At 44.8% G+C, this 48698-nt stretch carries 42 protein-coding genes and 2 pseudogenes; 24 read left to right on the plus strand and 20 right to left on the minus strand.

Features of this window, described 5'->3' with window-relative positions; genetic code table 11:
- Positions 1-543: 543 nt before the first annotated feature.
- On the plus strand, positions 544-1170 hold the full coding sequence (locus BIZ37_RS09170; RefSeq protein WP_187461240.1) for a PEP-CTERM sorting domain-containing protein: 627 nt from the start codon (positions 544-546) through the stop codon (positions 1168-1170).
- Positions 1171-1911: 741 nt separating this feature from the next.
- On the opposite strand, the gene BIZ37_RS09175 is transcribed toward BIZ37_RS09170, so the two are convergent.
- Complete coding sequence (locus BIZ37_RS09175; protein WP_187461241.1) at positions 1912-3303, minus strand: RNA-guided endonuclease TnpB family protein; 1392 nt, start codon at positions 3301-3303, stop codon at positions 1912-1914.
- 196 nt (positions 3304-3499) lie between these two features.
- On the opposite strand from BIZ37_RS09175, the gene BIZ37_RS09180 reads away from it, so the two are divergent.
- On the plus strand, positions 3500-3754 hold the full coding sequence (locus BIZ37_RS09180) for a helix-turn-helix domain-containing protein (RefSeq protein ID WP_187461242.1): 255 nt from the start codon (positions 3500-3502) through the stop codon (positions 3752-3754).
- A gap of 74 nt (positions 3755-3828) precedes the next feature.
- On the opposite strand, the gene BIZ37_RS09185 is transcribed toward BIZ37_RS09180, so the two are convergent.
- Positions 3829-5031, minus strand: coding sequence for an RNA-guided endonuclease TnpB family protein (locus BIZ37_RS09185; protein WP_187461243.1), 1203 nt, complete (start codon positions 5029-5031; stop codon positions 3829-3831).
- Between the two features lie 60 nt (positions 5032-5091).
- Here BIZ37_RS09185 and tnpA point away from each other — a divergent pair, with 60 nt between their 5' ends.
- The 6 genes from tnpA (at position 5092) to BIZ37_RS09215 (ending at position 10730) form a co-directional block, all read left to right on the plus strand.
- Positions 5092-5505 (plus strand): IS200/IS605 family transposase, encoded by a 414-nt coding sequence (gene tnpA / locus BIZ37_RS09190; RefSeq protein ID WP_187461278.1) that lies wholly within the window; start codon positions 5092-5094, stop codon positions 5503-5505.
- Positions 5506-5579: 74 nt separating this feature from the next.
- Complete coding sequence (locus tag BIZ37_RS09195) at positions 5580-6878, plus strand: type II toxin-antitoxin system HipA family toxin (protein WP_255526716.1); 1299 nt, start codon at positions 5580-5582, stop codon at positions 6876-6878.
- A gap of 1091 nt (positions 6879-7969) precedes the next feature.
- Positions 7970-8926, plus strand: a complete 957-nt coding sequence (locus tag BIZ37_RS09200) for an integrase domain-containing protein (protein ID WP_187461245.1) — start codon at positions 7970-7972, stop codon at positions 8924-8926.
- Between the two features lie 2 nt (positions 8927-8928).
- Entirely contained in the window at positions 8929-9231 is a 303-nt protein-coding gene (locus BIZ37_RS09205; protein ID WP_187461246.1) for a hypothetical protein, read from the plus strand.
- Positions 9232-9788: 557 nt separating this feature from the next.
- Positions 9789-9992 carry a hypothetical protein gene (locus tag BIZ37_RS09210; protein ID WP_187461247.1) on the plus strand — a complete coding sequence of 68 codons (204 nt, stop codon included), beginning with the start codon at positions 9789-9791 and terminating at the stop codon, positions 9990-9992.
- Positions 9993-10160: 168 nt separating this feature from the next.
- On the plus strand, positions 10161-10730 hold the full coding sequence (locus BIZ37_RS09215) for an NnrU family protein (protein WP_187461248.1): 570 nt from the start codon (positions 10161-10163) through the stop codon (positions 10728-10730).
- Positions 10731-11388: 658 nt separating this feature from the next.
- On the opposite strand, the gene BIZ37_RS09220 is transcribed toward BIZ37_RS09215, so the two are convergent.
- The 8 genes from BIZ37_RS09220 to BIZ37_RS09255 form a co-directional block, all read right to left on the minus strand.
- Complete coding sequence (locus BIZ37_RS09220; protein WP_187461249.1) at positions 11389-12180, minus strand: LytTR family DNA-binding domain-containing protein; 792 nt, start codon at positions 12178-12180, stop codon at positions 11389-11391.
- A gap of 15 nt (positions 12181-12195) precedes the next feature.
- Complete coding sequence (locus tag BIZ37_RS09225) at positions 12196-13218, minus strand: sensor histidine kinase (protein ID WP_187461250.1); 1023 nt, start codon at positions 13216-13218, stop codon at positions 12196-12198.
- Complete coding sequence (locus tag BIZ37_RS09230; RefSeq protein ID WP_187461251.1) at positions 13219-14547, minus strand: hypothetical protein; 1329 nt, start codon at positions 14545-14547, stop codon at positions 13219-13221.
- A gap of 45 nt (positions 14548-14592) precedes the next feature.
- Entirely contained in the window at positions 14593-15378 is a 786-nt protein-coding gene (locus BIZ37_RS09235; RefSeq protein WP_187461252.1) for an outer membrane lipoprotein-sorting protein, read from the minus strand.
- Entirely contained in the window at positions 15371-16639 is a 1269-nt protein-coding gene (locus BIZ37_RS09240) for an ABC transporter permease (RefSeq protein WP_187461253.1), read from the minus strand. The genes BIZ37_RS09235 and BIZ37_RS09240 overlap by 8 nt, the downstream gene beginning before the upstream one ends.
- Complete coding sequence (locus BIZ37_RS09245; protein ID WP_187461254.1) at positions 16627-17325, minus strand: ABC transporter ATP-binding protein; 699 nt, start codon at positions 17323-17325, stop codon at positions 16627-16629. Before BIZ37_RS09245 ends, BIZ37_RS09240 begins: the two co-directional genes overlap by 13 nt.
- 9 nt (positions 17326-17334) lie before the next feature.
- On the minus strand, positions 17335-18003 hold the full coding sequence (locus BIZ37_RS09250) for a hypothetical protein (RefSeq protein WP_187461255.1): 669 nt from the start codon (positions 18001-18003) through the stop codon (positions 17335-17337).
- A gap of 172 nt (positions 18004-18175) precedes the next feature.
- Complete coding sequence (locus BIZ37_RS09255; protein ID WP_187461256.1) at positions 18176-18352, minus strand: hypothetical protein; 177 nt, start codon at positions 18350-18352, stop codon at positions 18176-18178.
- A 266-nt stretch (positions 18353-18618) separates the two neighbouring features.
- Between BIZ37_RS09255 and BIZ37_RS09260 the strand changes: the two are divergent.
- Positions 18619-18762 (plus strand): annotated as a pseudogene (locus BIZ37_RS09260) (reverse transcriptase N-terminal domain-containing protein); the annotation flags it as partial.
- Positions 18763-18818: 56 nt separating this feature from the next.
- On the opposite strand, the gene BIZ37_RS09265 reads toward BIZ37_RS09260, so the two are convergent.
- Both BIZ37_RS09265 and BIZ37_RS09270 read right to left on the minus strand, forming a co-directional pair.
- Positions 18819-20675 (minus strand): bifunctional UDP-sugar hydrolase/5'-nucleotidase, encoded by a 1857-nt coding sequence (locus tag BIZ37_RS09265; protein WP_187461257.1) that lies wholly within the window; start codon positions 20673-20675, stop codon positions 18819-18821.
- A gap of 390 nt (positions 20676-21065) precedes the next feature.
- A pseudogene (locus tag BIZ37_RS09270) lies at positions 21066-21338 on the minus strand (carboxymuconolactone decarboxylase family protein); the annotation flags it as partial.
- 734 nt (positions 21339-22072) lie between these two features.
- On the opposite strand from BIZ37_RS09270, the gene manD reads away from it, so the two are divergent.
- Positions 22073-23293: a D-mannonate dehydratase ManD gene (manD, locus tag BIZ37_RS09275; protein ID WP_272898731.1), complete on the plus strand. Its 1221-nt coding sequence runs from the start codon at positions 22073-22075 to the stop codon at positions 23291-23293.
- A 106-nt stretch (positions 23294-23399) separates the two neighbouring features.
- On the plus strand, positions 23400-25166 hold the full coding sequence (locus tag BIZ37_RS09280; RefSeq protein ID WP_187461258.1) for a sodium:solute symporter family protein: 1767 nt from the start codon (positions 23400-23402) through the stop codon (positions 25164-25166).
- A gap of 34 nt (positions 25167-25200) precedes the next feature.
- Here BIZ37_RS09280 and BIZ37_RS09285 read toward each other — a convergent pair whose 3' ends face one another.
- Positions 25201-26253, minus strand: a complete 1053-nt coding sequence (locus tag BIZ37_RS09285) for a LacI family DNA-binding transcriptional regulator (RefSeq protein ID WP_187461259.1) — start codon at positions 26251-26253, stop codon at positions 25201-25203.
- 236 nt (positions 26254-26489) lie between these two features.
- On the opposite strand from BIZ37_RS09285, the gene BIZ37_RS09290 reads away from it, so the two are divergent.
- From BIZ37_RS09290 to BIZ37_RS09315, 6 genes are read left to right on the plus strand one after another with little or no spacing between them, the layout of a single operon-like run.
- Positions 26490-27257, plus strand: coding sequence for a DeoR/GlpR family DNA-binding transcription regulator (locus tag BIZ37_RS09290; RefSeq protein ID WP_187461260.1), 768 nt, complete (start codon positions 26490-26492; stop codon positions 27255-27257).
- Entirely contained in the window at positions 27254-28246 is a 993-nt protein-coding gene (locus BIZ37_RS09295) for an ABC transporter ATP-binding protein (RefSeq protein WP_187461261.1), read from the plus strand. Before BIZ37_RS09290 ends, BIZ37_RS09295 begins: the two co-directional genes overlap by 4 nt.
- A 45-nt stretch (positions 28247-28291) precedes the next feature.
- The gene (locus BIZ37_RS09300; RefSeq protein WP_370577324.1) at positions 28292-29581 is read left to right on the plus strand and encodes an ABC transporter substrate-binding protein; all 1290 of its coding nucleotides are present in this window, start codon (positions 28292-28294) and stop codon (positions 29579-29581) included.
- Between the two features lie 4 nt (positions 29582-29585).
- Positions 29586-30536: a carbohydrate ABC transporter permease gene (locus BIZ37_RS09305; protein WP_255526717.1), complete on the plus strand. Its 951-nt coding sequence runs from the start codon at positions 29586-29588 to the stop codon at positions 30534-30536.
- Entirely contained in the window at positions 30533-31402 is an 870-nt protein-coding gene (locus BIZ37_RS09310; protein WP_187461263.1) for a carbohydrate ABC transporter permease, read from the plus strand. Before BIZ37_RS09305 ends, BIZ37_RS09310 begins: the two co-directional genes overlap by 4 nt.
- A gap of 1 nt (position 31403) precedes the next feature.
- A complete protein-coding gene (locus BIZ37_RS09315; RefSeq protein WP_187461264.1) occupies positions 31404-32177 on the plus strand; it encodes an endonuclease/exonuclease/phosphatase family protein in 774 nt (257 codons plus the stop codon).
- Here the strand turns inward: BIZ37_RS09315 and BIZ37_RS09320 are convergent.
- The 4 genes from BIZ37_RS09320 to BIZ37_RS09335 form a co-directional block, all read right to left on the minus strand.
- Positions 32158-32472 carry a hypothetical protein gene (locus BIZ37_RS09320; RefSeq protein WP_187461265.1) on the minus strand — a complete coding sequence of 105 codons (315 nt, stop codon included), beginning with the start codon at positions 32470-32472 and terminating at the stop codon, positions 32158-32160. The genes BIZ37_RS09315 and BIZ37_RS09320 overlap by 20 nt on opposite strands.
- Positions 32473-32691: 219 nt before the next feature.
- On the minus strand, positions 32692-33045 hold the full coding sequence (locus BIZ37_RS09325) for a hypothetical protein (RefSeq protein ID WP_187461266.1): 354 nt from the start codon (positions 33043-33045) through the stop codon (positions 32692-32694).
- A 410-nt stretch (positions 33046-33455) separates the two neighbouring features.
- Positions 33456-33830: a hypothetical protein gene (locus BIZ37_RS09330; RefSeq protein ID WP_187461267.1), complete on the minus strand. Its 375-nt coding sequence runs from the start codon at positions 33828-33830 to the stop codon at positions 33456-33458.
- Between the two features lie 117 nt (positions 33831-33947).
- Positions 33948-34649: a hypothetical protein gene (locus BIZ37_RS09335; RefSeq protein ID WP_187461268.1), complete on the minus strand. Its 702-nt coding sequence runs from the start codon at positions 34647-34649 to the stop codon at positions 33948-33950.
- 692 nt (positions 34650-35341) lie between these two features.
- On the opposite strand from BIZ37_RS09335, the gene BIZ37_RS09340 reads away from it, so the two are divergent.
- From BIZ37_RS09340 to BIZ37_RS09370, 7 genes are all read left to right on the plus strand, one after another.
- The gene (locus tag BIZ37_RS09340; protein WP_187461269.1) at positions 35342-36286 is read left to right on the plus strand and encodes an IS1595 family transposase; all 945 of its coding nucleotides are present in this window, start codon (positions 35342-35344) and stop codon (positions 36284-36286) included.
- Positions 36287-36515: 229 nt separating this feature from the next.
- On the plus strand, positions 36516-37124 hold the full coding sequence (locus tag BIZ37_RS09345; protein WP_187461270.1) for a hypothetical protein: 609 nt from the start codon (positions 36516-36518) through the stop codon (positions 37122-37124).
- 24 nt (positions 37125-37148) lie between these two features.
- On the plus strand, positions 37149-38921 hold the full coding sequence (locus BIZ37_RS09350; protein ID WP_187461271.1) for a hypothetical protein: 1773 nt from the start codon (positions 37149-37151) through the stop codon (positions 38919-38921).
- 326 nt (positions 38922-39247) lie between these two features.
- Complete coding sequence (locus BIZ37_RS09355) at positions 39248-40126, plus strand: hypothetical protein (protein ID WP_187461272.1); 879 nt, start codon at positions 39248-39250, stop codon at positions 40124-40126.
- Between the two features lie 514 nt (positions 40127-40640).
- The gene (locus tag BIZ37_RS09360) at positions 40641-42293 is read left to right on the plus strand and encodes an alpha-keto acid decarboxylase family protein (RefSeq protein ID WP_187461273.1); all 1653 of its coding nucleotides are present in this window, start codon (positions 40641-40643) and stop codon (positions 42291-42293) included.
- A 54-nt stretch (positions 42294-42347) separates the two neighbouring features.
- Positions 42348-43547, plus strand: a complete 1200-nt coding sequence (locus BIZ37_RS09365; protein ID WP_187461274.1) for an aconitase X catalytic domain-containing protein — start codon at positions 42348-42350, stop codon at positions 43545-43547.
- A 12-nt stretch (positions 43548-43559) separates the two neighbouring features.
- A complete protein-coding gene (locus BIZ37_RS09370) occupies positions 43560-44003 on the plus strand; it encodes an aconitase X swivel domain-containing protein (protein ID WP_187461275.1) in 444 nt (147 codons plus the stop codon).
- A gap of 264 nt (positions 44004-44267) precedes the next feature.
- Here the strand turns inward: BIZ37_RS09370 and BIZ37_RS09375 are convergent, their stop codons facing one another.
- The 3 genes from BIZ37_RS09375 to ahpC form a co-directional block, all read right to left on the minus strand.
- On the minus strand, positions 44268-45068 hold the full coding sequence (locus tag BIZ37_RS09375) for an alpha/beta fold hydrolase (protein WP_187461276.1): 801 nt from the start codon (positions 45066-45068) through the stop codon (positions 44268-44270).
- A 458-nt stretch (positions 45069-45526) separates the two neighbouring features.
- Entirely contained in the window at positions 45527-47125 is a 1599-nt protein-coding gene (ahpF, locus tag BIZ37_RS09380; RefSeq protein ID WP_187461277.1) for an alkyl hydroperoxide reductase subunit F, read from the minus strand.
- 211 nt (positions 47126-47336) lie between these two features.
- Positions 47337-47894 (minus strand): alkyl hydroperoxide reductase subunit C, encoded by a 558-nt coding sequence (ahpC, locus tag BIZ37_RS09385; protein WP_107300536.1) that lies wholly within the window; start codon positions 47892-47894, stop codon positions 47337-47339.
- Between the last annotated feature and the right edge of the window lie 804 nt (positions 47895-48698).

Genomic DNA, 48698 nt, shown 5'->3' on the forward strand with positions numbered 1-48698 from the left:
TGGCGCGAGCATCAGGAGCTCCCTAAGACGTCGGATATATGTCAGCGAGCCGTATCTAATCAGTTCTTGCAATCACAGGGGCGTCCATATATGTCCAGAACCTTCTTAGGCACCACTTCGTAACTCAGAAATGCCCCATTTCGTGTTCTTGGGGCTGTAGAGCAAAATGAGCCACACTCTTTGCAGCCTATATTTTCTAATCAACATCTCTCTATTTGATTAAAAACCAACCATATTACTGTAATCACATCAACAGGCAATAAATGTGATGAGTGTTTAAAAGGATTCTTCATTGTTAACTTTTATTACACTGAGCTATTTGTCTTCGCATCAAACGAAGAAACTCTCCTCGAATTTTAACTTTCTGTTTTGACTTAGGTATTGTCATTTTTGAAAGGGTTATGCCCCATAATGTACATTAGATTATCTGTCGGAATATTTTACAGTGGGCACTTATTTTGCTCCTAACACATTGAATCTAATGCTTGGCATATTTGTTGCTTCAGTACGAAGCAACGCTCCCAATCAGATTTGGTTATGACAATGAAAACTAAAATCGTACTTCTTTTATTGTTTGTGACGTATAGCCACTTCTCACATGCCACCCCCATTCTCCAGATTAATGGGAGTGGCCAGTTGACAGGAGCGCTAAGTGTGGAAGTGGATGGTAACCTATATGATGTAGATTTCTTAGATGGGACGTGTGTCGATTTATTTGATGGATGTGATGAAGAAACTGACTTCTTATTCACAACCAGCAATAGTGCCCTTCAGGCATCTCGAGCGTTATTAGACCAAGTTTTATTAGATTCTCCCTTAGGCTTGTTTGATTCAGACCCATTTTCTGTTGCAGGTATTGAGGCTTCAACAGTCTTAGACTACGGTGTAATTTGGACTCCGTATGACACATTTTTTCCAACCAGTAGTTCGATTCGGGCCACGACTGTAAGTAACTATCCTAGCTCCTCATCTTTCTCTGATAGTGTTGGTAATGGATTATACAATCAAGGATCAGAAACTCGTGTATTCGAAGTGTTTGCAGTATGGTCAGAAGCTGCCGACGTACCTGAACCATCAGCTATCAACTTATTCCTATTTGGCTTGTTGATACTTGGAGTAAAACAGAGAAAATCAATCTCAACTTTCATGCTGCACAGACTAATCACCTAAATAAACGTATCCATAATCGTTCTCTGAGGAACCTTACAAAACCTTTGCCTTTACCCTAGTTCTTCTCACTTCTGAGTCAACAATGTAGTGATTGACTCATCTTTTTCCCTATTTTAGGGGGAGGTTTACATCCAGTATTCGAATGTAAAAAACACTGACACTTTCATCAGACTTCCTGAAAGAAAATATCCTTGTATGGGGTTGATTCTGCTGTTAATTTTTTAGGTTTGATTCATCCCGATAACATGCTCAACAAATCTAAAAACACACTTTAGTGTAAAAAACTGACAGTTTGGAACTGTTAGCCAAGATAAACTGATTATGGGGTTATGAACATCAAACCTAAAATGGTTTGAGATACTTTTTCTTATATTGAACCCCATGATTAGATTTTTTGCTCTAGCTCATTTCTGTCCAGAAACGTGTTTCAGGGCCCCAGGTTTTGACAGCACAAGCTTCTAAAGCAATAACAGCGTTAGTGGGAGTACGCTTAACTATGGCCCTGATCCAAGCATCAAGCTTGTATTTTCCTTCAATGAACTGCTCGGCACTAAAGTACCGAGTTTCCCGATTGATGACGATAATCGTTGTCAATCATTGTTGTAAAATGGGCTTCTTTAGCGATGTTTGCTCCCTGTTGGAAGTCTTATTTCAGCCAAGCAAGCTTAGGGAAGCCCTAAAAAGAACAACATCTACCCATCCTGATTTTTATACTGACGCCAGAACTTACGCCAGTGGCAGCTATGCTGCCAATTTCTGCCTTCGATGAACCACTTTCTTACGAGTTTTTGCTGTCTCGGCAAACATTTCCTCTTTAATGTAAGTAACAGTGCGTTTACGAAGTACGAATGAAGCATTTTCATCCGCATTTTGTTTGTTGCCGCAATCTAAGCAAATAAACTCGGCTTGGGTTGGGCGTGCAGTATTTAAGCTGCCACAGCAACTACACTCTCTTGAGCTATTTACGGCATTGATGTCGTTAATGGCAACCTTGCCAGCATCCAACGCCTTATACTCAATAAATGTCGCTAACTGCCCCAGAGAGACATTGAGTAGTGAACGATTAAGCCCACTTTTAGCCTTAGCATGATTCTTTACAAACTTGCGACCAGAGGCAGTACGCTTAGGCTTCGCCTTTCGTGTCATACCTTTAAGGTTAAGCTTTTCCAGACCAATAATGTCTCGTGAAACCTCTACGAGCTTTTTAGAAATACAGTGGTTGTGATTCTTCCGACAATCAGCACTCTTCGCATCTATGCGAGAAATCTTGCGCTGCAATTTTTCCTGTCGCTTCGACTCACATCGCTTGGATTTGTTGCCGTTCAGCCGCTTCTTACGAGCTAAAATGCGCTGGTAGCGCGCTTTTCGCTTGGCTCGTTGCTTTTTGCGCTCCACTTCCTCTGGTGAGTATTTAACAGCGTAACCATCACTGCTGCACAAGTGCAGAGCGATGCCACGGTCAACGCCAGTGATCTTATCGTAAAGTTTTGACTCAGAGAGGTGGGCGTAGTCAGCAAGGATTTGCTCAATCTTTCGCTCTTTATTACCGTCATTGAAGCTGCCAGAGAGCGAAAACCTACGACCTTGGCGGCTGATGCGAAATTGGTTAGAAAGTTGTTCAGGCTTGTGCGGCAGGCGAATAGAAAAGACCTTGCGAGGTTTTTTCTTCGCATGTTCCACGATGGTAAGCATTGAACCATCACCAAAAGGCTCTAACTTGAAAAGCTCTTTAGTGATCACAACGCTGCGTTTCTTATATTTGTTTTTAATGCGAGGGAATTTTGCCAACTGATTCTTTGCTTTCACCGTGTCTTGATAGGCTTCGGTGGCAGCGTTACGTAAGAGCTGGACAGGCATATCCCTCAAAAAGAAAAGCTCAGGAATAGCCTTAATGTCAGCATAGCCTTGAGTAAAAGTTGGAAATTCTTCACTGTCATTTGCCGCAATCAGTGATTTGAACTCACTGATTTTCTGGTTGCGCATCACGTTCGCAGCGCCAACCCATTGCGCAAAGAATTGCGCTTGGCTTGGCGTAAGACGCTCACTGATGTTGATGCTAAAACCACGAATTGACAGAGGGTTATCTCCAATAGAGTGCTGGATAAATATACAGCTGTGGTATTTTAATGACAACCATTTTTGTCATCATTTTTATCTGTTTTCACCAAGGGCTTGACTCGCCGCTAAAGCATGCGAGATTACGCCCTATTTTTGTTCAAAATTGCTCTCTGTTTTGAATAAATTAACGGCCATACCGTGTAAAGCTAGACTTAACGGCTATACCGTGTAAAATCACTTTTAACGGTTATCGCGTGTTAAAAGGTTCGCAATGAAAGTTACTTCTGCCACCCAACTCAGTCATTTACTGCAAGAAAGTCGCAAAGAACAAGGCTTATCACAGTCGAATACCGCCCAAAAAGTAGGGATCCGGCAGGACACAGTATCCAAGTTCGAAAATGCACCGGAAGGCACCCGGCTTGATACCTTATTTAAATTGCTTGCGGCGCTCGATCTGGAATTGGAAGTCCGCCCGCGCGGTGAACAATCTAACTCCAACAGCGAACAATGGAATGAGGAGTGGTAATTGACATCCTCCCCCGCCTAGCTTCGCTTATTTCGGCGGGGGATTCCCTGTTACTGGGTGCACACTAAATTGCTTTAGTGACTAGTTCCTGCTGCTGGCGGCATTGTTGCACCACTCACTGCACAGGCTAACAAGCGGTGTACCCGCTCTAATATATTTAATGCACCAACAATATCTGCGTTGTTGGTGTAACCACACTCAACACATTCAAAGTGCGCTTGAGTTTGGCGGTTATCTTTCGACACATGACAACAGCAAGGGCATGTTTGGCTTGTGTATTGCGCTGGGACAGCTATAACGATGCCTCCATTCCATTGCTGCTTATACTCAAGTTGTCGCCTAAACTCATACCAACCCTGATCTAGGATTGACTTATTGAGTCCTGATTTGGCCTTGACGTTCTTGCCGTGCTCCTCTGAATTACCTTTCGCTGACTTGGACATATTTGATACCCGTAAATCCTCTATCGCTATCATTGCGTGATTCTTGCTGATCTCGGAAGATGATTTGTGAAGGTAGTCCTTGCGGCAGTTGGCGATACGAGTGTGCAGCTTCTGAATTTTCGCCTTTTGTTTTTGCCAATTGGCAGAGAATTTGACCTTGCGAGTTAACTTGCGCTGCTCCGTAGCAAGACGCTTCTCATGTTTACGAAAAGCGTTAAGCGGCTTTAGGTGTGAACCGTCAGATAGCGCAACAAACTTTGATATGCCAACATCAACACCCACGGCAGATGTGGAAATATGCTTTGGCTCAGCTATTTCTTGCTCAACCTGAAAGGATATATACCAGTACCCCGACTTAAAGCTCACTGTGCAGTTTTTAATTGCTACTTGCACCTCTTGAGACTTACGGAACTTCACCCAACCTAGCTTACTAGGCAACTTCACACGATTGCCTTCAAGCAGGCAATACTTGTTGAAGTTGACGAATCGGATCGAGTCTTGGTTCTTGCCTTTCTTCTTAAACCGAGGTTTTTCAGCCGCCAGAGATTTATCAAAGCAACGCATCCACGCACCATGTAAGTCTTTTAGCTTTTGCTGCAAGTTATCGGTGTAGGCTTCCTTGAGCCACGCTAGATCTTCTTGCTTTTTCCACTGGGTCACTAGCTTATTAAGCTCAAAGGCGCTTGGGATCTTTTCGCCAGCATCCAGCTTGTCTAAGCAGTGACGCAAGCCTTGATTCCACACAAACCGAGCATGACCGCAAAGCACAGCAAGCCTAGCTACCTGATCGGCAGTAGGCTCTAATCTGAATTTATAGGCTTTGCGTATCAACATGACAAATCGGTGTGCTTACGTATAATACCTACATAATATGAACTTAAGTGAGTAAGATCAATATCAGTGTGCAATGTCAACAAAGGGCGGAACAGTTGCTATTCAATGCACTTGCATATCGTGTTTATCACCAAATATAGGCGCAAGGTCTTTGGTGAATTACACCTGCAAAATTTAGAAGCTACATTCAAAGAGTTGTGTCTGGCATTTGATGCAGAGTTGAAGGAGTTCAACGGTGAGTCAGACCACGTTCACCTGTTAATTTCAACATCACCGAAGACACCAAGTGTCGCAAAGTTAGTTAATTCACTCAAAGCAACTAGCTCACGTAGGATACGCAGAGAGTTTAATGATGTGGCTGGCGCATTTAGTAAAAACGTTCTTTGGAGTCGTAGCTATTTCGCAGGAACGTGCGGAGGTGCGCCATTAACGGTGATCAAACAATACATCGAGCAACAGGATAGGCCGCATTAAGATGCTGCGCATCTTTGGCTATTCCCCTCCCTGCTGCTTCGCAGGGAGTACCCTAGCCATTTAGGATGGTGGCGATGAATGGCTACGAAGTAGGCATACTGCACCAGTCCCCCACCGGTGCCCACCGCTTTCACTATTCACCAAGCTGGCTTGATACTCCCGGGGCGCGACCTATTTCGTTGTCGCTGCCACTTGGCCGGCGTCCTTTTCATGGCGAGGCAGTCTATAACTTTTTCGATAACCTGCTGCCGGACAATATGCAGATCCGCCAACGCATTGTTGCCAGACATCAGGCCAAATCCAGTCAGCCATTTGATTTGCTGGCCAAGATCGGCCTCGACAGCGTCGGCGCATTGCAGATCTACCCGTTGGACACCAATCCTGGCGATGTACGGCACATTAGCTGCAAGCCGCTGGATGACAGTGCGTTGGTACGCATCCTCAAGGGTTACCAAAGTGATGCCCCGCTAGGCATGATTGCCGAAGAAGATGACTTTCGTATATCCCTAGCTGGTGCCCAGGAAAAAACCGCCTTGCTACGCAGGGATAACACCTGGTGCCTACCGCAGGGCAGCACCCCGACCACCCATATCATCAAGTTACCGATTGGCGAGATCCAAAGCCATTCCTATACCATCGATCTTGCCGAGAGTGTCGAGAATGAACTGGTGTGCCTTCGCCTTGCCAAAGCGTTCGGGTTGGCGGTTGCCGAGGTCGATATGCTGAATGTGAGCGATGTTAGGGCGTTGTCTGTGTCGCGCTTTGATCGCCGTGAATCCAAAGATGGCCTGTGGATCATGCGCCTGCCGCAAGAAGATTTTTGCCAGGTACTCAATGTCTCTCCGGGTCGTAAATACGAGGTCGATGGCGGCCCAGGTATTGCAGAAATTATGCGTTATCTTCTGGCTTCGGAACAGCCAGATGCCGATCGCCGTGAATTCATGCGCGCTCAGGTCCTATTCTGGCTACTCGCGGCGACCGATGGCCATGCCAAGAATTTCTCAGTATTTCTTTTGCCCGGCGGTGCCTTCAGGCTGACACCTTTGTACGATATTTTATCTGTTTACCCAGTGATGGGTGGCAAGGAGTTGTCGGAGCGAAAAGCCAAGATGGCCATGGGCCTGTATGGTGAATCCGGCCGTCACTATAAATGGTATTCATTGTTCCCCCGTCACTTCTTGGCCACGGCTCGGGCGGTGGGGTTTTCAGAGTCAACGATGCAGCAGATCTTGGATGAATTCCGCGATCGTGCTCCAGAAGCTGTTGAGAGCGTGCGTGCACCTTTGCCTGATGATTTTCCCCACCATATCAGCGACGCTATTTTGGGCGGGGTGCTCAAGCGGGCACGCCGGTTGGGTAGCGAACACCCGTAATATCTTCAGAATAATCCCAAATCTGCTGAGCCAGCGCGGCATTGACGAATTTTGGGGATGTTTTGTGTAGCGCAGGGGCCCCAAATCCCGTATCTTGGGCCATAGAACCCTTGCGGTTTTATCTCTGGCGCCGTTGCGGCTAGCAACTGTTAACGGCAGCCATTATTAATGGAAGAGGCTAAACAGCGTGAAGCCAACCTCCCTAAGGAAGGTTTTACACGTTAGAAATGTAAGGTTGACACCACCTTATCAAAGCTGCATTATAGAGACTAATAATGCATCGATTGCATATAAAGCCCCACCTGCCAGGTGAAATCTGGGGTTCCTGGCCCACTCTAATCCTTAGCTGTATGACGCAGCTCCAATTTGCATCATGTGATGCAGCATCAAGATAATGCGTCCTCGTTGCGCCCAAAATTTACTCTAAGCACACTCAACCAATCTATCTTGCTTTCAATACCTGCAATCTCTTTGCGGTGTCTTCGCACACCACAACAAAATGAACCCGTAAGCAATCCAATAATTTGATTCGTTTCAATCACTCAATCATCATCTTGAATAGACGCTTTGATACTTTCAGCGTCATAAACTCCACCATTATTCCAAACAGCCAACGTGTTAGTGCTCTTGACTGCGCTTTAAGTATATACACCTAGACCGTAGGTCCTGAAATGAAACCCGCCGCAGGCGGGACGCAACTTTCAGCTCTTTTCCAATAACTACTCAGGCGGAAGTGAAATAAAGTTCGCCCTCAAATAGCCCGTTTTAGAGACAGTTCGGCGCTTGTGATAGTGGATGTTGGCCACCGTATGGTGAGACGCAACATACCCCTCAGGCCACCACAAGGCAGTTGTTTCTGGGTAATACCGATTGATAGAAAAAGCGTGGGTGTCGCTTTAACTACCCCTCCCCCACTCATACAGGAAAGCGCAGTCGTTAGTACGACACGAGAAGATGCAGACTTCACTTTCTGGTGGCCCTTAGGGGCATTAAATTTTGCTTAGCACTGGCCGATTCCGCCGAAAGGCTTGCCAACATCAGGGGTTGGATAAGAGAAAAGAGATAGAAGTCGAATATGTTATGGAGGATTGATGATGAGAAATTTAAACACGCCCAATTTTAACTTGGGTAATCGACGCATGGATTTGGCGCTGAAAAATGCACTTATAGAACTAGGGCAAAGCTATAAGAGCGTGGCAACCAACCATGGACACATAAAACAATTCACATCCTATTTGTTTAAAGAGCATGGGATCCGCCAACTGGCCAAAATTGAGCATGGCCATGTCGCCGCCTATGCCAACGTTCTTGTAGAGCGTTATGACCAAGGGGAGATCAGCGCCTCCACAGCCCAAAATGCGCTCAGTGCCATCAACTCAGCGATGAGTCAGGCGAGGCAAGATGAAGTATGCAGAGTCACAGGAAAAGAAGCCGGATTGCCTGGCCGTACTTTTGTCGCAACCAAAGATAAAAGCGTTGACGATGATAAACACATGGCAATAAAAGCTAAGGTCTCAGAACGACTGGCCAGCCAACTCGACCTGCAACGCACCTTGGGATTGAGATTCAAAGAAAGTTGCTTAATCAATGCGAATAACATTCTCAAACAAGCAAAGAGCCATGGGACCGTTCGAATCATAGATGGCACAAAAGGTGGTCGCCCAAGAGAGGTACCGATTACATCCCCAAACCAAATGGAAGCCTTGAAAGTAGCAGCACAAATTCAGGGGGAGGATAAATCGATGATCCCACCATCCATGACCTTCAAAGATTACCGGGAAGCCGCGAATAACGAAATTCGCGGCAAGATGGCCGGGTTCCATGGAGAAAGGCACACCTATGCCAATGACCGATACGAAAAACTGTCAGGCTTACCAAGCCCTGTTCGTGCCGGCATTGAGCATGGTAAAGCCCATCACCAATACATCTCACAACAACTATCAATATCAATATCGGAAGCCAAAGCCCTTGACCACGCGGTACGCTTGCAAATATCAAACGAACTCGGCCATGGCCGTATTGATGTCACCAACAGTTATTTGGGGTAGATATGTCACCAGAATCTAAAAAAATTATCGACTTTCACTTTGGTGTCTATCGTCGTCAAGGAGCAAAAAAATATCGCAAAAAGCAATACAGACGGTTACTCAATCTCCTGAATGATATTTTTAGGCATGAGCCCTCAGCACATGGTGAGTTAGAACGAATAGGACGAAAACAGGTTATCGGTTACTGGCAACGCACAAGAAATGAAACGGACCAAACACGATTAGAAAAATGGCGTGTTTTAGACCGATTATTTCAGGCAATAAAGAAGCCAAGCCCTCCAAGGCCAAGAAGAAAAGACAGTTAAAATGCAGCCTTAAGCAAGTCTTTCATCTGATTAGACTTGCTTATTTTTGCTCTCGAGGTCGAAATCAGAGGCAGCATGCAATAGATAAATCCAAGCTACTTACGCGTTTAAAATCATGATCTAGCTCTCTCGTATCCACCAACATCAGCTTAGTCATATTGAATCACTTTTACTCCCCTCTTATTTATAACGAGCAGATGAAATCAACGCTGAAAGGAAATGCAGTGAACACGACAGTGTAAGTTAGTTAAGCGATGAAGAGCAGGAAGATTGGGGCAACTATACTGAAAATTTATCGAAAGAACTGCAATCGTAACAAACCTCTGCTCTTATCCGTTTAGGGAGTATTCCATAATTCTTATCAGTTAATTATTAATTCAGGCAAGTTAGTACATAAAATATTCATATACTTCAGTTACCCTCGCCATTCTTGCTTCTTCAATGATCTTAGCATGCATGACCAACATCCCATAGACAGGGAATAAACCAAATGAAGCTAGATAGTTATAACGAAGCTGCGAGTAACCACTTTGAGATTCACTAGGAAATAATCGGCAATGAAAAACACACATTTTATCGAAGTAAAACGGTACTTGGAGCGTCAATATTCTGTACCAGCAGCTTACATCGATAGCCTGAAATCAGCACCACTTAAAGGATATCCCAATCAATATGCAGTTCTCGTAGAAGCGTTTGATAAAGAGTGGAGTTTCTTGGTTGATACCAGCTCGTCGAAAATCAACATCACAGAAGTCAAATAGCGCATATACCAAGAACACTATTATGTGATCGCTCAATGCTAGCCCATTCGGAGTTACACCTGGTTGACATCTCAGTTCATCAAAGCATCATTTGACTTATTTTTTCTTCTACTTGTAATGTTTTCTATAAGATAGGTGTTACATCAATTTAAGTTATGAGGCAACGGAATGTTTAGCTTACTACTTGGCTTAGTATTGTTTCTTGGTATTCACTCGATTTCAATCATCACACCGCTATATCGAGAGAAGTTCGTAAAGAAAAGTGAAACCGTGTACAAAGCCGTTTATTCTTTGCTGTCTTTTCTGGGTATCTATCTTATTGTTACAGGTTTCGGTGCACTCAGGACTGACACAAGCGTTATTTATGTTGGATATCAATCTTTAAGGCCACTAGTTTATCTGTTTATGCTAGTCGGATTTATCCTCTTTTTTGCTCCCTATTTTCCTGGAAAAATTAAAGCAGTCACAAAAAATCCACAGTTGTTATCAGTAATCTTTTGGGCATTTTCTCATTTATTAGTTAACGGTAATTTAGCCGATATCTTGTTATTTGGATCTTTCTTAGTGTGGGCCACTGTCGATCTAATTTCGATGAGGAAACGCCATCAGAGAGTCGTCTCGCCTTTGAAGACCTCTTGGGTGAATGACGTGATAGTCATAGTGCTTGGAACGATTGTTTACGGCACCTTTGCGATGTTTTTACATGGCTATTTAATCGGTATTCCCTTAATGAGTTAACGGTGTCTGTCCTGCTATTAATCAGAGTGCGTTACCCTTACCAACATCGGCGGAAAACCCCTTCCTTCAGGTGGGGGATGGATAGCCGTTATTGCGTAGCAATAAACCGATTGACAACATAATCAGGGTGCTCGACTACACTGTTTATAAATACAGTGTTCGGAGCTACAAATGCAAAAATGAACAATGCAACTTTGTAGGAATCTGAGATAACGTTGGTGCAACCAACTTTTTGAATAAACAACACCACGATGGAAGGATTAAAGCTGGCGCTATGATCCCCCCATCGGTGGTAAAGTATCACCGACCCGTGCCTATGCGCCGGAACGGTATAGTCCGTCTGACTGGCGGCATGTTGCTAGATACCCCCCTTAAATCGGCATCGGATACTTCGGTATCAGGCTCTAACGAGCCGTCGTTGCTGACTTCTGCGGCCTGCTCTAGAATCTCCTCCTTCAGGTGGGAGAGCAGTCAATTAAATCAAAGTAACAAGAAAAATGTGAGCTCAGATCCTCAAGTTTCTGATGCAAATACTCAGAGATTGGAGACAACTCTCCCATCGCATTTAACAGGGTTACACGATAAGTCATTTATCTTCCTTGATAATGTGGGTTAAGAGCAGCGAGCTTACAGTATAAAGAGTGAGCAGTTCTAGCGATTACATCCCTTTGAACAAACTTTGAGATGCACGGCTCACAGGGAGCTTGCTTTCTCCAACGTGAACAAACATTCTACCAGCAAAGTCTTTGTTTACTTTGCTAATTTTACACACTTGTACCACGCTTGAACGGTGCACTTGCCAGAACTGTTCTGGGTTAAGCTGCCCTATCAACTCTTTCAGCGATGTGCGAATCAAATACTCCTGCACTTTGCCTTGTCCTTGTTGGGCATACACAGAAACGTATTTTTCTTCCGCTTTGAAATACAACACATCAGACGTGGCGATCAGATGAATATCTTCCCCTTGCGTCGCTTTGATCCACTGAAGAAATTGCGGCGTTTGTGGAGCGGATAATCGTTGCAGCTGCTCTAATAGGCTGCTCATCTGCACATTGCTACTTTCTTGCTCTCGCTTAGCAAGGCGAGCTTTCACTCTTTCACACGTCTTCAGGAGGCGCTCATCCGAGATAGGCTTCAACAAATAATCGGCGGCATTTTGCTCAAAAGCTTTGATGGCGTAATCATCGTACGCGGTAACAAACACAATCAAAGGTGGGTGGGAGAGTTGATTAAGTTTTTGCGCTAATGTCATGCCATCCAAAACTGGCATACGAATATCGAGAAACGCAATGTCAGGTTGGCTTTGCTCAATGGCTTGCAACGCTTGTTCACCATCCGCGACTTTGGCTATCACCTCTAGCTCTGGCCACACTTCAGCTAGGCTTTTATCAAGATGACGCCTCAATAGCGGTTCATCATCAGCAATAATGGCAGTAAACTCTCTATTCATTCCTTTCTTCCTTGATTACGATTCCATTGGCCAGGTCAAGCGAACACAAACGCCACCCTGAGCAGACTCACTGATAGAAACCTCTCCTTGCTCTGCGGACAGAGCTTCAATACGCTGCTTGAGATTACTTAGACCTACGCCTGAGCCCATGTGCCCACTAACGTGATTCAAGCCAACGCCAGTGTCTCTGACTTCGATCTGTAAGTTCTGGTGTTCACGCTTAATAAACAAACTGACTTCGCCGCCTTCTCGCTTCGGCTCAATACCATGGATGATGGCGTTTTCTATTAAGGGTTGTAGCATCATCGGCGGTAACTCGGTTCTACCTAGCCCCTCTTCCACCTCAATCTTGTAACTGAGTCGTTCACCCAAACGGGTTTGCTGAATGCCTAAGTAAGCCTCAATTAACGCCGTTTCATTGTCTATGGTGGTGCGTTCTTCGCGTGAACTTTTGAGCGTTGCACGCAAAAGTGCGGTTAACTGTTCGAGCATCAACTTGGCTCTATCGACATCTTGCGACATAAGAGCGCTGATATTCGCCAAGGTATTAAATAGGAAATGCGGTTCAATCTGGCTTTGCATCTGCTTTAACTGACTCAGTAACAGCGCACGGTCTTGCTCTGCTTTCTCGCGTTTGATGGCTTCCAACTCTCGTTGAGCGATCGCATGTTGCTCGCGTGAGTAGAAATAGAAAAAGCACATGGCACTGAATAACAACCCCATGAGTCCAACTGACAGCATACCTGAGATGCCGAAATATTCCCCGAGCCAGAACTGGGCGCTTACCACACCGAACAATAAGCAAGCCGTCAGCGAAATAGCTACTTCCGCCAAACGAGGAATGGTAGGAAACAGGCGATCGACAAGCCATGAGAAGAAGATAGCCGAATAGCCAAATCCAAAGCTAACCAACACATGGATGTAGAATGGACCGCCCCAAACAGAGAACGTCATTGCTGCGATAAAGAGACAAAAGGCCGTTGTCACGAATAAGCTACGCGACCATCCACTCTTCACTGCTGATTTTGCTGAACACATTTAGAATTTCCCTTTGATATTAAATACAATCATATGCTTATCATTGATTTGTGCGTAAGCAGATTGGTCGTCTCCGCTTAAAAAGCGTGCGGCAACTTCCACTTCTACACTTTGATCGCCGGTATCAATCCATTGGTAATTAAGCCACTGCGTGACAATCACACCGCCATCTTGCGGCGACAACATCACATCCAACGTGGGTGTTACATCACTTAACCACCCCATATCCGCTTTGCCGCTCCATGCAGCCCATGCTTCCACATCCCAACTCCAGTGCAGCATTACGTTATGCTGAACGATATTGGCATGCTGAAACCCTTGGGCATAACTTGTTGCAAGCAGAGACGTATTGGGAGCGGAAATTTGAGAGAGTAATTCTCCACGTTCTATTGCTTGTTGCCATTCGCTTTTCGACCATGCACGGCTGTCGTACCAATATTCAGCGATCACATTGTGTCCAGCTTGGTTTGCCCAATTCAGTCCAACTAAGGCTTGGAATGCGCTGCCCTGCTCCTCAACCGAAACGGGTTGGTAAATATCATCCTGCTGAAACTGATAGCCGACACTTTGCTTTTGCCACAGCATTGAACCGTGTATGGCAATGGACTCATCCCACACGGCAATGGCACTGGCTCCAAGTAAACCTCGGCGCACATCATCGTAATAACCAATCAGCTGATACTCTGTGTCACCCACCAGCGCATAACGGCGAATACCAACACCTTGCTGCTCTGCGGCTTGATCAAGTGAACTTTGGTCTTGTTGCCCCCAGCTTGAATCAGTCGCAATCACCGTCCATTCACCTGCCATATCGTAGTGTGAGAGTGAAAATACACCCGCGCCCTCTTCTGCGACTAAGCCAACAGGGTTTTGCCGATAAGGTTTAAACAGATCCAAAGGTCGGTAGCCATAACCGACACCCCAATCAACGCGCAACTTACCCAAACTCACATCAAGTGTGGTATCACCGACTTGCCATTCCCCTAGCCACGCAAGCTCTCGAATCAGCAGTTGGTTATCAGCTTCACTCCACCACTCACTCTCTCCTTGTTGATTGAGATACAAACCTTGGCTGTACAGGGCGAACAAGCCGCTGAAGTTTTGATAGTTCGCCTGTACATCCAGCAGCGCATTGAGTGAATCACGAGAACTGCCCTGCGCTTGCATAAACACGCTATCACGCTGCTTGGCAGTTTCGTAACTGACAGCCCAATCCCACTCAAAACTCAGTTCATCATTGGCAAAAACTGAGGCTGACGCGCCCACACACAATGAGGCAGCAATCAACAGAATGGTACTTTTGTTAAGGTTAGGCTGACGCGATTTCATGTGACTTCCTTGCCCGTTTACATGGTTCTATTTACGGAATTGATGCTAAAGCTGGGTCGTATTGGCTTTCGGCAAAAAGCTTGGGTTATAGAACTTGTTATCTAGTTGCCAAGGCACGATCTCTTGATACTCGATAACGGTCTTTTTGCTAGGCTGAATGCTATCAAGCAAAGTCATCTCACTGACGTAGTCTTCGCCGTTGTCGGTTGCACGTCCGTATTGCGCTTGCTTGGCGAGTTTGCCAGAGCGCAAATAAAGATCGGCTTTGATTGGAAACGCATCTTGCTCAGACAACCACAAGTCGATCTTTTGGTAACTCGCCCCTTTGGTTTTCGCGGTTAAAGCAAGATGATAAGCGGCCACACTTTCTCCTTTCACCGAAACGGTTTCTGTCGCTTTCCATTCACCGTGATAATCTTTGCTCCACGTCAGGGTTGAGATGTCGCCGATAGACGCTTCACCAAGCAGCTTTTGCATTGGCGTGATGCGAATCGGACGGCGGCTCTTCGGCATTTGCAGCCAGTAGTTATCGCCCATCATCAACATCTTTTGCCCAGCTTCAACCGCCGATTTGAACACCACCAACGATTCACGATTTGGACGCGTGTACACGTGGTAAAGGCGAGTTTTATCTAACTCTTGGTCTTGATATAAGCGCACCAGTGACACCACTTTGGAGGAATCATCTTGCAAGCGGTAGCTGTCGGCTTTTTCAATCAATTGCGCGACTTGCTTTGCATCTAGCGGTGTTTCATTCGCACTGGCATTCACGCTTGCAATGCCGCTTACCGTCAGCAGTGCAATTGGTAATAGTGATTTGAAATTAAACATAAATCAGTGCCTCCGTAATTGGCTTGTTCACCCCTTTGCGCGCAGAGAAAAACGCCGCAACCAAACAAATCATCAATACGGCAAATCCTGCTATAGCCACCAGATCCCAAGAGAAGTAAATCGTCAATGGATAACCTTCTGTACGTCCTGGCGGTGGCGGCATTTGCACATCCACGACCATCAGTAAGACGGTCACTAGCGCCGTAAACAAAGCGCCGATTAAGCTGCCAATCACCGCAAGTAACCCTGCTTCGCGCAAGAACCCAGCAATAATTTCGCGAGGGTAGCTCCCAAGAGCCGACAAGGTGCCAATTTCACGGGTGCGCTCGGTGACCGACATGGTCATGGTGTTGAACAGCGCAACAAAGACCACCAGTGCCATCACTGCACCCATAATGCCGAAGATGCGGTCGTACAAATCTTTCACCTTGAGATAGAAGAACGCACGTTCTTGCCAAGGCGTAATCTCAATATCTTGATCGCCAAAGTTCTGTTTTTGCTTACTCAGAACCAAAGCCATTTGTTGCTCGACTTGGTTGGTTAAACCGGTATCGAACAGGAAGACAGATAACGCACTGACTTTGCCTGAGCCCAACAATGATTGCGCACTGTTGATGTGCACGTACAACTGCCGTTTATCAAGGTCTGGTACGCCGGTTGAATAGATGCCACGCACTTTGAAGTCATACGCGTTCAAAGCACCGTCGGTTGTGGTCGCCAACAAGGTAATCCAATCGCCAACGTGCACGCTTAGATTGTTCGCCAAATCAACGCCGAGCATCACTTCCGGCTCTGCTGGGTCATAACGCGATGCATGAATGTTGGACAACGTCTGCCCTTCACGCACATCTAAAAACGGTCCTTTCATATCGAATTCGCGTTCGTTCACGCCAATGCCGATAAAGATCGATGACTTGTTGCCGTTGGAAATCAAACCACTGAATTCAACTCGTGGCTGAACACCTCGCACTTCATTCAACCCAATCAATTGCTTGGTGATGTCGTCTGCATGAGTTAACCCGTGACTCAGTGGCATCTCTTCTTCTTTAGCGAAGTAACCCGGCGTGGTTAACGTCAGATGCCCCGTGTCACGCGCTGTCGACTCTTTTAAACTGTCGTAGGTGTACAGACCAAAACCACCCGCACTGGTTAACGCAAACACGGCAATGGCAATGATCAGCATCGACAATAAACTGCGACGGCGATTGCGTTGCAGATTCAACCAAGCAAGCCGAACCGAAACAGGAATTAGCTTGCCCATGAAACCTCCTCCACACTTGCGTGCGTTTGGGTAATTTTGCCATCCACCAACTCAATGGTGCGCTCACAGCGGGATGCCATACGAGGATCGTGTGTGGCGACGATAAAAGTGGTGCCAAGCTCGTGTCCAAGTCCTTTCATAATATCGATAACCCTGTTGGCAGTTTGGCTATCAAGACTTGCGGTTGGCTCATCAGCAATCACCAATGCTGGCTTGTGCACTAAGGCGCGCGCAATTGCCACACGCTGCTGCTGACCACCAGATAGGTTATCGGGCATGTGATGAATAAACTCGCCCAAGCCGACGTGTTCTAGCATTTGTGTGGCGAGCTCGGTTTGTTCTGCTTTTGAAAACCCGTTGAGATGCAGCGGATAAGCCACGTTCTCCAACGCTGTCATCACAGGTACAAGGTTGAATTTCTGGAACACAAAGCCAAGCTTTTCACGGCGCATTTTCGCAGCCTGCATTTGTCCGGTTGGGTATGGGCTGCCTGCAAATATCACCTGTCCTTGGTATTGAGTATCCAGCATGCCAAGCACGTTGAGTAAGGTGCTTTTGCCTGATCCAGACGGTCCACACAGAGCCACCATTTCGCCGGCAAACACTTCACCAGAGACGTCTCGCAATGCACGCACAGTTTGGCTACCAAGGGCGTAATCGCGGCTAAGTTGATTAAAAACGATCATGACGCCTCCCTAATACTTGGCTAGCAGCGATTTCGCGGTTTGCGTTTCTAGGTTGCTATCACCCATTTGCTCCATTTGCACTAACCATGTTTTGGCTTGTTGAACATCCTCAGCTCGCAGTGCCGCTTCAATGGCATAACGGTATATCCATGAAGTAGCAGCGAAAGGTTGTTGGCTAAAACTCGGTTCATCAAGCAGAGAAAGGTACAGCTCGTAACCACGCTCAAAGTGATTGAACATGTCTGGCAGAGAGGTAAACGTAGTGGCTGCCATGGCGGTTGCTAATTGGTATTCCGGTAAGCCTTGTAAGCGTTGTTGTTCTTGAAGTAACAGTGGCTGATTCGCCATTAAATCCAAGCCTTTTTGGATTGTGGCAAGACCGCGCTCGGTGAACTTCATCTTGTTCCAAGGCATAAACGCCTCACGACCTTGCAACGTCTCAGCACTGCCCAAATAAACCAAGGTCACTGGCGTTGCACCCTGCTCTTCTAGTTGTTTGGATAAGTTGCCGTAAACAGTATCAACTAAGCCAGAGTCACCCTGCGCTGCTTGATTGAATTGGCTGAGTGTGCGCTCGCTCGGGTTAGCCAGAGCCAAATTGCTGCTGAGTGCAAATGCGGCGATAAACATACTTGCCAGTTTAAGAGCTTTGATTGAGCGAGATTGAGAAACCATCATGTACTGTCCTTAGTTGAGCGTGATTTGATGGTTTCAGATTAAGGGAGAAGATCGCACGCTGCTTTTACATGCGACCAATGGCAGTTATGCGGAGTGAATGGTATTGAGAAAGGATGAATGGTTTTGCGTTTCGGCAGCCTGCAATATCGCCTCAATCATTAAACTGAGAGCCTTAGGCTGGTAGTTCCGTGGCGATAAACCAAATAAGCTTGGCGATCACCGCTTTGAGCACTGCAGTTAGGTCATTGACCACTAGGTTGAAATTGAAAGGACAGGCGCCATAGAGAATGAAATAAGTGTGAGTTATTGATACCTCGGTCTGAGATTGGTAAGGAGCAGATTGCGACATATTGGACTGTTTCTTAACCTGAATAGGTAATTCACTATGAGGGTAAGTGAATAGCCACCAAGTCAGTGGAAAGGCCTGACGTTTGTAGATAGTCTTGTGATGAGAAAATCTATCCCGTTAAAAGACTTTGTTATGCTATTAATATCTTTAACTAAAAAAGAACAGAGCAGAAGCTTGCCAGCATGATTCCTAGCACGGAACTGAACAAAATTAGCGAGTTACAGCTTTTGCTAAATTAGTAATTAACGGATAATCTGAGGCATTTCAAAACCTCTTATCGATTGGCCAAATCAACTCGAGAAGGTAAGCACGGCAAAGCGAGAGCCTTGCAATGAATACTGACTCACTCTCGCTCAACAAAACTTCTTAATGTCAAAAGAGCATCTCAAAACAAAGGCAGTAAAACGCCCAAGTAACTGTGATCGCTTGGGCGTTTTCCATTTTTCAGCGTGGTATCAAAGCAGTCCTAGTTTAAAGCAATAAAACTCTGTACTGACATTTCGCTTACATCTGGACGATCCAATGTCTCACCATTATCTTCCAGCTTCTTGATGTAGTTAATCAGAGAGTCGGTGTAAAGCAACCCTGTATCTTCACGTCGACTATCATCCTCGTAAACGGGGACAAACGAGTCATAACGGTCACCACCGGCCGCAATGAAATCGTTAGTAACGACGACATATATTTCAGTCAATTCGATGTCGTGCCACTCACCAAATGTACCGTCTTCCAACTTGCGACGAGCTTGAACATCCGTGATACGTTGTCCTTTCTCTGCATTCATATCTACGTCAAAACGTAGATTTGCCGCAGCAGGGAAAGCACCGCTCGAATCATTAACCACGACGTTATCAATCGCATCTTCAATCGTGTTTACAATTTCTTGGCCTGTCATATCAAGGTTAACTAGGTAGTTGCTAAACGGTAATACATTGAACGCATGACCAACGGAAACATCACCTTCTGCAATTGTGGTACGAACACCACCACTATTTTGAATGGCAATGTCAGAACGAATAGACATATCAACAAATGCTTCAGAAACCACGTTCGCCATGATGCTACCATGTTGATTCATGAACTCTCGCTCCTCGCTACCTTCAACACACAAAGCACCCGATGAATGGTTAGATCCCGGTGTACGCTCGTTACAAAGCAGCGCAACACTGTATCCAATAATTTCTTTCATCTTTTCATCGACTTGATCACTATAGAAGGCTAATTTTTCAGCAGTCACTGTATCTTTTTCAACTGAACTAAGTTCATTTTTACTTGCGATGTATTGATTAATCGCGTCAAGTTCTTCATCTGTATGAACACCCTCGCTATCTTCCGACGGATTAATAAACTCATCACCAAGAAGAAGGTGTGGTGTGCCTGAACATTGAGTAACATTACCTTGCTCATTAAAGCTCACATTAAGCTCTCCGAGCACTAACGCATTTTCCCAAGCTTGGACAATACATACATCGTTGCCGTCAGCATTTTGAACCACTGTCGGATACTCACCATCAGTAGTACCAAATCCAATTTCAGTGTGAAGCTCGCTATCCGCGAGCAGCGAATGACTGTCACCGCCTACAATCACATCAACATCAGTTAGTTGTTTTGCCATCGCGATGTCGTTGCTATACATGTAGTGAGTTAAAAGAACAATTTTATCTACGCCTTGCTCTTTTAATATATCTATGTAACGTTGAGAGGTCTCAACCTCATCAAAAAACTCAGTATCAGCAGATGGAGAAGATGATGCTTGAGTTTTGCTTGAAATATCAATACCAATAACACCTACCTGCTGACCTGCAACATCAAAGACTTTGTATGGGTCATAGATACCATAAATTGGGTTTGTAGATGGTACTTCAATATTTGCAGCCAGTACTTCTGTACCGCATGCATCCTCACCATTCTTAAGCGTTTCAATAAAATGTGCTAGTTGCTCATTACCATCATCGAACTCATGGTTACCCAATGCAAAAGCGTCAAAACACACTTGATTCATCATAAGTGCGTCAGGTAATTCCTCACGAAATAAGCTATAGAACATGGTACCCGTTATCGCATCGCCAGCGTGAAGTCGCAGAGTAGAGTCATTTTGAAGCTCATTAAACTTAGTTACCAAGCGAGGAAAACCACCAATCTCTACTTCAGTTTTTACTCCACCTAAAGTCAAAGCAACCGGACCTGTTGCATCAAGCTTAGAGTGATGATCATTGATATGTAGAATACGTAAATCAAACGTATCATCGTTATCAGAACTTGAAGAGTTGCAACCCACTAGGCCAATAACAATCGCTAACGATAGCAGTGTCTTATTCATCATTTCTTTCCATGTACCTGTTAAATATAACAATAAGTAGAGAGTGGATGCTAAATGACCTCTATGAACCTAGGGTGACACTTATATTTAAAGTTCAGTTTAGTTTTTAGATGACTGTACTAGGCGACGAAAATTAATTGCTCAAGAAATGAATTAATACCTCCTATCGCGGCACTATTTTTGATGGCTCAAAAAAAACAGAACACTGCCCTAGTCGCAGTGAATAGAAGTAGCATGAATTGTGAGGGCAACTGAAGAATATGAATAATTGTAAGCGTACAACGTAGGATCGTGCCGCGCTTACCAACTAACCATTCGTAAAGTGCAAAGAAAAAGCGCTAGAGCACAATGAGGCACAAACGATTTATGGCCCATGCTAAAAACCATTAGTAATTATGTATTGCTTCGTTCTAGTACGATTTCTTTTAGGGAGAACATTCCATTTAATGCCGCCAGGAAACCTACATAGACTGATATCTGCAATATGACTTCCTTTAGCTCAGCTTCGGAACACCCAACATTTAGGGCAGCATGCAGATGAACTTCCAGTTGTGGTGCACAATTTCTCATTGCAGTTAATGCTGCAACCGTGGCAATTTATCGCCCCTTAGAACTCAATCCTTTTTGGGCTATATATACCTAAAAAGGATACTCAATTGTAAACCGTTATTTTTGAACTTCGTCTAGTTGCCTATCGTCTTACTCAATGAAATTGGAGAGTTATGCTGTAGAGTCTGAAAGCAACCGTTGCATGATTGCAAGGAAGATATAAATTATGAAAACCCAAAAAATAAATGAGTAAACAAACCTAGACCAAAAAAAAGTATAAGTATCAAACTTTCCACTATAAGAAAGAAAATTAAACGGGTAGCCAATGATTCTCTCTGGATTAAAGAATGCACTAAACTGAGAAGCGATGGCGACAGTACATAGACTTACTTTGGCGATAATGCGCTTTATCTTTTGAGTAAAAAACATTCTATGAAGACCCAGAACTTTAAATGACAAGAGACTTCACTTTTAATCATGCCACTGATCATGTCAACGCATAAAGGGCAAAAAAAAGTTAGCTGCCCAACCAAAAAAGAACCTAGCGGCCCCAACAGAATCAAATATCAAAATTACAAGTGAGAAAATTAAACCGTTACTTTCTTAATCGCTGCTCGCACCATCGTGTTAAGAGATTAAGCCAAACTTGGTCAGTACTCCCTTTTCTACCCACCCTCTTTTCCACACTATCTTCCACTGATCTTCCAGATCATTTCAAAAGTGTCGTTTAGATCTCACTTACCGGTTTGACTTTTACCCATATGATCATCGAACATACTAAGTAAACCGATTTACCAAACCGATTTACTATAGCGTTCATAAAGTGGCGCTTCCCCGATTTACGGAGAGCAATGATGAAAATTGAAGACATTAAAGTGTATGTAACCAACCCTGGCCGCAACTTTGTTACGGTCAAAGTGATCACTGACGAAGGGGTCTATGGGCTCGGGGACGCTACTGTAAATGGCCGTGAGATGGCAGTAGCCAGCTATCTAGAGGAGCATGTGAGACCTTGTTTAATTGGGCGAGATCCTCACCAGATTGAAGACATTTGGCAGTACCTCTACATGGGCGTGTACTGGCGTCGAGGTCCAATTACCATGGCTGCCATCGCAGCGATTGATATGGCTCTTTGGGACATTAAAGGTAAGGTTGCGAACCTTCCGGTTTACCAACTTCTAGGAGGCAAATGCCGTACTGGTGTTACGCTTTATGCCCACGCAAACGGCGAAACCATTGAAGATACGCTCGATATTGCTGAAAAGTATATTGAACAGGGCTTTAAGGCGATCCGACTACAGACGGCGATCCCCGGCCTTAGCGAGACCTACGGTGTGCTAGGTGATCGTAAAGATTACTTTGAACTACAAGGAAACCGCCCACTGCCACCAGAGCAGGAATGGTCAACTCCTAAGTATTTTGAACTGGTGCCAGAGCTATTTGCCAAAGCAAAAGAGCGTTTCGGTAACCGCGCCCAGTTCTGCCACGATGTCCACAGCCGCTTGACGCCGATTGAGTCAGCGAAACTTGGCAAGATGCTTGAACCCTACAATCTGTTATTCCTAGAAGATGCCTCTATTGCTGAGAACCAGGATAACTACAAGTTGATTCGTCACCATACTACAACGCCTCTGGCACTCGGTGAGACCTACAATACCATCTGGGATTGCAAAGACTTGATCCAAAATCAACTGATCGACTACATCCGCGCAGCTGCCACTCATGCAGGCGGGATCACTGGTATGAAGAAGATCGCTGACTTTGCTGCTATTTACAATGTTCGCACCGCTCCGCACGGTGCACCTGATTTGTCGCCTATCTGTTTTGCGGCACATATGCACCTCAATATTTCAACGCACAACTACGGCGTCCAAGAATTTGTTGGCTTTGGTAACGAGGCTTCACAGAAGATCTTCAAGCACGAGATGAAGCTAGAAAACGGCATGATCATGGTCAGTGATGCGCCGGGGCTTGGAGTTGAATTCGATGAAGAAGAAGCGGCCAAACATGAATACAAACGTTCATACCTGCCAGTGAGCCGTCTGGAAGATGGCACTCTGTGGCATTGGTAATACCTGCATTTATCTAAGTGAAACAACTGACTTGTTAATTGATCTGCCTGCCGGATAGCAGGCAGAAAATTAGCCCTGACTGTACCCCATTAGGAAAGTTAGACAGATGATATATGAATACCTTGTGATCCTCGGCTATTTTGCCCTGATTGTTGGCATAGGCTTTGCCTTTAAACGACTCGCTAACCGTTCTACCAGTGACTACTTCCGAGGCGGCGGTAAGATGCTGTGGTGGATGGTAGGCTCAACCGCCTTTATGACCCAGTTTTCGGCCTGGACCTTTACCGGCGCTGCTGGTAAGGCGTTCAACGATGGTTTTACCGTTACTATGGTCTTCCTGGCCAACGCCATCGCCTACTTTGTCGGCTACCTCTACTTCTCGCACCGTTTCCGCCAAATGCGGGTCGATACTCCGACTGAAGGTGTACGCCGTCGCTTCGGCACCCACAACGAGAAGTTCTTCTCTTGGACCCTGATTATCTTCAGCTTTATTAATGCTGGGGTTTCGCTAAATGCCCTCGGTGTCTTTGCCAGTGCAGTTTTCAACTCAGACCTCTATACCACTATCGTAGTGACGGGGCTGGCAGTGCTATTAGTCTCGGTGATTTCCGGGGCTTGGGGTGTCGTTGCCTCAGACTTTATCCAAACTTTGGTGGTCGCGATTGTCTCTGTCGCGTGTGCAATTGTGGCACTGATTGCTGTGGGAGGCCCTTCGACCATAGTGACCGAGTTCCCGACAAGTTTTGTGATGGGCCCTGAAATGAACTACCCATTGCTGCTGGTGTGTGCTTTCTTTTTCTTTGTGGTCAAACAACTGCAAAGCATCAACAACATGCAGGACTCCTATCGCTTCCTAAACGCCAAGGACTCCTCTCATGCCCGTAAAGCCGCGCTACTGGCAACGGTACTGATGGGCCTTGGTAGTATCATCTGGTTTATTCCGCCATGGGCTGCAGCAATCCTCTACCCTGACGCTACTGCTGAGTATCCGCAACTGGGTGCAAAAGCTGCAGATGCGGTCTACCTCGTAATGGCGAAGAATACCATGCCTGTCGGTACTGTCGGTCTGCTGTTAGCCGGCCTGTTTGCTGCCACGATGTCGACGATGGACTCGGCGCTAAACCGTAACTCTGGTATTTTTGTCCGCAGCCTCTACCAGCCATATTTTGGTAAAGGTAAACAGATGAGCGATACCCACCTATTGCATGTCGGTAAGGTGATGAGTATGGCGAGCGGTATTTTTGTTATCTTCGTGGCACTGTTCTTTAGCTCGCTGAAAGATATGAGTTTGTTTGAGCTGATGATGTCGGTTTCTACCATGTTGCAGGTACCGCTGTTGATTCCACTTTTCTTTGGTATGCTGATCAAACGTACGCCTAGTTGGGCACCGTGGGCTACCGTATTAGTAGGTATGGTTGTCTCTTGGATGATGAGCAACGTGATCAGCGCTGACATGATTGCCGGTTGGTTCGGCATTGAAGAACTAACTCGCCGTGAAGCAAGTGAGATCCGTATTGCCGCAACAATTGCAGCACACTTGTTGGTCACCTCAAGCTTCTTCATTGGTTCATCGCTGTTCTACCGCGAAGAAAAAGACGCGATAAAACAAGAAACCGATAGCTTCTTTGCTGATGTAGAGACGCCAATCGTTTCTGAAGCAGGCCATGACCAAGTAGACGCTGAACAGCGTCATAAATTGGGCTCAATGGTAATGACAATGGGGATAGGTCTACTGGCAATGATGCTGATCCCTAACCCGCTCTGGGGACGGATGGTCTTCTTGCTCTGTGCCTTAGCTGTGTTTGCGATTGGCTGGATGCTAAAACGAAAATCGTTGCAGCAAACTGACGGGGCGACTGTAACACAGAGCTAAATAAAACTTGGTATTAAACACGCCAAAGTTAAGGTCACCTACAAATAGGTGACCTTTTTGTTTTTGCATTATCCGCAGCTCTTATCGCGCAAGTTGACTGCCGCTCGATGAACTCACAGGCCACGACCGTGTGCTCAGGGCTGTCTAACTGACCTTTGATTGCCTGGATAGCAAGCTTGGCCGTTTCATGCCCGATTTGGTAGGAATCCTGCTTAATCACCGAGACTGGCACTTTGAAAAGTTCAACCATAGGGATCTCATCAAAGCCGATGATCGAAACCTGCTGCGGAATAGCAATATCAGCGTTGCGGTAAGCCTTCAACAAATCAGTCGTAATCGCCAAGTGCTGACTGAATATCGCTGTCGGCGGGTTATCTGTTTGCAGTAACTCTACCGGGTCTTTTGCAAAGCCGCTCTCACGTTGCCAAAAATGCAGTAGTGTATCGTCGGCTTCTATTCCATGTTTATCCAGCGCATCAAGATACCCTTGGTATCGTTCCCGCCGCGAATAGCTGTTAGTAAATTCCTGCGCCATGAAGCAGATACGCTTGTGACCGAGTTTGATCAAATGCTCGGTCGCCTTAAATGCAGCGTTTTGGTAATCCGAGGTAACGATATGGCTTCTGCAGTTAGGGTATTCGAGTTGAAACTGAACCACAGGCATTCCAGCCCCCATCAGTTCATTGATCAGTTCGGAGTTGTGGCCTGAAGATGTAATGATTATGCCGTCAACACAAAGTTGTTTCAGAGACTGTAGCGCCCCCTTTTCTGCAGCAGCATCGAAATCGCTGTTGTAGATTAATACGTTGTAATTATGTTTCTTGCAGTAGTCATCGATCCCCCTCAATACCCGGCTGGTGTTGTAACCAGTGATATCACGCACCACCACGCCGATGGTGTGGGTTTTCTCAGCTTTCAAGCTACGTGCGATGGGGTTAGGCACATAGTTCAACTCAGCGATAGAAGCCTTGATCTTTTGCTTTGTCTCTTCTGACATATGGCTGTAACGGCCATTAAGATATTGTGACACAGTGCTTTTAGACACTCCCGCATGGGTCGCAACATCGACTATGCGTACCTTCTTCATACAAAACTCGAGTCATTTTCGGGGGTAATTTACTGCGCTACATCATAGCTAAGCCCCTAAATAAGCACAAGTAAATCGGTTTACTGAACATCTCCCTTAAGCAACCAGCTAAACACGCGCACTAAGTCAACACAAAAACGTTATAAAACAGCAGCATATTTGTAACCCATCAGTAATTCCTCTGTCTTTTTCGGGGCTTACGATTCATTTGAATTTAAAATCAAGTTCATACGAATATGACTCTAGAGACGCGCCAACAAGCCATTTTGAAAAAACTAAATGAACGAGGGTTCATTTCCACTGAAGAGTTAGCAAAACAGTATTTGCTGACACCTCAAACGATCCGTCGCGATATCAATGCCCTTTGTGAACTGGGCCTGGCGCGTAAACAGCACGGGGGCATTACCCTGCCGCCTGCAATGAACAATCAGAATATAGCGACTCGATTAGGCACTAACACTGCGATAAAGCAGCAAATTGGCCAATTTGCAGTTAGGGTTATTGAGCCGGAAAGTACTCTGTTTCTTGGGTATGGTTCAACGGTGGTACAGTTGATTGAATCTCTGCCCAAAGAGATTAGCCTGACAGTCGTCACTAATAACCTGAACGCTGCATTAAGCCTAACCCAGTTCCCAAATATCGATACCTGGGTGAGCGGTGGGCGGTTACGTCAACAGCACCACGATCTCAGCGGCCTGCCAGCTCAAAACTTTTTACAATCGTTTCGTGCCGATCTTGCTATCTGCGGTATCGCTGGGATTTCTGCTGAGGGTGAACTACTTGAGTTCCAGCATGACGAGGCCGAGCTCACACGTACCATGCTTCGAAATAGTAAACGAAACCTTTTGCTGGCGGACGCTAGTAAGTTTATGCGCAGTGCCAGTGTGTGTGTAGCTACCCTTGACCAAATTGATGCCCTCTATACCGATTGTAACTCCCCCGAACTGGCCAAACTCTGCCAGCAGCATAACGTTGAGCTTCAACTGATAGGAGACGGCCTATGAGCTATCTAACTCTCAAAGCGCTAAATAAAGAGTTTGGTGATTTCCAAGCACTACAGGATATAGAGCTATCCATAGAACGCGGCGAGTTCATTGCCTTATTGGGTCCTTCAGGGTGCGGTAAATCAACGTTGCTGCGCATTATTGCCGGCCTTGAGTCGGCGACAAGTGGCAAGATGTCAGTGGAAGGGCGCGATGTGACAGCGCTTGCTCCTTCACAGCGCGGTATATCGATGGTGTTTCAGTCCTACGCACTCTTCCCGCATCTCAGCGTGAAAGAAAACATCTTGTTTGGATTAAAGGCGCGTAGGGTTGAAGCCAAAGAGCGTCAGCGGCGTCTTGATGAGGCACTTGAACTGGTTTCACTGCAAGACCAACAGGATAAGCTACCAAGCCAACTAAGTGGCGGACAAAGGCAACGTGTGGCTCTAGCTCGAGCCATTGTTAGTCAGCACCCTATCTGCCTGATGGATGAACCACTGTCCAACCTCGATGCCAAGCTGCGGGCCGAAATGCGTAGCGAGCTACGTAATCTTCAAAAGAAGCTTGGCTTGACCCTTATCTACGTGACCCATGACCAAATCGAAGCGATGTCGATGGCTGACAGAATTGTCTTGCTAAACCAAGGGAGAATTCAGCAAGTTGGCACCCCTAGAACACTTTACAACCAACCCAAAAATACGTTTACGGCCCGCTTTATCGGTTCGCCAGCAATGAATATTTTTACCTTGCCGGAATATCACAACCTTCTGGGCGTGCGCCCCGAGCATATACGCCTGTCTGATAGTGGAATTCGTTGCCGCGCAGTAAATACCGATTACCACGGCGAGAACACACTACTGAAAGTCGCACTGCCTGATGAGCAGCAGATCGTTGTCAAAGTAGACCGTTATCAGCAGTTCGAGACAGATCAGCCTCTCCATGTGAACTGGGAGCAACAGGATTTGCACCATTTTTGTTCTGCAAAACAGCAGGCAATTCCAACACCTTAACCTAGCGGGTCAAGCAAGCGCTTTCCGCAACCGGAGAATTGAACAGTGAAACTGAAAAAACACACCACAGCACTGGGACTGTTGGCTACTTTGGCAATGACACAAGCCATGGCAGATACCACAGACATCACCATGTATTACCCTATCGCCGTTGGCGGGCCGTTGACTCAGGTAGTTGACAATATGGTAGGTGATTTTGAGGCTGCGAATCCGGATATTAATGTCACGGCAATCTACGCTGGCAACTACGATGACACCCGCGTTAAAGCATTGGCAGCTATCAATGCTGGTGAACCGGTACAAACCTCCGTCATGTTTTCAATTGACATGCTGGAGTTACAACGCCGGGGTGTGATCCGCCCGTTTGACGACTTTGTAAAAACAGACGAGGACAAGCAGTGGCTTCAAAGCTTCTATCCAGCACTGATGCAAAACGGCCAACTAGAAGGCCAAACTTATGGCATTCCGTTCCAGCGTTCGACCATCGTCATGTTCTACAACAAGGACGCCTTCCGCGAAGCCGGCCTTGATCCAGAGAAGGCACCGGAAACGTGGGAAGAAATGGCTAAGGTAGCCGGCAAACTGGTGAAGAAAAATGATCAGGGAGACACTGAACGCTGGGGTCTGATGGTACCGTCGACCGGTTACCCGTACTGGATGTTCGGTGCGTTTGCTAAGCAGCAAGGTGAAGCCCTGATGAACCAAGCAGGGACAGAGGTGAACTTTAATTCACCGAAAATGGTTGAAGCACTGCAATACTGGCGTGATCTTGGTACTAAGTATGAGGTGATGCCAACTGGTACCATCGAATGGGGCACTCTGCGTCAAGAATTCCTAGAGCAAAATACTGCGATGATGTGGCACACAACAGGTAACCTTAGTGCCGTGATGCAACAGGCAAGCTTTGATGTCGGTGTTGCCCAGCTTCCAGCCAGTATTGAGCCTGGCTCACCAACGGGTGGCGGTAACTTCTACCTAATGAACAGTGGCAGCGATGCTGAGCAAGAGGCGGCATACCGTTTGGTCAAGTTTATGACTTCACCTGATCGCAGTGCCCAGTGGAGCATTGCGACCGGCTATGTCGGTAACAGTGAGGCGGCATACGCAACCGATGAGCTACAAGAATACGCTAAACAGGTTCCTCAAGCCTTGGTGGCTCGCGACCAACTGAATGTTGCGACTGCAGAGTTGGCAACCTTTGAAGCAGGGCGTGTACGCCGCGTGCTTGACGATGCTATTCAGGCAACATTGACCGGTCAGGCGTCTGCTGAAGAATCGCTAAACAGTGCCCAAAGTCAGGCAGAGCGCCTGCTGCGTCGTGCAAGCCGCGGATAAACCCATGCAGGACGTAGTAAGAGACTCCTTACTGCGTCCTGATCCTTTCAGTCTCAGGCCATCAATAACTGTTATGTCAACTTCGTTCCGCTCCTCCAACTCGGCTTTTGCATGCCTGCTACTTTTACCGGCGCTGGTGCTGCTTAGCGCGTTTACCTATTTCCCAGCGTTTAGCGCTTTCTATAACAGCATATTTTCTACAACGTATTCCGGTGAGACCTATTTTGCATTGCAAGACAACCTGCTCGATCTTCAAGACGATCCTGTTTTCTGGCGTGCACTCACCAACAACCTGTTGTATGCCCTTGTTACTGTACCCGCCTCAATGATACTGGCGCTGGTGATGGCACTGTGGGTGAACGAAAAGTTCCTTGGCCGCAGCTTGCTGCGCCTTTCTTTCTTCTTACCAACGATGCTACCGATGGTTGCTGCGGCTAATATCTGGATGTTCTTCTACTCACCAAATATCGGCTTGTTCAACCGCGTGCTCGCAGTATTTGGTATTCAAGGGGCTAATTGGCTGGGCGACCCGGATACAGCGCTGTGGGCCACGATGTTGCTGGCTGTCTGGAAGGAGTCAGGCTTCTTTATGATTTTCTACCTTGCTGCGCTTCAGGCGATCCCGAGTGAGTTGCATGATGCCGCACGCCTAGAAGCACCAAGCTATTTCTACCGGCTCCGCCGGTTTATCTTGCCGTTATTGGGGCCGACCACATTATTTGTCTTTATCAATGCTGTGATCCATGCCTTCAAGGTGGTCGATCACCTATTTATCCTCACCAAAGGCGGGCCAAATAATGCCAGTACTTTACTGCTGTATTACATCTACGAGACCGCATTTGCCTTCTTCGATGAGGCATATGCCGCTGTTCTGACCTTGGTTTTACTGTTACTGCTTGGGATCTGCTCTGCGATCCAGTTTGCCCTTAGCCACAAACGAGTACACTACCGATGAATTCTGTCACTGCCCCTACTATTAACAGCCATACATCGGTAGCACTGCTGCAAAGAAGTGTGTCGATAGGACGCCTATCTAATCAGATAGCTGCCTGGATACTAGGCCTTCTGTGGCTCATGCCGCTGCTATATATGTTTTGGGCAGCTTTTCATTCAGGCTCGGATGCCATCTATTTTGATTTAAGCGCGCCGTGGACCCTGGACAATTTCCGCCGAGCTTGGGAAATGTCACCTTTCGTCCGCTACTTGCTGAACACCTTTGCTACCGTGAGCCTGTTGCTCAGCCTGCAGTTAGTGGTGTGTACGATGGCGGCCTTTGCGCTTGCCCGCGTCGACTTTCGAGGCCGGCAGTGGGTCTTTGCTTTTGTACTGATCCAGATGATGGTAATGCCCGAGGCATTGATCACTGAAAATTACCTAATGGTAGCACGCTTTTCTGCTATCGATACCTACTGGGGGATCGCCATGCCTTATATTGCCAGTGCCTTTGGGATCTTCCTTCTGCGCCAGGCTTTCATGCAGGTTCCTCAGGAGTTAGAAGATGCTGCTCGTGTCGAAGGGTTATCCCGGATGGGGATCTTGCTCAAGGTCTATGTACCACTAGCTAAACCGACTTACCTTGCCTATGCGCTAGTTTCACTCAGCCATCACTGGAACAATTTCCTCTGGCCACTGGTGATCACCAATACCGAAAGCAGCCGACCGATCACTGTCGGCCTCGCCTTGTTTGGCTCTCCTGAAGTCGGGGTCGACTGGGGGGTGTTAAGCGCAGGCACCTTAATTGCCATAGCCCCGTTGCTGGCCATGTTCTTGTTGTTCCAGCGTCAGTTTATGCAAAGCTTCATGAATGCAGGGCTTAAATAATATGCAAGTCGTAAGTTGGAATATCCAAAACGGGATTGATGCCTTCGGCAACAACAAAAAAACCGCGCAGATCCAGTACCTCAATGACCTCGATGTCGATGTGATTGCACTTCAAGAGGTGGATCAACACTATTTTGTTCAGCTTCAGAATGAGCTTAAGGACTATACTTGGCACCTTCTACCTGCCATCAGCTACTATCAAGGCAGTCAGCCCAAAGCCTTTGGTAATGTCTTGGCTACGAGGCTGCCTGTTATACAGTGGCGAAATCATAGCCTGTTGCCGGCATCTAGTGACGCCTTTCAGCATATGCCCCGTTGTGTGGGTGAGATAGTCGTACAAACAGCCAAGGGCCCCCTACGCGTGTTAACCACCCACCTTGAGTTCCATTGTGCCGAACAGCGTCATAGCCAACTTGAACAGATCGAGAATATTATTCTTTCTGCCAAAGTGCTTAACCAATCGCCGAGTCAGGCAACCGATGGGCTATACCGTCCACTGGCATTACCCGAAGATTGCTTACTGTGTGGCGATTTCAATATCGTTGACACCAGCGGGGAGTATCTACAGCAGTTCAGGCAGCGCAGCCATTGGCATGATCTCGCCAAATGCAACCCTCAGCCAACCTGCGGTGTGTACGATCTTGAACAATGGCCAAACGGAGCAGACCGGAGGGACTATTTCTTTGCCCTTGGCGATGACTTAAAAGGCCAGGTTTGGGTAGATACAGACTGCTCACTGTCTGATCATCAGCCTATCATATTGACCAGTATTTAGGTAATAACTGGATAAAGGCTCTCAACGATAAAAGCAATGTATCTGCAATAACGTTTTGTATTTTGTACTTAGGAACTGGCGCCATGAAAGTGGCATAGGCCATGTGATGCAGCAAAGCCAGCCCTTTTTCCAGCTTGGGCTGGCTGTCTGAATTGAAAGAAGTAGCAAATTGAACGGTGCCTAGTTTGTCCTTGTCATCGGAGTGGTTTGCTGTGTAAGCACTCTGTCCAAGGAATGTTGAGCTGATAAATATGGCCGCCATCAATCGCAGGCCATGCCGACTATTCATACTCATCTTCTTTACTCCAGAACATATCTTGCTCATGGATGTCGAGCCTCGAGAGGCCAAAATTAGTGAAGCGCAGGCACGTAAAGAGCTAGCAGCTACGATTGAGCTAGGACATTTATGAGTTGGGCTATTTTCGTAATTTGATAGGATCCAATTAATTGGAGTATGAGAAAACCTCCGTGTCTACCGCTTTGTTATGTCGTGGTAAGTAAGAAGCTTTAGTTTCTAAAAAGTTGAGCAGGAATAATTGAATATACCACCTGTGTTTGCTCGTTTTTCCTCAAAAATCGGGCGAATTCCCAAAGAGGCATAGACACCATGATTTTTCTCAGGGTAATACCAAATAGTGCTGCTCAGGTTTGAGCAAGAGAAAATATCGTTATCGCCAATGCAATTAAATGATATCGTGGGAAATCCCTCCATAGCTCCTGTATGTTTGAGACCTATCGAGGTGATAGCGCCATCCTTTTTGTGAAGGGTTAATAAAAACCTAATTCCAGAAGCGTCACTTCGGTGACTATTAGCTCCATCAATGTCAGCAGAAGCTCCGGCCATACAAGCAAGTTTTGTCGCTTGCACTGATGCATGAACGTAGGGGGACAAACCCAATATCAGCGCAAAAATGATAGATGTTTGATATGAAACTCCATACTCTTAATTGGCGCGGTGGCTAAGTAAAATTGGCTAGATTACTGTACTGATTTACCTTATCAGCATTAGATTTAGTTGGTCAAATGACCTCGTAGGCTTCTGACATTTTTGAGCTTGCTGACACACTTAATTGGGGCAGATGTGCGTTACGATGATCTACCCCGTCAGCACGCAGTTGGACAAAACTGAGTAAGTTATATGACTAAATTAGAATATTATGGATAAAGTTTGGTATGAGTATCGTTTACCATAAGGATAGCCCGCCGAACTACCCAAGTACACTGAAATCCATATCAAATCCGTCAAGTATTACGCACTACCTTAATAGCCTATTATGTTCAAATCAAATACCACCTTTTTTCAATTCTACTAATTTCTTTCAGCAATAACTGCCTTGTATCTTCTCTGTAATCAGCTACATTTTCACCATGTTCTGTTTTTTCCAGAGCTTCATCGAATTGCAACTTTGTTGACTTACTAAACTCATTTCTTAGCTGATGGTAGTGATCTTTTTTTATATATTGGCGCACGCCATATTGTTTTGAACCAACATATTCTCTAGCAGAAGAAATTAGTTTATATCTAGCAGTTCTTCTCAACCTTCGCTTATCGATCCCCCAGTTAACCCAAGGAGCACATAAAGAGCCAACACCACCACTAATTAATCCAATAACTGCCACTATAATTTTTTCAGTCGCAATAAGACTCTCCACAGTAACTCCTTAAAATATAATACCAATTAAGGTGCGTAGTTCAATATAAAAGCCGATGCTACCACCTTAAGCAAAAATTTAACGCATAATAAAAATGACACGCGTTGCGAAACACTCTTATACAGTTTTTTTTGAATCAATGGGCTCAATAATTTCGAGAAAGCCTTTAGTCTCTTCACCACCAAAAAGAAGTACAGGCTCTGGGCCACCTCCAGGATTACGAATTGCACTGATTAGAAAATGCTCTTTTTGTACTCTATAGGAAGATCGGGCAGTTAGAGTTACTACGTGCATCCCATCTCCAGCCCAACTTTTGTCAGGGTCCTCGCCCCAATAGGGATAACCAATCGCTACGCCTTGAGATGCACGTTTGGGGAAAGTAGCAAAGATATATTTCTTGGTAAGGTTTTGATCGGTGAGATCAAGCTTATCCTGAAACAATACAAACTTACTCTTTGCATGCTCAGTTGAAACATATTGAGCTACTTGAATCGTAATATGAACATTAGTCATTCGAGACAAGAAATTTATACCACAAGTTGCTTTGAGGGACGCCTCTTCATTTGGCACAAATGACGCAAGTACAAAGTGATCAACTGTGAATATACGCCTTTTTTCATCAATCCATTTTTTCAATCTTGACTGTTCATTAAAGAGGTCGGAGTAAACTACACCGACAACGAAAAACAAAGACAACAAGAAAAGCCAAAACCAAGGGAAATCTACCCATTCAGTATTGACGAAATCCACAAGCAATTGCTGACATAGCCAAGAGGACAAAGTGACAAATAGTGTTATCCCTGGAATTTTATATTTCACTCCATACTCCTTTAATCACGGGTTCTTTCTAATGAATCATGACAGTTTTATATCGAAACTAACTGTTTTCCACATCAGCCTTACAAGAGCACTGCGGCATAGCTTTATGAATATACATGATTTTTATGTAGGTATTGTGTGGTATGTTGAATATTTCAATATATTACCTTCTTCTATATCAACAGAAGGTGTAAAGCCATGAGCTGGAATGTGACAAGGTTAGCGATTTTACTGAACCATTAACTTAGCTAGGGGTAAATCAAGGCAGAAGTCCTCATTGAAAATCCTGCTAGCACGTTTTGGGGCAGAACTTCGTTACGATGATCTACCCCGATAGCACGTGTCTGGACAGTTTTCTGAGTTATAGCATTTACTAAATTCGCTCACCCAGTACAAATGTATGGTCAAATTTATCCAGCCACTATAGAGTGACTTTCTTTCCCTAATCTATTTATGGACGTCTTAGATAAACCACGTCTTAAGCAAGGCCTGCCTGAACGAGAAGATAGTCCAGAAGATGCATATTGGAATGCTAAGCGTTTTCAATGCAATACACAACTTGATGAAAGGAGCCGTTTGGCTCCTTTTTCATCTTAACTCAGTGATGATTATCATATATATTTACCTGATTACCTCTAAAGCTCAGCTAAATTACCTATACTGAAATTACTTCCATTTATCAGACAACCAACATGGCTAAGAATCAGGTTCAGTTCCAGAAAGGCATTTCAATACATGGGTTTATGAAATTATATGGTACGGAGGAACAATGCGAGCGCCGTTTGTTTGATATGCGCTGGCCTTCTGGGTTCCGCTGCCCAAACTGCAATCATGATAAATATTGCAAATTGCATTCTCGAGCTTTGTTCCAATGCAATAAATGTCATCATCAAGCTTCATTGATTGCAGGCACTCTGTTTGCCCACTCTAAGTTACCTTTAACGACGTGGTTTTTGGCTATCTACTTAATAACGCAGGAAAAGAATGGTATTTCTGCTCTTGAGTTATCCAGACAACTTGGTGTGTCTTACAACACGGCTTGGCGGATGAAACACAAACTCATGCAGGCAATGAAAGAGCGTGATGATGAAACACTTCTCGATGGTTATGTACAGATAGATGATGCCTACTGGGGAGGAGTCAAGCGTGGTGTAAGGGGGCGTGGTGCGAAAGGGAAAAGACCTTTTGTTGCAGCCATCTCGATGAATGAAGATGGGCATCCGATACGTATGCGGCTTAGCGTTGTTGAAGGCTTCAAAAAAGCGGAATTAATCCAGTGGGCTAAAGCACACTTGAGACCTAAATCCTTAGTGATTTCAGATGGGCTTGCGTGTTTTCGCGGTATTGAAGAGGCAGAGAGTTTCCATCACGCCATTGTGACTGGCGGTGGACCGGATTGTGTGGAATTACCTTATTTCAAATGGGTTAACACGATGATTAGTAATGTGAAAAATGCTATGCACGGCACCTACCACTCGATTAACAAAAAGCACCTTCCAAGATACCTTGCTGAGTTCTGTTTTAAGTTTAATCGGCGCTTTAATCTTGAAAAGATGTTGGAACAGTTAATTTATACAAGTATTCAAACAACACCGATGCCTCAACGACTACTTAAACTGGCTGAGGTTCGGTGGTAATCGAGTATATTTATATTGTCAGTTTTTTACCCTACATTTCCTCTCAAGGTATTTGAATTTAAAAAGCTAACCATTAATGAATATGAGCCTATGCTAATAATAAACCTGTCAATATTTTTTACATTATTTAAAATACATCTAAAAAAAACAAATATAATCATAGGCATAATTACTGGCACTTTAATTGCTAAAACATTGTATACAGATAATACTGCGTGAGAATAAATTTATGCCCATCAAAACAGTTAATGCTATTTGCAGTTTTTTTATATTACTACTAAGTTCGTTATTTGTAGCCAAAGCCAATGCCATCATGATAAGTCTCGAGACTAGTGATGATACAATTAACGTTGGCGAAGCCACAGCCATAGATATCATTATCTCTGACTTAGGTTTTGGCTTCACTCCTTCTCTTTCTGCTTTTGATATTGAGATTAGCTTCGATGGTTCCACTCTTGACCTTGATAGTGTCACATTTGGTACTGATCTTGATGTGTTCGGCTTAGGTTCACTCCAAGATTCTACTATCTCTAGCAATAGTGTAAGTCTGTATGAAATATCCTTCGATTCTGATATTGACCTCGATTTATCGCAACCTGATTCTTTTTCATTAGGAAGTCTAATCTTCAGTGGGCAGCAAGCAGGTAGCGCCCAATTAGATATAGATATTTTGGCACTTAGTAACACAGAAGGACGCTTATTCGATGCTAACACTACGCCATTAGTATTAACTGTAAATAATAATGACAATACTGGTAGTAGCATTTCTGAACCACACCATCTTGCGCTATTCATGCTGCTATTTATTCCACTTATTCGAAAGCGTAATGCTCATTAAGCAATCTTGTTAACGGAGGTTACTATGATTCGTTCTCTTATCTCAGCATCTATTATCGCTGCACTCAGTTTCCCAGCCCAAGCCAACGATTTTTTTGATTATGTGGAAATTGCTAGCGAAGAAGATTTTGATATACCGGACTTTGCAGAGATCGTTTTTCGTGAATTCTCAATGAACAACCTTGGTGATGTGGTTTTTACTGTTGAAAATTTTCAAAATGGCGAAAGAATTATCTACCAGAGCAATGGCGATAATATAACCCTTATTCGCAGTAACACAAACATCAACATCAATCAAAATTCTGGTGTTGGGATCAATGACAATGGTGTTATTGCCTTCACTGAGTTTATTGATAACTTACAAGCCTTAACACTGATCGATGATGGTAACATCACCCAACAGATACAAAGCAGCACTAATGTCAAAACGGCTGCTGACATCAATAATGCTAATCAGGTCGCCTTATCACAAAGTAGTGAAATCGTTATCGCAGATGGTATAAACACTACGACTATCTTAGTGGCAAGAACAGATGAAAATGGCTCTGCTGTTATCAATAATGTCGGACAAGCTGCTGTTCCTATTAATAATAACGATGGTGGTAGAGAAATTGATGTTGTTGATGTTAGAGATAGATCTCTTCACAGAATTTTTCTAGGTGCAAGAAATACGTTTAGTGATTTTTTTACCAGCGTAGGCTTAAATGATGATGGTGCTGTAAGTTACGGCGTAAATATAAATGGAGTCAATGGTGAACAGTTTGAAGAGTCACAAATAAGAGTTACATTCCTTGATAATCATCCATTTATTATTGGTGGAGGTACTTTCACATTAATTGAGCGGAATGAAGAATTTCGCCGTTTCTTAGGTGAAACATCTATCAACAAGTACAATCAGGTTCTATTTGCTGCTAATAAACTCAATACTACAGGTGAGGCAGATGGCTTTTATCTTATTTCCCCATCACGAGAACCCCATATTCCAGTCATTGAAACGGGTGATATCATCAATGGGTTGACTGTGGGCACTTTTACTATTCCTAACGCCGATGTAATCAAATCAAAATCATTGAATAACCAAGGTCAGGCTGTTTTTGTCGCACAAGTGTTCGACCCTATCACAGCAAAAACTACTACCCGACTATTTCGTGCTAACCCCATAGAGGGGGTTACACCAGAGAAACCTATCTTACCAAGACCTGGGGACTCAGAAGGTAGTATTATTCTACCTATTGGTACTCAATGTGCTCTCATAAGATGCTTCATCGATCCTGATTATGCGGTTGGATATCACTACACCCGCACCACCGATGAGGCCCCCTTGTTCACCTCTGTTTCAATTCCGCGCCCACTGCCAGGTGGGGATGCAACTTTTGAACTGAGATTTAATGGCGAAATCGTTGAGCTTACCGCAGGAACTCCAGTCTATTTCACCGACTGGTTTCCAAGTGGTGTGGAAGAGTTCACGATTGAAGGTATCTCAGTAGCAGAAGAGCTTGCCCCTGATGATCCCGAGGCTTTTGTCTCTGGTGTTACTTTCAACTACGGTGACTATGAAGGTGACTTCAAGGTGTCTATGGAGCCAATTACTGTGTTTGTCGCTGAGCCTGGCGATATTGATCAGGATGGCGATGTCGATAGAGGTGATATCTTGCAACTGCTTAATGACAGAAACCTCCCAGTTGCAGACAGTGTCTGTGGTGAGAGTTGCGATTTAGATCAAGACGGAATAATAACCATTGCCGATGCACGTCAGCTCATTGGTCTATGCACCAGACCACGATGTGCCATTGAATAGGTAACTATTGGTTTATTTAGAAAAACCGCAGTTTCTGCTCTTTCTAGTTAAAACAATATAAGAGTCTAACGGCTGAGTTAATTAATTGATTTTTCAATCGTTTATTAAATTACCTCTTTTTTATATACGTACAAAAAAGATATATAAAAGCAATATACACAATGGGGCAAATCTGCGTTACGGTGATCATCCCCGTCAGCACGGAGCTGGACAATCTAACTATTACCAGCCCAATTCAAATGATTGGGCTTTTCCTCTTTGTTGGTTTGTTTACCATTGAAAGCCAGCCGTTTAAAATACAGCTACACCGTTCAAGGAGAGTAAAGATGGCAGTGACGCTTATCCCATTTGGCTTATCAGAGGAGTCAAATGAACTCGTCGATGTAAGTGAGGTAGACAGAGGCTTAGCCTGTCATTGTGTCTGTCCCAGTTGTTCGCAAAAACTCCAAGCTATCAAAGGGGAAGATAGAGCCTGGCACTTCAGGCATGCCTCAAGGCACACTTTTGAAAACACCACTAACCAGTGTGAATACAGTTTTTATCATTCTGTGAGAATGATGGCTCGGCAACTCATCGAGTCCGAAATGAGTATCTGCTTGCCCTCTTACACCGATTCGGTATTAGCAGAGGCGTATGCCTCAGTTGGGTACCTAGCCGAAACATTCAAAGTGACCCCAGCCAGTAGCATTACCCTAGGAGATATTGAATTGGAAGAGTACTTCCAAAATGTCGTCGTTGATGTAAAGGGATCCGTCAAAGGTGTTGATTTCTGCATCTATCTGACACATCCAGATCGCCCTGCACCTTTTGAACTGCTCGACAAAAACTACTCCTCCTTTGGCGCTATCGCTATCGATCTAACTCGCATACACGAGCAGTTTACCACCAACACAATGAAGCATGGCGACTCATTAAAAGCGTTACTAAAAGAGCACATTGAGTGCAATCTAGAAGCAAAAACGTGGCTTAATCACCTGAGATTCAACAAGGCCAAAGATCACGCCCTGCGCAAACTCGAGTACCGTATCAAAATGCTACAATATGATAATGATAAGGCAGCCCAACAAAGCCAAACTGGCCTTGAAGGCTTTACTCCACGCTCATGTCAAGGCAAAATCCGCCATTGCTATAGCTGCAATGTCAGTTGGCCACTCATAGAAGGCTATATCTGCCCCAAATGCCTTAAGCCTAGCCAGCTGGCATAGGATGACTGTCGGTGACCAAGACCGGCTCTATTGTCTACCACGCGAGGCAGAGAAAACATGCAGGAAACGCTCTACACCGATATTTGTTAATCACAGATATTTGTTAATGACTCAAGCTTACTTATGGACAAAAGTTTGCTAGCGACTTTCCTAAAATTGCACTTGTGACTTGAATTCGCGCTTAACATTTATACCTATATCCAGCTCTCTTAAACCTACGACCCCCTGAAACTATCTAAACTCAGCTAACTAATTGCTTAACTAGCAAGGTTTGGTTCTTGATATATACGAAATGCCATTCTGTATCGGTGTCTTTTCTTATGATTTTTTAATATTTTGATGGATCAAGTCATGCAAAATGAATTGTTTAGTTTGAAAAATTATAGATAAATTGTCGCTTGTCAGTGTTTGAAGCCAGTGAGTTAACTCATATCGTTTCCGTTAGTTTGTCTACTCATCCACTGAAATATGAAGGTAAATAATTTTTGTTTATAAATAATTAGAGGACATTTCAATGTTGATAAGTGTGGCAGATTATTTAGTAAAGAAACTCAATGAACTAAATATTGATGATTTTTTTGGCCTACCGGGTGATTTCAATTTTAATATCTGTACAGCGATTGAGGGTAATAAAAATACTCGTTGGATAGGCTGTTCAAATGAACTTAACGCCGGTTATGCAGCGGACGGTTATGCGCGTATTCGTGGTTATGGGGCAGTCGTGACAACATTTGGTGTCGGTGAATTGTCTGCCGCTAATGCAATCGCTGGATGCTATTCAGAAAATGTACCTGTTTTTCATATTGTCGGTTCCCCAGCGACATCAGTTCAAAATGCCAAACGCTTATCCCATCATACGTTTGGTGATGGTGACTTTTCACACTTTGAGAAGGCGCACGCACACTTGGTTGGCGCACATACTCGCCTAACAGCAGAAAACGCGGTATCCGAAATTGATCGTTTAATTGAAATAGCCGTCAAAACAAAGAAACCAGTTTACATTAATCTTTCTGCTGATGTGTGCTTACAGCCGGTGGTTTTTCCTGCCAATCACAGTGATGAACCAACGCCTAGAGTTGCGTCGACGCAAAGTGTTGAAGCAGTACATCATGCACTGAAGCTCATCGAGTCGGCCAAGAAACCGATTGTGATTGGTGATGCAAAAGCAATTCGCTTTGGGTTAGCAGAAGAATTTTTAGCGCTTGTAGAGTCACTCAATGTGCCTGTTACTACATTAAATATGGGTAAATCATTGATTGATGAAACACACCCTAATTTTATCGGGACTTATGTGGGTTCATTAATAAACCCAGAAACTAAAAAAATAGTTGAAGAGTCCGATCTTATTATTTCTGTAGGGGCACTGATGTGTGATCAAAATACCGCTGGTTACACTTTTGAACTTGATCCGACCATTACGATTGATATTCAGCCTGAGCATTCTACCTTCGGTGGCGTCAGTTATTATATCGAAGCGAAAGATTTTATCTCACAACTCTCATCAAGTGTTCAGAAGAGACAAGGAAATATTCAACAGGTTCCTTCTTCTATTGGTATGCCTGCTGACAGTGATGAGAATATTTGTGGAGATAATATGTATCAACACTTACAACAGTTTATTGAACCAAACGATATTGTTGTGTGTGAAACCGGCTCAATCGCATTTGGTTTAATGGAATGCAAACTTCCCAAAGGTGTTGATCTATTGGGGCAAAACCTATGGATGTCGATAGGTTGGGCGACGCCAGCGGCCTTTGGTGCATCTATCGCAGCTAAAAACCGTAGGGTTATTTTGCTTACTGGTGATGGCTCTCATCAGTTGACGACACAAGAAATTGGCCAAATGAGTCGCTTTGGATGCAATACCATTGTGTTCTTGCTAAATAATGCAGGCTATACAATTGAACGCTATCTGGCCGACGATATGGATGACCCTTTTAATGACATTGCAACGTGGAATTACACTTACCTTCCAAAAGCGTTTGGTGCAAACAATGCAATGGTTAGACAAGTAAAGACAACGTTAGAGCTTTCTGAAGCTTTGAAAATGGCTCGTAAAAATACAAATGAGCTTTCTTATATTGAAGCGATTACCTTCCCTCATGACGCTCCAAGAAATTTAAGAGTTGTGCGTGAAGGGCGTGATGCAATTTATAACGCAGATTAGTCAAATTGTCGAAAAATCCGTTAGGTTTAAATTAATAATATTGGGAGAGCGGTTGTGTATAAGAGCAACTATAAAAAGTCTGTAATCAAGCTAAATGATGAACAGCAAGATATCCTTGCCGGAAAGCAAGGAAAGATGGTCGCGAAATGTTTTCAAACCATGCTAGATATTGGTGAGACCATGGGGGCTACCCGCATGGTACCAACGACTTTTGGTCATATTACGGGTACGTTTGCCCTTGCACCATTTACTGGTTATTACGAGCTACTGGATAAGCTGGTAGAAGAGGGTTGCAGGGTGAAAGTGCCTACGACGACAAACCCTCATCCCGGTCGTGAGTTTTCATTTTTAAATCGTAGCCTCTATCGTCCACAGATCCACCATGAAGAATGCATGTCAAAGCTAGGTGTGATTCAAAACTATTCGTGTGCTGCCTACTTTGAAGAAAATATGCCAGAGTTCGGTTCTATTGGCGCTTGCGGCGAGTCATCCGTTGTTGTTTACATGAATTCTGTATTTGGTGCTCGTACAAATATCTGGGGTGTTTTGACGGATTTTTATCAATCGATCAGTGGTTACACTCCAGAGTTTGGTTTATTGCTCGATGAAAATCGAGTTGGTGAAGTATTGTTTGATATCAGTAGCCTAAATAACCCTGACCCGGATGCACTAGGGCTGTTTGTTGGTAAGAGAGCCGTCGACAGAACGCCGGTAATTACCCATCATGACTTTGATAAATACCAATTAAAACACTTGCTATCGGCAGCAAACTCTACGGGTGCGGCTCGACTTGTTCATATTGAAGGTGTGACACCAGAAGCCCCTGATTTGAAGACAGTATTCGATGGTCACCAACCTAAAGAGATCATTAAAGTTACACAATCTGATCTTGATGCTATGCGTTCTACAAAGCAGGTATTAGATAAAACGGATGTGATCGTTTATGGCTGTCCGCAAATGACATTGAAAGAAGTATTAGATCTGGCACCGAACTTTATCGGTAAGTTTGTAAAGAAACGTACATTGTTTAGCATGATGCCTCGCGATTTTGAGCTTCTTAAACATTACCCACAGTATGAACAACTTCAATTGGCAGGTATTGAAATAGTGCCAGCATGTCCACTGACTTATCTGACTGCACGAGAGAAGAGTCTGCAAAATGTACTGACGGACAGTGGAAAATTACACTATTACCTTGCTGGGGCAGAATTTGCGTCAACCGAAGATACGCTTCGAGTGGCTGGTGTTAAATAGAGGAGAATGAATATGTCTAAAGTACTCGGTCAAGGTGGCGTACTGGTTGAAGGGACAGTTGTCGGTCCTGTAATTATTTCTGATAAAGGCTTTAATGGAGTAGCAGCTTGGACAAAGGAGGAAAACTTTCGTCCAGGACATGAAGCCGTGTGTTATGACTGGCAGCACCCATGGAATGGTATTGATCTTGCTGGAAAGATTCTGATTTTTCCTGCTGAGGTTGGATCTACGCATGCTCCGTTGCCATATATTGATTTAGTTCGAAAACAAAATGGCCCATTAGCTGTTATTGTTGAGAACCCAGACCCATTGGTGGCTATTGGTATATTTATTTCAAAAGAATGGTACGGACCAAGTATACCTCTCATCGAGTTCCCATTTGATCTCTTAGTCAAAGAGCTAACAGATGGTGATGAAATCGAAATTAGTATTGATGGGACAATTACTAAACTCTGATAAATAGAGTTGTAATTTTTCTTATATAAATTATAGGAATCTATCTCTCATATAGGCCAACTGATTAAATGGAAGTTGGCCTATATATTTACGGAATAATTATGGTGAATTATTTAATGTATTTTCGATTATTGCTAAAGCTAACGGACCCTGTAAATAATTTTGTGTAACTGTCGGGTATCCAAATGGCGTCGCCTTTTGGATGTCCGACTGCATGCGCTTGTTAGACGATGAGTCCGTGTCTACATACTGCTTGCGCCTGGGCTATGCCTTTTTCTCTAACTCACTCAAAAAGCTTTCCAGAACACTATTGAACTCATCAGGGTTATCCATATTTGCATTGTGCGCTGCGTTAGAAATAACTTTAAGTGGCCTATTCTCTCTTTCGGCCCATTCCTGCGAGTAGGCTTCAACTTTTCCCGTCTTCTCATTTGCTCCATAGGTGATTAATACAGGGATCGGCAGTGGATCGCACTCGCCATAAGCTTTTACACCCCGATACACGGCTTTCATTATTTTTGCGATTTCGTCTTTCGAGTACGTTTTCAGCGTTTTGAGTGCATAGTCCATTGCTGCCGCGCTAATGGCCACATTCTCGCTGATTGTTTTGATCAGGCTGGAGTGGGGGTAAAGCTTAAGAAGAGGCGGTGCAATCGAGAGCATCCAGTAGTCAAAGGTCGAATAGTAGGATGCCTGCAATGGGCTGGAACCCACAGCAGTAAAGCTTGAGACGCGCTCAGGGAAGCTGCGAGCGGTGATTAGGCTGATGTAACCACCCATTGATTGGCCTACCAGATGAGCGCTTTGAACCTGCTCCTGATCCAGTATTCTCACCAATTCACTTGCAGCGTTTTCAAGGCTACAGTCTGAATATGGGCGGGATTGTCCATGCGCAGGCGAATCCCAAACAATCACTTTGTACTGGCTGGAAAAATATTCCACCTGCCACTCGAACAACTGATGGTCCATAGTGGCGCCATGGCTGAAAAGAATGCACGGAGCGGCCCGCCCTTCAGTCCAGTAATGCACCACGCCATTGTCGCTTCGGATAGACTTGTGTTTCACTGGCACGGTCCTTATGAAGTCGCCTAACGCCTTATAGACGAACTGTTTCCGTCTTTGCATTCCGTCTATGTTGCTGCCATTTATTAGAAAATCAAATGGTATCAAGCTTTTATGTGAATAAGCATACAGTTATGGAGTCGAATTACCGAAAAATCCCGTATAAGAGAACAGAGTACGGATTAGATTAACTTAATCCATTGGTGTACTGCTCAGGTGCTACCTTACAGGTCCTGAGAAGTTTTGGGGCAAAACCTTCTTAGAGTAATCATTTAAATTAGAAAAATACGGATAACTTTTAACATCAGAAAGTCGCTTCGTGAAGTGTCCAGTCTAGCTGGTGTAGATCACTTTTTTTCGAGATACAAAAGCCACTTCTGATTGCTCCGAAGTGGCTTTTCTTCAATTCAACACGTGCTCTTTTCAACAAAAGGCTGGCAGTTTTTAAGCTAGTTAAGCCGTTATGCAGTTTCAGGAACCTTTACCTTTGCTGGTGCAGGGTTACGGATTAAGTGGTCGAAAGCACCTAGGCTTGCTTTAGCACCTTCGCCCATTGCAATAATGATTTGCTTGTAAGGTACGGTTGTTACATCACCTGCTGCAAACACACCTTTCATTGATGTGGCGCCGTGTGCGTTGATTTCGATTTCACCGCGAGGAGAAAGCTCTACTTTCGTTCCTTTTAGCCATTCGCTGTTTGGCATCAGTCCGATTTGAACGAAAATACCTGCCAGTTCGATTTGCTTCAGTTCATCGGTGTTACGGTCTTTGTACTCAAGGCCAGTTACACGGTTGCCATCACCCAGCACTTGCGTAGTTTGTGCCATTTTGATGATATCGATGTTTGGTGTTGCGTTGGCTTTATCAATCAGAACCTGGTCTGCGCGAAGCATATCGGCGAATTCAAGAACCGTTACATGCTCAACGATACCGGCTAGGTCAATAGCCGCTTCGATACCAGAGTTTCCGCCACCGATCACGGCTGTTTTCTTACCTTTGAACAATGGGCCGTCACAGTGCGGGCAGTAAGCAACGCCTTTATTACGGTATTCTTGTTCACCCGGCACGTTCATTTCACGCCAGCGAGCACCTGTGCTGGTAATAACTGTGCGCGTTTTCAAAACAGCACCGCTTTCTAATTCGACATGGATATAACCATCGGCTGTTTCTTCTGCGTCGATGATATTGGCTGCGCGCTGCTCAGTCATGACTTCAACGCCGTATTCTTTCACGTGCTCTTCTAGGCTAGCAACTAGCTTAGGACCAGTTGTCGCCTTCACCGAAATAAAGTTTTCTATAGCCATGGTATCCATAACCTGGCCGCCGAAACGCTCGGCTACAACACCTGTGCGAATGCCTTTACGCGCAGCGTAGATAGCTGCTGAAGAACCCGCAGGACCACCGCCAACAACAAGAACGTCAAATGGCTCTTGCTTGCTAAGGTTAGCTGCTTTCTTCTCTGCAGCACCAGAATCTACTTTGTTGAGAATTTCTGCCAGTGACATTCGGCCTTGGCCAAAGAGTTCACCATTAATGAACACGCTTGGCACGGCCATGATGTCGCGAGATTTCACTTCGTCCTGGAATGCTGCGCCGTCAATCATGGTCGTTTTAATTAGCGGATTGATTGCTGACATCATGTTGAATGCTTGTACTACCTCAGGGCAGTTCTGGCACGATAGCGAAATAAAGATTTCAACGTTTAGCGGCTGGCCGAGATCTTTTATTTGCTCAATGGTTTCGGCATCAAGCTTAATTGGGTGACCACCACTATGTAGCAGGGCAAGTACCAGAGAGGTAAACTCATGTCCCATCGGTAGGCCGGCAAAGCCAATGGCAGTACCTTTTTCTTGGTTCACCACCTGCATGATTGGCTGGCGCGAGCTGGCGCTGTCATCACGGGTGACGATAATTTTGTTTGTTAGAGACGCGATATCATCTGCCAAAGCCTGAAGCTTGTTAGCGGTTTCACTGCCATCAAGGCTAAGTACAAGTTGTACATCTGTTTTTAGGTTTTCTAGGTATGCCTTAAGCTGCTGCTTCATTGCTTGATCTAACATAATTGTGCCTACTCTTAAATTCTGTTTTTGGTATTGACCAATACCTTCTTGCTTAAAAGGAAAATAAAAGGGGCGCAAGTCGGCAAACATTTTGTGGGGTGGATTTTCTATCGGCTGCGTTTAGCCTGTTTGGGGAGCGGCACGCCTAGCCCTTTAGGAGGAAAGCAAAGCGTGCCTATCAAACTGAACAGTGTCCGCTATTCAGTAGATCTTAGATTTTACCAACTAGGTCTAGAGATGGTGCTAGAGTTTCTTCACCTTCTTTCCATTTAGCTGGGCAAACTTCGCCTGGGTTAGCAGCTACGTACTGTGCAGCTTTAACCTTGCGTAGTAGGTCTTCAGCGTCACGGCCGATACCTTCAGCAGTGATTTCCATCGCTTGGATAACACCTTCTGGGTCAATTAGGAAAGTAGCACGGTCTGCAAGACCTTGACCTTCACGCATTACATTGAAGTTGTTAGTGATAGTGCCAGTCTGGTCACCTACCATGAAGTACTCGATAGTACCAATCTTGTCTGAAGTGTCGTGCCACGCTTTGTGAGAGAAGTGTGTGTCAGTTGATACTGAGTAAACCTCTACGCCACGAGACTGAAGCTCTGCGTACTTTTCCTGAAGGTCAACAAGCTCTGTTGGACATACAAACGTGAAGTCTGCTGGGTAGAAGAAGAATACAGCCCACTTACCTTTAACATTTTGTTCTGTAATTTCTACAAACTCGCCGTTTTTGAATGCAGTCGCCTGAAATGGTTTGATTTCTGTATTGATCATTGTCTAACTCTCTTTCTCATCTATTCGATTTGACGCTGCCCCGCGTCGATGGAGATATAATGCAATGACCCTAGGAAATTGTGAAATTGGACCTTCCAATTGATTTGATAGGAAATATCTATCTGTGAATCAAAGACATTATAGATAGAGACTATTAAACGAAACCCAGCTCAAGAAAGTCGAGCTTCGTATTAAAAAAATGAGGGGACATTTGAGCGCTTGTTAAAGCGAGATATTGATTTTGGTATCAGTATGGTTGAATTTGGATCCAAGTTCATCACCACCCTAAAGAGCTAGAGTGCGTAGAGGTAATGCGAGACCATGATGTCTGCCTTATGCGTCCGGATCATCCTGCGTCCAAACTAAACTGGACACTGTCAACATGAAGCCTATACCACTAAGCTTAGAGCCCGGGGCGTTATTTCTCTTTTAGAACAAGTACTTTATTTCCGATCTTAGCCATCTGTGACTGAGAGAGTTAATCGCTGAACGTTGTAGCGTTCTCGGCAAGAGAAATCCAGATTAGAAAAGTAGGCCAAACAACCTCACGGTGATTTGTGACGCTGAGTGTTGCTGGTAAGGAATGGGGCAAAGGTGTGTTTACCAGGAACGGCCCTGCCGCACCAGTGGACAAAAATTAGTCAGTTATATTTCTAAACTCAATTCAAACCAATATCACCGACTGTTGGCTGTCTGCTTGAACAATTTGTTGAACCAAGCCGCTTCGCGGCAGAGCCCTTTGATTCCATACACTAACCTCTAAGACCTTACCTTACCGGTAAGACTTGGAGACGAACCATGAAC

Origin of the sequence: Photobacterium sp. BZF1 (genome assembly GCF_014349205.1) — a bacterium.
GTDB lineage: Bacteria > Pseudomonadota > Gammaproteobacteria > Enterobacterales > Vibrionaceae > Photobacterium.

Excerpts from the sequence above, each read along its gene's own strand:
- BIZ37_RS09350 (WP_187461271.1), top strand. The coding sequence starts at position 37,149 with ATGATTCGTTCTCTTATCTCAGCATCTATTATCGCTGCACTCAGTTTC.
- BIZ37_RS09295 (WP_187461261.1), top strand. The coding sequence starts at position 27,254 with ATGAGCTATCTAACTCTCAAAGCGCTAAATAAAGAGTTTGGTGATTTC.
- BIZ37_RS09340 (WP_187461269.1), top strand. The coding sequence starts at position 35,342 with ATGGCTAAGAATCAGGTTCAGTTCCAGAAAGGCATTTCAATACATGGG.
- BIZ37_RS09355 (WP_187461272.1), top strand. The coding sequence starts at position 39,248 with ATGGCAGTGACGCTTATCCCATTTGGCTTATCAGAGGAGTCAAATGAA.
- BIZ37_RS09205 (WP_187461246.1), top strand. The coding sequence starts at position 8,929 with ATGTCACCAGAATCTAAAAAAATTATCGACTTTCACTTTGGTGTCTAT.
- BIZ37_RS09245 (WP_187461254.1), bottom strand. The coding sequence starts at position 17,325 with ATGATCGTTTTTAATCAACTTAGCCGCGATTACGCCCTTGGTAGCCAA.
- BIZ37_RS09180 (WP_187461242.1), top strand. The coding sequence starts at position 3,500 with ATGAAAGTTACTTCTGCCACCCAACTCAGTCATTTACTGCAAGAAAGT.
- BIZ37_RS09305 (WP_255526717.1), top strand. The coding sequence starts at position 29,586 with ATGCAGGACGTAGTAAGAGACTCCTTACTGCGTCCTGATCCTTTCAGT.
- ahpC (WP_107300536.1), bottom strand. The coding sequence starts at position 47,894 with ATGATCAATACAGAAATCAAACCATTTCAGGCGACTGCATTCAAAAAC.
- BIZ37_RS09170 (WP_187461240.1), top strand. The coding sequence starts at position 544 with ATGAAAACTAAAATCGTACTTCTTTTATTGTTTGTGACGTATAGCCAC.
- BIZ37_RS09345 (WP_187461270.1), top strand. The coding sequence starts at position 36,516 with ATGCCCATCAAAACAGTTAATGCTATTTGCAGTTTTTTTATATTACTA.
- BIZ37_RS09185 (WP_187461243.1), bottom strand. The coding sequence starts at position 5,031 with ATGTTGATACGCAAAGCCTATAAATTCAGATTAGAGCCTACTGCCGAT.
- ahpF (WP_187461277.1), bottom strand. The coding sequence starts at position 47,125 with ATGTTAGATCAAGCAATGAAGCAGCAGCTTAAGGCATACCTAGAAAAC.
- BIZ37_RS09290 (WP_187461260.1), top strand. The coding sequence starts at position 26,490 with ATGACTCTAGAGACGCGCCAACAAGCCATTTTGAAAAAACTAAATGAA.
- BIZ37_RS09235 (WP_187461252.1), bottom strand. The coding sequence starts at position 15,378 with ATGTTTAATTTCAAATCACTATTACCAATTGCACTGCTGACGGTAAGC.
- BIZ37_RS09225 (WP_187461250.1), bottom strand. The coding sequence starts at position 13,218 with ATGTGTTCAGCAAAATCAGCAGTGAAGAGTGGATGGTCGCGTAGCTTA.
- BIZ37_RS09265 (WP_187461257.1), bottom strand. The coding sequence starts at position 20,675 with ATGATGAATAAGACACTGCTATCGTTAGCGATTGTTATTGGCCTAGTG.
- BIZ37_RS09215 (WP_187461248.1), top strand. The coding sequence starts at position 10,161 with ATGTTTAGCTTACTACTTGGCTTAGTATTGTTTCTTGGTATTCACTCG.
- BIZ37_RS09240 (WP_187461253.1), bottom strand. The coding sequence starts at position 16,639 with ATGGGCAAGCTAATTCCTGTTTCGGTTCGGCTTGCTTGGTTGAATCTG.
- BIZ37_RS09315 (WP_187461264.1), top strand. The coding sequence starts at position 31,404 with ATGCAAGTCGTAAGTTGGAATATCCAAAACGGGATTGATGCCTTCGGC.
- BIZ37_RS09360 (WP_187461273.1), top strand. The coding sequence starts at position 40,641 with ATGTTGATAAGTGTGGCAGATTATTTAGTAAAGAAACTCAATGAACTA.
- BIZ37_RS09230 (WP_187461251.1), bottom strand. The coding sequence starts at position 14,547 with ATGAAATCGCGTCAGCCTAACCTTAACAAAAGTACCATTCTGTTGATT.
- manD (WP_272898731.1), top strand. The coding sequence starts at position 22,073 with ATGATGAAAATTGAAGACATTAAAGTGTATGTAACCAACCCTGGCCGC.
- BIZ37_RS09370 (WP_187461275.1), top strand. The coding sequence starts at position 43,560 with ATGTCTAAAGTACTCGGTCAAGGTGGCGTACTGGTTGAAGGGACAGTT.
- BIZ37_RS09255 (WP_187461256.1), bottom strand. The coding sequence starts at position 18,352 with ATGTCGCAATCTGCTCCTTACCAATCTCAGACCGAGGTATCAATAACT.
- BIZ37_RS09280 (WP_187461258.1), top strand. The coding sequence starts at position 23,400 with ATGATATATGAATACCTTGTGATCCTCGGCTATTTTGCCCTGATTGTT.
- BIZ37_RS09200 (WP_187461245.1), top strand. The coding sequence starts at position 7,970 with ATGATGAGAAATTTAAACACGCCCAATTTTAACTTGGGTAATCGACGC.
- BIZ37_RS09310 (WP_187461263.1), top strand. The coding sequence starts at position 30,533 with ATGAATTCTGTCACTGCCCCTACTATTAACAGCCATACATCGGTAGCA.
- BIZ37_RS09285 (WP_187461259.1), bottom strand. The coding sequence starts at position 26,253 with ATGAAGAAGGTACGCATAGTCGATGTTGCGACCCATGCGGGAGTGTCT.
- BIZ37_RS09220 (WP_187461249.1), bottom strand. The coding sequence starts at position 12,180 with ATGAATAGAGAGTTTACTGCCATTATTGCTGATGATGAACCGCTATTG.
- BIZ37_RS09320 (WP_187461265.1), bottom strand. The coding sequence starts at position 32,472 with ATGAGTATGAATAGTCGGCATGGCCTGCGATTGATGGCGGCCATATTT.
- BIZ37_RS09250 (WP_187461255.1), bottom strand. The coding sequence starts at position 18,003 with ATGATGGTTTCTCAATCTCGCTCAATCAAAGCTCTTAAACTGGCAAGT.
- BIZ37_RS09210 (WP_187461247.1), top strand. The coding sequence starts at position 9,789 with ATGAAAAACACACATTTTATCGAAGTAAAACGGTACTTGGAGCGTCAA.
- BIZ37_RS09195 (WP_255526716.1), top strand. The coding sequence starts at position 5,580 with ATGAATGGCTACGAAGTAGGCATACTGCACCAGTCCCCCACCGGTGCC.